Source organism: Thermoclostridium caenicola (assembly GCF_900142095.1).
GTDB lineage: Bacteria > Bacillota > Clostridia > DSM-8532 > DSM-8532 > Thermoclostridium_A > Thermoclostridium_A caenicola.
The window spans coordinates 1-57,671 of record NZ_FQZP01000009.1 but is presented as its reverse complement, the minus strand read 5'-3'; the positions used below and the strand labels follow the sequence as shown (position 1 = coordinate 57,671).

51 protein-coding genes, 1 tRNA gene and 2 riboswitches (1 of these 54 running past the window's edge) are annotated in these 57,671 nt (G+C 51.5%); of the genes, 26 read left to right on the top strand and 26 right to left on the bottom strand.

What is annotated here, in order from left to right:
- From F3H12_RS04450 to F3H12_RS04440, 3 genes are all read right to left on the bottom strand, one after another.
- On the bottom strand, positions 1-1,288 hold the 5' portion of the coding sequence (locus F3H12_RS04450; RefSeq protein WP_188118374.1) for a COG1361 S-layer family protein. It extends 1,166 nt beyond the left edge of the window; only the first 1,288 of its 2,454 coding nucleotides appear in the window; its start codon is at positions 1,286-1,288; its stop codon lies beyond the left edge, outside the window.
- Positions 1,269-1,985: an ABC transporter ATP-binding protein gene (locus tag F3H12_RS04445; RefSeq protein ID WP_149678157.1), complete on the bottom strand. Its 717-nt coding sequence runs from the start codon at positions 1,983-1,985 to the stop codon at positions 1,269-1,271. Before F3H12_RS04445 ends, F3H12_RS04450 begins: the two co-directional genes overlap by 20 nt.
- A 348-nt stretch (positions 1,986-2,333) precedes the next feature.
- Positions 2,334-3,578 carry a C40 family peptidase gene (locus tag F3H12_RS04440; RefSeq protein WP_149678156.1) on the bottom strand — a complete coding sequence of 415 codons (1,245 nt, stop codon included), beginning with the start codon at positions 3,576-3,578 and terminating at the stop codon, positions 2,334-2,336.
- Positions 3,579-3,581: 3 nt separating this feature from the next.
- Positions 3,582-3,711: riboswitch (cyclic di-AMP (ydaO/yuaA leader) on the bottom strand.
- Positions 3,712-4,276: 565 nt separating this feature from the next.
- Here F3H12_RS04440 and F3H12_RS04435 point away from each other — a divergent pair.
- The 3 genes from F3H12_RS04435 to F3H12_RS04425 all read left to right on the top strand — a co-directional run bounded on the left by F3H12_RS04435 (position 4,277) and on the right by F3H12_RS04425 (position 8,586).
- Positions 4,277-4,354 (top strand) — tRNA-Met (locus tag F3H12_RS04435).
- Between the two features lie 127 nt (positions 4,355-4,481).
- Positions 4,482-7,844, top strand: a complete 3,363-nt coding sequence (locus tag F3H12_RS04430) for a P-loop NTPase family protein (protein WP_149678155.1) — start codon at positions 4,482-4,484, stop codon at positions 7,842-7,844.
- Position 7,845: 1 nt separating this feature from the next.
- Positions 7,846-8,586 carry a hypothetical protein gene (locus tag F3H12_RS04425; RefSeq protein WP_149678154.1) on the top strand — a complete coding sequence of 247 codons (741 nt, stop codon included), beginning with the start codon at positions 7,846-7,848 and terminating at the stop codon, positions 8,584-8,586.
- Positions 8,587-8,715: 129 nt separating this feature from the next.
- Here F3H12_RS04425 and F3H12_RS04420 read toward each other — a convergent pair whose 3' ends face one another.
- Together F3H12_RS04420 and F3H12_RS04415 are read right to left on the bottom strand one after the other, a co-directional pair.
- A complete protein-coding gene (locus F3H12_RS04420) occupies positions 8,716-9,345 on the bottom strand; it encodes an FtsW/RodA/SpoVE family cell cycle protein (RefSeq protein WP_188118373.1) in 630 nt (209 codons plus the stop codon).
- Between the two features lie 197 nt (positions 9,346-9,542).
- Positions 9,543-9,878, bottom strand: a complete 336-nt coding sequence (locus F3H12_RS04415; protein ID WP_149678152.1) for a PadR family transcriptional regulator — start codon at positions 9,876-9,878, stop codon at positions 9,543-9,545.
- A gap of 215 nt (positions 9,879-10,093) precedes the next feature.
- Here F3H12_RS04415 and F3H12_RS04410 point away from each other — a divergent pair, with 215 nt between their 5' ends.
- Entirely contained in the window at positions 10,094-11,044 is a 951-nt protein-coding gene (locus F3H12_RS04410; RefSeq protein WP_149678151.1) for a BsuPI-related putative proteinase inhibitor, read from the top strand.
- A gap of 91 nt (positions 11,045-11,135) precedes the next feature.
- Here the strand turns inward: F3H12_RS04410 and F3H12_RS04405 are convergent, their stop codons facing one another.
- The 5 genes from F3H12_RS04405 to F3H12_RS13215 form a co-directional block, all read right to left on the bottom strand.
- On the bottom strand, positions 11,136-11,690 hold the full coding sequence (locus F3H12_RS04405) for a rubrerythrin family protein (protein ID WP_149678150.1): 555 nt from the start codon (positions 11,688-11,690) through the stop codon (positions 11,136-11,138).
- Between the two features lie 64 nt (positions 11,691-11,754).
- Positions 11,755-12,132, bottom strand: a complete 378-nt coding sequence (locus F3H12_RS04400; RefSeq protein WP_422822198.1) for a desulfoferrodoxin — start codon at positions 12,130-12,132, stop codon at positions 11,755-11,757.
- A gap of 62 nt (positions 12,133-12,194) precedes the next feature.
- Positions 12,195-13,010: a family 1 encapsulin nanocompartment shell protein gene (locus tag F3H12_RS04395; RefSeq protein WP_149678148.1), complete on the bottom strand. Its 816-nt coding sequence runs from the start codon at positions 13,008-13,010 to the stop codon at positions 12,195-12,197.
- A gap of 29 nt (positions 13,011-13,039) precedes the next feature.
- The gene (locus F3H12_RS04390; RefSeq protein ID WP_149678147.1) at positions 13,040-13,405 is read right to left on the bottom strand and encodes a demethoxyubiquinone hydroxylase family protein; all 366 of its coding nucleotides are present in this window, start codon (positions 13,403-13,405) and stop codon (positions 13,040-13,042) included.
- Between the two features lie 139 nt (positions 13,406-13,544).
- Complete coding sequence (locus F3H12_RS13215) at positions 13,545-13,697, bottom strand: hypothetical protein (protein ID WP_188118372.1); 153 nt, start codon at positions 13,695-13,697, stop codon at positions 13,545-13,547.
- Between the two features lie 293 nt (positions 13,698-13,990).
- Between F3H12_RS13215 and murI the strand changes: the two genes are divergently transcribed.
- Complete coding sequence (gene murI, locus F3H12_RS04385) at positions 13,991-14,761, top strand: glutamate racemase (RefSeq protein WP_149678146.1); 771 nt, start codon at positions 13,991-13,993, stop codon at positions 14,759-14,761.
- A gap of 560 nt (positions 14,762-15,321) precedes the next feature.
- Here murI and murD read toward each other — a convergent pair.
- The gene (gene murD, locus F3H12_RS04380; RefSeq protein WP_149678145.1) at positions 15,322-16,659 is read right to left on the bottom strand and encodes a UDP-N-acetylmuramoyl-L-alanine--D-glutamate ligase; all 1,338 of its coding nucleotides are present in this window, start codon (positions 16,657-16,659) and stop codon (positions 15,322-15,324) included.
- Between the two features lie 150 nt (positions 16,660-16,809).
- Positions 16,810-17,250 (bottom strand): YmaF family protein, encoded by a 441-nt coding sequence (locus F3H12_RS04375; protein ID WP_149678144.1) that lies wholly within the window; start codon positions 17,248-17,250, stop codon positions 16,810-16,812.
- A gap of 208 nt (positions 17,251-17,458) precedes the next feature.
- On the opposite strand from F3H12_RS04375, the gene F3H12_RS04370 reads away from it, so the two are divergent.
- Positions 17,459-18,259, top strand: a complete 801-nt coding sequence (locus F3H12_RS04370; protein WP_149678143.1) for an HD domain-containing protein — start codon at positions 17,459-17,461, stop codon at positions 18,257-18,259.
- Between the two features lie 119 nt (positions 18,260-18,378).
- On the opposite strand, the gene F3H12_RS04365 is transcribed toward F3H12_RS04370, so the two are convergent.
- The gene (locus F3H12_RS04365; protein WP_149678142.1) at positions 18,379-19,560 is read right to left on the bottom strand and encodes an iron-containing alcohol dehydrogenase; all 1,182 of its coding nucleotides are present in this window, start codon (positions 19,558-19,560) and stop codon (positions 18,379-18,381) included.
- A 501-nt stretch (positions 19,561-20,061) separates the two neighbouring features.
- On the opposite strand from F3H12_RS04365, the gene F3H12_RS04360 reads away from it, so the two are divergent.
- The 4 genes from F3H12_RS04360 to F3H12_RS04345 all read left to right on the top strand — a co-directional run bounded on the left by F3H12_RS04360 (position 20,062) and on the right by F3H12_RS04345 (position 24,954).
- Positions 20,062-20,418, top strand: a complete 357-nt coding sequence (locus tag F3H12_RS04360; RefSeq protein WP_149678141.1) for a hypothetical protein — start codon at positions 20,062-20,064, stop codon at positions 20,416-20,418.
- Positions 20,415-21,614, top strand: coding sequence for a cation:proton antiporter (locus F3H12_RS04355; RefSeq protein ID WP_149678140.1), 1,200 nt, complete (start codon positions 20,415-20,417; stop codon positions 21,612-21,614). Before F3H12_RS04360 ends, F3H12_RS04355 begins: the two co-directional genes overlap by 4 nt.
- 105 nt (positions 21,615-21,719) lie before the next feature.
- Positions 21,720-23,369: an MBL fold metallo-hydrolase RNA specificity domain-containing protein gene (locus tag F3H12_RS04350; protein WP_149678139.1), complete on the top strand. Its 1,650-nt coding sequence runs from the start codon at positions 21,720-21,722 to the stop codon at positions 23,367-23,369.
- Between the two features lie 172 nt (positions 23,370-23,541).
- Complete coding sequence (locus tag F3H12_RS04345; RefSeq protein ID WP_243133191.1) at positions 23,542-24,954, top strand: MATE family efflux transporter; 1,413 nt, start codon at positions 23,542-23,544, stop codon at positions 24,952-24,954.
- A 75-nt stretch (positions 24,955-25,029) separates the two neighbouring features.
- Here F3H12_RS04345 and F3H12_RS04340 read toward each other — a convergent pair whose 3' ends face one another.
- From F3H12_RS04340 to F3H12_RS04320, 5 genes are all read right to left on the bottom strand, one after another.
- Positions 25,030-26,349 (bottom strand): FAD-dependent oxidoreductase, encoded by a 1,320-nt coding sequence (locus F3H12_RS04340; RefSeq protein WP_149678138.1) that lies wholly within the window; start codon positions 26,347-26,349, stop codon positions 25,030-25,032.
- Between the two features lie 73 nt (positions 26,350-26,422).
- On the bottom strand, positions 26,423-27,199 hold the full coding sequence (locus tag F3H12_RS04335) for an SDR family oxidoreductase (protein WP_149678137.1): 777 nt from the start codon (positions 27,197-27,199) through the stop codon (positions 26,423-26,425).
- A 45-nt stretch (positions 27,200-27,244) separates the two neighbouring features.
- Entirely contained in the window at positions 27,245-28,552 is a 1,308-nt protein-coding gene (locus F3H12_RS04330) for an FAD-dependent oxidoreductase (RefSeq protein ID WP_149678136.1), read from the bottom strand.
- A gap of 355 nt (positions 28,553-28,907) precedes the next feature.
- Entirely contained in the window at positions 28,908-30,281 is a 1,374-nt protein-coding gene (locus tag F3H12_RS04325) for an FAD-dependent oxidoreductase (protein WP_149678135.1), read from the bottom strand.
- 141 nt (positions 30,282-30,422) lie between these two features.
- Positions 30,423-31,271: a type 2 periplasmic-binding domain-containing protein gene (locus tag F3H12_RS04320; RefSeq protein ID WP_243133190.1), complete on the bottom strand. Its 849-nt coding sequence runs from the start codon at positions 31,269-31,271 to the stop codon at positions 30,423-30,425.
- On the opposite strand from F3H12_RS04320, the gene F3H12_RS04315 reads away from it, so the two are divergent.
- The 4 genes from F3H12_RS04315 to F3H12_RS04300 all read left to right on the top strand — a co-directional run bounded on the left by F3H12_RS04315 (position 31,246) and on the right by F3H12_RS04300 (position 35,255).
- On the top strand, positions 31,246-31,842 hold the full coding sequence (locus F3H12_RS04315; RefSeq protein ID WP_243133189.1) for an FAD-dependent oxidoreductase: 597 nt from the start codon (positions 31,246-31,248) through the stop codon (positions 31,840-31,842). The genes F3H12_RS04320 and F3H12_RS04315 overlap by 26 nt on opposite strands.
- 159 nt (positions 31,843-32,001) lie before the next feature.
- The gene (locus tag F3H12_RS04310) at positions 32,002-33,024 is read left to right on the top strand and encodes a zinc-dependent alcohol dehydrogenase (protein WP_149678133.1); all 1,023 of its coding nucleotides are present in this window, start codon (positions 32,002-32,004) and stop codon (positions 33,022-33,024) included.
- Positions 33,025-33,038: 14 nt separating this feature from the next.
- Positions 33,039-33,908, top strand: coding sequence for a D-psicose 3-epimerase (locus tag F3H12_RS04305; RefSeq protein WP_149678132.1), 870 nt, complete (start codon positions 33,039-33,041; stop codon positions 33,906-33,908).
- Between the two features lie 153 nt (positions 33,909-34,061).
- Positions 34,062-35,255 (top strand): DUF819 family protein, encoded by a 1,194-nt coding sequence (locus F3H12_RS04300; protein ID WP_188118371.1) that lies wholly within the window; start codon positions 34,062-34,064, stop codon positions 35,253-35,255.
- Positions 35,256-35,334: 79 nt separating this feature from the next.
- Here F3H12_RS04300 and F3H12_RS04295 read toward each other — a convergent pair whose 3' ends face one another.
- Positions 35,335-37,389: an alpha-glucuronidase family glycosyl hydrolase gene (locus F3H12_RS04295; protein ID WP_149678130.1), complete on the bottom strand. Its 2,055-nt coding sequence runs from the start codon at positions 37,387-37,389 to the stop codon at positions 35,335-35,337.
- A gap of 342 nt (positions 37,390-37,731) precedes the next feature.
- Here F3H12_RS04295 and F3H12_RS04290 point away from each other — a divergent pair, with 342 nt between their 5' ends.
- From F3H12_RS04290 to F3H12_RS13450, 11 genes are all read left to right on the top strand, one after another.
- Positions 37,732-39,372, top strand: a complete 1,641-nt coding sequence (locus F3H12_RS04290; protein WP_149678129.1) for a 5'-nucleotidase C-terminal domain-containing protein — start codon at positions 37,732-37,734, stop codon at positions 39,370-39,372.
- Between the two features lie 74 nt (positions 39,373-39,446).
- Positions 39,447-39,552, top strand: a riboswitch (glycine riboswitch).
- Positions 39,553-39,793: 241 nt separating this feature from the next.
- Complete coding sequence (gene gcvT / locus F3H12_RS04285; RefSeq protein WP_149678128.1) at positions 39,794-40,888, top strand: glycine cleavage system aminomethyltransferase GcvT; 1,095 nt, start codon at positions 39,794-39,796, stop codon at positions 40,886-40,888.
- Between the two features lie 53 nt (positions 40,889-40,941).
- Entirely contained in the window at positions 40,942-41,325 is a 384-nt protein-coding gene (gcvH, locus tag F3H12_RS04280) for a glycine cleavage system protein GcvH (RefSeq protein WP_149678127.1), read from the top strand.
- A 2-nt stretch (positions 41,326-41,327) separates the two neighbouring features.
- On the top strand, positions 41,328-42,668 hold the full coding sequence (gcvPA, locus tag F3H12_RS04275; protein ID WP_149678126.1) for an aminomethyl-transferring glycine dehydrogenase subunit GcvPA: 1,341 nt from the start codon (positions 41,328-41,330) through the stop codon (positions 42,666-42,668).
- Entirely contained in the window at positions 42,668-44,131 is a 1,464-nt protein-coding gene (gcvPB, locus tag F3H12_RS04270; RefSeq protein WP_279231988.1) for an aminomethyl-transferring glycine dehydrogenase subunit GcvPB, read from the top strand. Before gcvPA ends, gcvPB begins: the two co-directional genes overlap by 1 nt.
- Positions 44,132-44,698: 567 nt before the next feature.
- Positions 44,699-45,616: an ABC transporter permease gene (locus tag F3H12_RS04265; RefSeq protein WP_149678124.1), complete on the top strand. Its 918-nt coding sequence runs from the start codon at positions 44,699-44,701 to the stop codon at positions 45,614-45,616.
- 22 nt (positions 45,617-45,638) lie between these two features.
- Positions 45,639-46,694 (top strand): ABC transporter permease, encoded by a 1,056-nt coding sequence (locus tag F3H12_RS04260; RefSeq protein ID WP_149678123.1) that lies wholly within the window; start codon positions 45,639-45,641, stop codon positions 46,692-46,694.
- Positions 46,695-46,703: 9 nt separating this feature from the next.
- Positions 46,704-47,705, top strand: a complete 1,002-nt coding sequence (locus F3H12_RS04255; RefSeq protein ID WP_149678122.1) for an ABC transporter ATP-binding protein — start codon at positions 46,704-46,706, stop codon at positions 47,703-47,705.
- On the top strand, positions 47,702-48,673 hold the full coding sequence (locus F3H12_RS04250; protein WP_149678121.1) for an ABC transporter ATP-binding protein: 972 nt from the start codon (positions 47,702-47,704) through the stop codon (positions 48,671-48,673). The genes F3H12_RS04255 and F3H12_RS04250 overlap by 4 nt, the downstream gene beginning before the upstream one ends.
- Before the next feature lie 119 nt (positions 48,674-48,792).
- Positions 48,793-50,043 (top strand): peptide ABC transporter substrate-binding protein, encoded by a 1,251-nt coding sequence (locus tag F3H12_RS04245; protein WP_243133188.1) that lies wholly within the window; start codon positions 48,793-48,795, stop codon positions 50,041-50,043.
- The gene (locus tag F3H12_RS13450) at positions 49,986-50,387 is read left to right on the top strand and encodes a periplasmic substrate-binding domain-containing protein (RefSeq protein WP_243133187.1); all 402 of its coding nucleotides are present in this window, start codon (positions 49,986-49,988) and stop codon (positions 50,385-50,387) included. The genes F3H12_RS04245 and F3H12_RS13450 overlap by 58 nt, the downstream gene beginning before the upstream one ends.
- Before the next feature lie 144 nt (positions 50,388-50,531).
- Here the strand turns inward: F3H12_RS13450 and F3H12_RS04240 are convergent, their stop codons facing one another.
- From F3H12_RS04240 to F3H12_RS04210, 7 genes are all read right to left on the bottom strand, one after another.
- Positions 50,532-50,996, bottom strand: a complete 465-nt coding sequence (locus F3H12_RS04240) for a hypothetical protein (protein ID WP_149678120.1) — start codon at positions 50,994-50,996, stop codon at positions 50,532-50,534.
- Positions 50,997-51,007: 11 nt separating this feature from the next.
- Complete coding sequence (locus tag F3H12_RS04235; protein WP_149678119.1) at positions 51,008-51,763, bottom strand: hypothetical protein; 756 nt, start codon at positions 51,761-51,763, stop codon at positions 51,008-51,010.
- A gap of 18 nt (positions 51,764-51,781) precedes the next feature.
- Positions 51,782-52,537: a hypothetical protein gene (locus tag F3H12_RS04230; protein WP_149678118.1), complete on the bottom strand. Its 756-nt coding sequence runs from the start codon at positions 52,535-52,537 to the stop codon at positions 51,782-51,784.
- Positions 52,538-53,030: 493 nt separating this feature from the next.
- A complete protein-coding gene (gene serS / locus F3H12_RS04225; protein ID WP_149678117.1) occupies positions 53,031-54,320 on the bottom strand; it encodes a serine--tRNA ligase in 1,290 nt (429 codons plus the stop codon).
- 34 nt (positions 54,321-54,354) lie between these two features.
- Positions 54,355-54,840 (bottom strand): DUF4446 family protein, encoded by a 486-nt coding sequence (locus F3H12_RS04220; protein ID WP_149678116.1) that lies wholly within the window; start codon positions 54,838-54,840, stop codon positions 54,355-54,357.
- A gap of 139 nt (positions 54,841-54,979) precedes the next feature.
- Positions 54,980-55,834, bottom strand: coding sequence for a ParB/RepB/Spo0J family partition protein (locus F3H12_RS04215; protein WP_149678115.1), 855 nt, complete (start codon positions 55,832-55,834; stop codon positions 54,980-54,982).
- A gap of 34 nt (positions 55,835-55,868) precedes the next feature.
- Positions 55,869-56,639, bottom strand: coding sequence for a ParA family protein (locus F3H12_RS04210; RefSeq protein WP_149678114.1), 771 nt, complete (start codon positions 56,637-56,639; stop codon positions 55,869-55,871).
- A gap of 419 nt (positions 56,640-57,058) precedes the next feature.
- Here F3H12_RS04210 and F3H12_RS04205 point away from each other — a divergent pair, with 419 nt between their 5' ends.
- Complete coding sequence (locus tag F3H12_RS04205) at positions 57,059-57,541, top strand: metal-dependent transcriptional regulator (protein ID WP_188118370.1); 483 nt, start codon at positions 57,059-57,061, stop codon at positions 57,539-57,541.
- Positions 57,542-57,671 lie beyond the last annotated feature (130 nt).

Here is a 57,671-nt window from a genome sequence, read left to right as displayed (position 1 = left end):
TGGTAACAGAAACATCAAAGATATCGGAAGGGGTCACAGTGCTCATGGAAGTCCCCACATTAAGGATCTCCAGGGCATTCACCGCATCCCCACTACCGGTTACAGGGATCCAGATCTCCTGTTCCTCGCTGACCTTTTCCCCGGATTCGGTGGTGTATTCCACCTTGAAAGACAAAGGATAGCTTGCGGTTTTCAGGCCCTTGGCCGCCAACAGGTTAAGGGTGAATTTCTGATTGCTTCCTCCGTTGATCCGATCAAAGGTGATGCGGCTTGAACCGGAGCTGAGCATAAAGGTGTCCTGGGACAGCCCTTTAACAGTTATTGTGATGTCCTTGGCGAAATAATTGCCTGAGTTCACCACATATACCGGTACGGAGAAGCTCTTGCCGGCCTCGGCGCTCACATTGTCAGCCGAGGAGGTGCGCACGATGAGCTTCGCATCCTGCTTGTTGTTTACAACATTGATGTAGACGATATGCTCGGTGGTGAAATCTTCACCCCAGGCATTGGTGAAGGTCAGCTTGAATTTGAAGGGATAATAGCCGGGTTTTACGAACTTGTCGGTGTTGACGGACAGTTTAATCACATCCACCGCCCTGGGCCTGATCTCCTTGATGGACGTGCCGTTCACCGTCACATGGATGAACGGGGATCCGGTCTCATACACGGGCGTGAAGGTGATGTTCCTGGCGGTGGCCGCGCCGCTGATGTTTTTGAGGGTGATGTTCAGCGCGGAGAACTGACCGGCTGTCACCGAGGCATTCTCAGCCACCGATGCCTGCAGAATGGGCGTATAGGGATCGGTCTCAAAGTTCTCGTCCTCTTTTACATCAATTCTGTATTCAACAGAGGTGTTTCCTATTTCTCCATTTTCAAACATGTAATTGATGGTTAACGAGAAAGTATTGTTGTACTTATTACCCACAAATTGCATGATGTGGTCACTGAGCACTGTTTTATGGCCGTCCGGCTCTATTCCAATTTCTCCAATAAAAACAGTATACGGATCACCATTTTCCTCTTTTACTGAGATGGCGGCTCCTTTGTTTAAAAAAATCGAAGTAATAGTTATTTTTTGATCATATTTATTAGTAACAGTTAACGTGAAATTAAAGTTTTCGCCAGGTGACAAGTAGTTATAATAGTCCGCTTCAAACTTAAAGTTGCTACGGTCATGCACCGTTGTCGCCATGGCCACATCGGCCGGCAGCAGCGAAAGCATGGCCGTCATCACAAAGATCAGTGCGAGTGTGAAGTGCAAGGTCCTCTTAAGCATTCTCCGTTTCATAACCATTATCCCTTCCATTCTCAATCTTTTCTATCTTGCCGTCACGCACCCTGACAATGCGTGTGCAGTAATCCGACAATTCCGGGTTGTGGGTAACCATCACCAGGGTCTGTTTCCTCTCGTAGGCCAGGGAGGTCATGAGCTGCATCATTTCATGGGTGGTTACCGTATCCAGGTTGCCCGTGGGCTCATCTGCGAAGACCACCTTGGGATTGTTCACAAAGGCCCGGGCGATGGAGACCCGCTGCTGCTGGCCGCCGCTCATCTCGGAAGGCTTGTGCTTCATCCGGTCCTTCAGGCCAACAGCCTCCAAAAGCTCCTTTGCCATTTTGATCCGCTTGGACCGTGGCACGCCGCAGAAGGTAAGGGGCAGGGCCACGTTTTCCAGCGCGGTGAGGGTGGGAATCAGGTAGTAGCTCTGGAAGATGAAGCCGATATGCTTCTGCCTGAACAGGGCCAGCTGGTTTTCGCTGAGCTTGTCGATACGCGTATTCCCGATGGTGATGGAACCCTTCGTCGGCCTGTCCAGTCCGGCCATTATGTGGAGCAGCGTCGATTTGCCCGAGCCGGAGGGCCCCTGCAAACAGCAGATCTCACCTTCCTCAATGGTCAGGCTGATACCATTGACGGCATAGATGCGTTCCTGGCCCATGCGAAAGATACGGTAAACATTATCCAGTGTAATGATTGCAGACATTTATGTATCTCCTTGGTATGGTTAGTTCTTTTATCATCCCGCGCTCATAATCGGGCTTCCGGTTTGTCCCAGTTAATTATATAACAAATCTTTGAAAATAACACAGGGCAGTCTCAGATTTTGCCAAATAATTGGATATAATTTTCCAGCTCTATATATATGACGTACGGTAATGAAAAAGGTTCGAAGATTTTAAAACTTTTTTAAACTTTTTTTGCACACGCTCGCCTGAAAAATGCGGGAAGGCACAATGCAGGCCGTTGATAATAAACGCTTGACAGCGGAATGGTATAAAAAAAGGACGATCTCTTGGGTCGATCATCCTTTTTTCATCGCTATATCCTTTTGTCAGTCGATAACCCGCCTGGCGCCGTAGTATGGGGCAGGGTATTCGGACAAGGATGCGATAACGACTTTACCCTTGGTCGTGGAGGCATGAATGAATTTTCCGTTGCCAATATATATTCCCACATGGCTCACATCCCAGTTGCCTCCGTCGGTATCAAAGAGCAGGATATCCGATGGCCTCAGGTTTTCCCTTGAAACCTTCTTGCCGAACCCGGCATAATCCGCCGAGCTTCTTGGAACTTTGATGCCGAAATGCGCATAAACATACTTGACAAAACCGGAACAGTCAAATCCCTTGGTGCTGTATCCGCCGTATACGTATTTCACACCCAGCAGGCTCTGGCTGTATTCCACAATCTGCTGTGCCAGCGGGGTTACTGCGCTCGAACCCGCTGTCGGGATGGATGAGGCTCTTTCCACTTCACTTTCGCTCTCCACCAGGTACTTCAGCAGCATGTAACCTGTTTTCCCGGATGGTGTCTGGATCCTGGCCCATTCGCCTTCGGTGGCGAAATAGCCTATCTTTGCGCCGCGGGAGAGCGTTTCAATCTTTTCATATTGGGTGCCCGGACCACTGCGCACGTTGAGCGTGTTCGCATTGATATACCAGTAGGCTACGGGCTTTTCAGGCTCTACCTCCGCTTCGCTGTTAACCAGATACCGTGCCACCGTATAACCGGTGAGGCCGGACTGGGTCCGGATTTTTGCCCATTCCCCCTCCATCCGTATCAGGCCTACCTTGTCCCCTCTCTTGAGGGTGGCCAGTTTGTCGTAGTCGGTACCCACACCGCTTCTGACATTGAGCTGGTTGGCGTTGACATACTTGTAGGCCGTGACCTGCTCCGTCGCTGCCATGGTTTTGCTGGCATCGCGGGAATCGCCTGCGATACCCCTGGCTACCGAAGCCGTCAGCATGGGTTCTTCGCCTGCATCGCTTTCTGCTGTGCTGGCTGCAAGCGTTTGATCAGGTTGTTCCGCGGATTGGGTGGAATAGAGGGCTATGATTTCCTGGGACTTGGCCTGGAATTCCAGTTCCCGGGTGATCGCTGAAAGGTTCTTATAAGGCAGGGAATAATCGAATGAGGTATTGGAAAGCGTTGCGTCAGAAGCTTGGTAGGATATATCGGTCATCGCTGCCGGGGTTGGATTCTTCAAACCGGCAAGGATAAATACGCTGATAGTCAGGGCAAAAAGAAAGCATATGGTCTCTAAGGTGTATTTATCGGATTTTTTGGATAAATGCATCGTTAGTCCTCCTATTTTAGGCTTCCGGAGTTAGCTGACGGGCTCGGGAAATAGGGAACCCTACCTTGAGGGATTAGCCCCAGAAAACTTGGTTCCTCCGTACTCTTTTCAAGAGATTCAGCCTGTTAATCATGCCCGCGTTGCGGGTATATATATTTCTTGCGGCACAACGCTTCTATTTATTGGTTATAATTATATCAATAACGCGTTTCATAAGCAATACAAGGTAACAATTACCAAGCCTGAGGGGTCTCGTGCAAGGGTTGCCTGCAGAGGAAAGTCTGAGCTGAAGCGAAGAAAGCCGTTTTTTGCCATGCGGCTTAGCCGGGGCCACTCAGCCCTTCCGGCCATTGCGGCTTTTCTTCTGCCGCAGATGAGCGATCTGAAGCGATACGCTTTCTGATTCCTGCCTGGATGCGATGAAGAAAACCTATTCCCGATCTTGCTGCATTACCAGTATATGCTCAGGGCGCGGTTTGTTTCCTTTCTATTTCCCGGGCTATTGCCATGCCGATTGCCGGGGAAAATTTGATTCTTCCCTTTCATCCCATGCGTTAAAAACTGTCGGATGCGTATATGAGCGCTTTCTGACAAACAGAGGGGTTTGCCAATTTCAGGTGATGAACTAAAAGGTCTTGAATTTGAAAATGGATCGTGCTATACTTTAATGCGTCGGTTGGGTACCGACAAGATAACGACGCGGAGTGGAGCAGTCTGGTAGCTCGTCGGGCTCATAACCCGAAGGTCGTGTGGTTCAAATCCCACCTCCGCAACCAGAAAAAAACCGCCTGTCAGAAATGACAGGCGGTTTTGCTGTTTCTACCACGAGGCATTTTTCCTTTTACACGCTCCACAACTGTGTTACAATGTTTTTATATTTCTTGTACTGCGACGGAGGACAACATGGATATCAAACAACTCCTGGAGCGCATCAACAACGAACCGTCCATTCTCTTTCTGGGACAAGCCTACCTGGGCATACAGGAAAAGAGCGATCTGTTCCTCCGGTATGTTAACGAGTTTGTTCTGGACAATGCCATCGAAGAAAATGCGCTGACCTACAACGCCTTACTGGACCACCTTGAACCTTCGCGAAAGAACCAGACCATCAAAAAACTCCTGGAAGTGTCGGAAGCCATTCCCGTTCCCGAATGGCTTCTTCATGTTTCCAAGCTCAGATGGAGTTCGGTGTTTACTTCGGCCATCGATTCGATCACCCAGAAGGCTTTTTTCTCCTACGGAAGGCAATATAAAAGCATTTTCAGCAAGAATGACAACCCCCGCAACTATATGAGCAAGTCCATTCTCCATGGGACCTATCTTTTCGGGAATGTTTGCGGCGAAGACAGGTACATGCCCCCGTTCTCCGAAGAAGACCTGGACGACAAGCTTGGGGATGCCTCCATCCTGTTCGGACGCATAGCGGAGCTGATCGGAAACTATGGGCTTTTGGTGATCGACGGCTATGATCCCGACAACGACTGGCTGGATCCGGTAACGCTGGCAAGCGTGCTGTCCCATTTCTCTCCCGGCAATGTCTTTGTGTTCAGCGCCAATGAAGCCTTTATGGCCAACCCGAGGCTGGCACGGTTTATCAAAAGCGGCCGAATCACCGCAGAAAACAGGAGCCTTTATGAATGCCTGCTGGAAGCAGGGGCCTTTGTCGACGACGAGGAACCTTTTGAACCCATTGAGGATGAGGACGTCCCCCTTACCGTCAACAGGGAACTGAAATATCTGCCTTTTGACATATACAATGATATATCCCAGAAGTACATCCTTCTGGATGACCGGGTCCTCAAAAAAGCGCCCGTCAACAATTTGGAGGAAGCTTTCCTCAAGTTTTTGAGGGAAGCTTCAGTACGCCCCATCTGGAGCGCCTTTCTCCAAGGGTTCTATTTCAGGCGGGTCTTTGATGATGCCCTGAAGCAAGCGGTGGAGACCGAGCTGGACAGCGAGGTACTTGACAGCCGGACCGTGATCCTCCGCGGACAGAACGGCACGGGAAAAACCGTATCCCTCTGTCATCTGGCCATGGAAATCAAGCGCGGCCTGAAATACCCGGTCATTTTCATTCCCCGGGAAACCACGCCGGATGCCGCAGTCCTGGATCGGTTCATCTCCTGGCTCGAAAACCGGCTTGGTGCTGAAAGAACCGTCATCATCTGGGATATGGGTGCCTACAGGAGCGAAATCTACGAAATGGTTACCCTCCAGAGGACACTGAACCACGGAGGCAGGAAGGTCCTTGTGGTGGGCAGCAGCTACGCCAATGGCGAGGAACCCAAGAACGCCGTATTTATCGACATTGCCCCGGAGATCGATCCGGAACGGGAGATACCCGCTCTCCGTGAAGTTCTGCAAAGGATTAACTCGGCCTATGTTCACCGGCTTGACAGCGCGCTTCCCCAAATCGGCGGGCACGGGAACCTGTTCCTTGCAGCCATGTATGAGCTGTTCCATGATCTGCACACCAACCTGGCCCAGGGTGTGGCCAAGGAGGTGGATAAGGCTGAAAAGGCGCTGAGCCGGCAGGTTAACAGGAAGCGCCGCGTGGTTAGCGACAGCCCCTTTGCCAAGCTGAGAACGGCCTTCGGCCTTGAGGAGATATGCTATTACACCGAGATGAGCTACGAAATCGAACGCGCCATACAGGAAGTGAGCGATCTGGTCTGCGTGGCCAGCCAGTACGGTGTGGATCTGACCCTGGATCTTCTGCTCAGGGTAACGGATATCAGCGACAAGTATGAATTTGTGAAAGACCTTTCCCAAAACAGCATGATCGCGGTCATCCAGGACGGTGATTACAATTACCTGGTCCGTTTCCGCAGCACCCTTGAGGCCCAGCTCTATATCAAGGACCGGTTTGCAGGCATTGAGCAGGAGATAGACTGTGTCAGGCGAATCATCGCCAACATCAAGACTTACTCAAACCTGAACGACAACGTGGAGCTGACACAGCTTCTGAATCTCCTGTTCAACTATGGTCCCAATGGTCCCCAGAAAAGCAAGTATAAATCCTACTATCTGACTCTTGCCAATGCGCTTAAGGACCTTAGGGAAAAACAGAACTTCTTCGTTCCGTCCCTCGTCCTCCAGGAGGCCAACTTCATCCGCGAAAGTTTTAAGGGCAGCGAGAACAGCGAAGAAAAGCGCAAGTACCTGGAAATGGCCCAGAACATCCTGCGGGAAGCTATAGACATGATGCGCCAGAACGGTGAAACGCGCCTCCAGTCCTATGCGTCCCTGCTGGTGGAACTTGCTTCCAACCTGTCGGAGTTCGTATTCGCCGACGGCCAGGATTACAGGAAAAGCCTTGAAACCTACCGGGAGATTAAAACCAACCTGGATAAGGCGCGCTCCATCAGTCCGCAAAACTACCACCCTGTGGACGTGTACCTCAAATCCTCCATGCAGGTATACGAAAACGCGGAGAATATTGATGAGAAAAACAACATTCTGACTGACATGCTCAAGACCATAGACGACGCAAGGCATGCCAACACGGAGTTTGAGGATCGGCCCGAGTTCCAGAGCCGTGTGTTCCGGATCAACCAATATCTCAAAAACACCGAGATTGCGGAAAGCTATTACCAGGAACTCCTGAAAAAGGGCTCGGCCACAGGCGTATACCTGCGGGCCAAGAAAATCCTGGGGGACTACGTGATCACCGCATCCCCCGACGCGCAACAGTATGAAAAGATCGAGCAAGCCCTCAATCTCCTCACCGAAAACCAGGCTGTGGTTTTCAGCGATGCGCGCAGCCTTCTTCTCCTGATCCAGCTTTACTGGATCAAATACACGGGAATTCCCATCTTCTCCGTGGAAAGGCTCTGCCCGGCACTGGGAAAGGCACAGTGGGACTATCTCGACAACCTCTGCACCCGATATCTCAGCATGGAAACGGCCGTACCCGTAGCCCTTCCCCTGTTCCTGAAAGCCGTCCGCCTGTTCATCAACGAGGATGACTACAAGTCCATGGAATACTTTGAGCAGGCCAAAAAGGCTCCCGGTCCGAGCCGTGTGCCCATTTATCTCATCCACTGCGACGAGATGGGCAAACCGAGAAAATACAAAGGAAAGCTCGACACCTTCAATAACGGAAAGGGTAAGATCAAGCTGCTGCACCGATCCATCAAGGCTCATTTCACCGCTCGCTCCTTTGATATCGCCACCATAGAAAAGGAACAGGAATTCAAAAATCTGGCAATAGGCTTTAACCTGATGGGGCCTGTGGCCTTACCTCTGGAAAGCTTCGGAGACTGAGATGCATAAACCCACCCTGTTGGACATCCGGGCGATCAGCGAGCTTAACGGTTTAATGAGCGACAGCGGCAGGCACTTCATTATTTTCTGGGAATATTACCCTTACCCTTTTACCGACACCACCTGGGGCACGGCCTTTCTCGAATGCGTCCTTGCCCTTTACCGGCTGTATGTGGATTGCGGCGCGGGACGACTGAAATACTGCTTCGACCAGCACAGGCACGGGCGCAGCGAATTGCTGGCGTTCATGCAGCGGCACTACAACAATGTGTGCAACCTGCGGACCTTCTTTGCCCACAATGTTTACCTTTCCAATGAGGTGAACCGGGCAACTTATGAAAAAGCGCCAAGATGGTTCCAATATGCGTGCGGTGAAGCCTTCCCCTCCACGGAGGCTTCCTGGAAAAGCTGCTATGATGCCCTTGTTTCGGAAGCAGACACCTTCCATCAAAGGCTGCTCATCAGGATAACCCAGATGACCACCGGCATCAACCGAAGGATCCTCCTTGAGGAAGCTTTCAGATGGTATGCGGGGAATTTACCGGAGAACCAGCTTTACACAGCGCTTCAGTACGCCGTCGGCAGCCATGGCCTGAGATGGTCTTCCGAACAGCTGAGGGAGTGCATCCGAAGAAATATGGAAAGCTGGAAATCCACCTACAGGGACGGGGTCCTTTACCGGGATGATCCCTACATATTCCTGCTTTCCATACTCTCGGACCATGTTTCCGGCGTCGCTTGAGGGAACACGGAAACGCTACAATTCCTTAAAAAAGAACCGGGCCAGGATGGTGATCCTGGCCCAAAGATTTTCCGGACATGTTTTGATCCGCACCTTCGGATTTAAAAAGCTTATTCAACCACCCGGCCTTCAACCGGTAACCCATGGCTTTACATGCCTCTTTGCGCGGGGAGGATCGCTGACAAAGCGTCCTGTCCTGAATGTGGAAAGCAACACGCCGATAAGGCATAGGTTGACCAGTATAAAACCGTTGCCCCGGGAGATCAACGGAAGCGGGAGGGGCGAAGCAATCGCCAGCCCCAGGTTAAACAGGATATACAGAATGGTCTGCATGGTAAAATTAAGAACCACCGACAATGAAACCAACTGGGCCAGGACGCTTTTCAACCTGAGGCATTTGGAAAAAGCGGCAGCAAGGAACGCAACCAGCAGGGATGCTGCAACCAGGAATATAATCCACCCGAACCGATGGATGGCGTAGGCAAGCAAAAAGTCGCTTTCTATTGCAGGGAGCATCATCCCAGCCGGATAGATATCATTAAAAGTGCCCTGTCCGATAAACCTGGCACCTGACAAAAGCTGTTTTATGATTCGCGCAAAATCATCCATAGGCGAATCAGCGGCAGCAATCTTCAGCCCGTCCCACACCCTAATCATGGCACCTGCCAGGCCCAAATGGAGCAGCACATAAATCAGCAACATGGAGAAAAGCCTGTTGGATCCGAACCAGTTCTTCCAGATGGCCACCGTCAGAAGCACAAGGCCTGTAACCCAAAGAATCAGAAAGCTTGCCTTGAATGGTAATAAGAACGTGACTGAATTCAAGGACATGATGAAGGCTATGGTAGAAGGTATGGCCAGACATACACCGCATAACAGGACCCCCCAATAGCCCTTTCCTCTCATACGGAAAACAACGCCTGCAAAAGCGGTGGGGAAAAGCATCAGGATATAGATCAGATGCTAACCCCCTTCAGCACCTTGTTGACCGCAGAGGAAAACAGCTGCCACTCCGCCTTTTTTTCGGCAAGAAGCCCTCTGCCCTTTTTGGTGAGGCTGTAATACTTCCGCATTTTGGCACCACCTGCCGAGTCATAATAGGAAGACACCATCCCCTGCTGTTCCAGGCCATGAAGGAGGGGGTAGAGGGTGCCGGCTTTCAGCGCAAAGGTGTTGTCAGAGCGCTTCGCCAGTTCCTCGATCATCTGGTAACCGTACATGTCCCCATCCTCAAGCAGCCTCAGGATCAGCATGGCCGTGCTGCCGCTCAAAAGGCTTTTGTCAATTCCCATAAGACCATCTCCAGCAATATATAGATCATCTATATAAATATATATCGAAGATCTATATATGTGTCAAGGCTGATGTTCCGCGCCCTCTATGCAGAACACCTGATACGATCATGAAAAACTGCGGCAGGTCAAATTTTCAGTTCATTACGCGAACCATAATTATCCTTACGCGTCTAATAGAGCAGAAGAGACAAAAACATCGGAGGTGCACAACCATGAAAAAAAGGTTTATTTCATTTACCATTGCATTTGTCCTGCTGATGTCCCTGCTGGCATTTCCGGCTTTTGCACAGAAGGATGCCAATCCTCTCATCTCGGCAAGCAATAGGCACTGGGCCCAGGATTACGTGGATGATTTGGCTTCCAGATCCAATATTGACGCAATCTTCAGGAATAAAAGCCTTAACGCCCCCATCACCGTGGAGGACTTCCAGAACCTTGTCCGGCTGGTGATTGACGAGACCTATGACGGCGCGCCGGATTCAACGCTCAGGGAGGCCATTGTATATGAATGCGCGCGGATCTGGGCTGAAAAGACAGGCAACAACCTGGACGAAATGGTCTTTATCCAGGTGGTCTTCTATTCGGACATGGACCAAGCAGATGCAAAGTACGTTCAGGGCATCTACGCCGCTTACACGCAGGAGATCGCCCGCGGCAGGGGCAACGACATCTTTGATCCCAAAGCCCAAACCACTTACGGCGAACTGGCCACTTTGATCAGCCGGACTGTGCAAGCCATTGAAAAGGCATCGGTCCAGGCTCCCCAGCCCATTGTGGCAGGGCGGTTTGAAACAAGGGCCACATACGCGGTCAAAGCGGATAAAGTGGTGTTTGATTTCGAATTGATGAGCCACTACACCGAGCCCAGGGATATCACCTTCTCATCGGGGCAGCAGTTTGAGCTCACCATCACCGACGAAAGCGGGAAGGAAGTTTACCGGTATTCGGACGGCAGATTCTTCACCATGGCCCTTATCCTCAAAACCATCAATCCCGGCGAGTCCCTGAAATGGCAGGACGAATGGGACATGACCGACAAGGATGGCAACAGGCTGACATCCGGAAATTACAAGGCCGTGATCACCATCCTGGCCTATCCGGATGAGGGCGGGGAAAAACTTGACGAAAGTCAGTTTACAGCCACCATTGACTTTTCCCTCTGAATTGTTGCTCATCATTTCCCTTGAGATGATTGGCAAAGCAAAACGCCCGGTTTTTTCAAGCCGGGCGTTCTGTTTGCCTTTCGGTTTTTCGTTAAAAGGCTTTGTAGGCATCCTTCTTGGCCCCGCAAACCGGGCATTTGTCCGGCGCCTCATTGAGGACGGTATGGCCGCAAACGGGGCAGATATATACCTTCTGGAACTCCATGTCCTTGCCGGCCTTGGCAGCATCCTGGGCCTGCTTGAAGAGTTCGGCATGGATTTTCTCAGCTTCCAGCGCAAAGTGGAAGGAACGTTTGGCCCCCTCTTCCTTCTGGAACTCGGCGGCATTCAGATAAACCGGATACATCTGGTTAACCTCATGAAGCTCGCCGTCGATGGCTCCCTGCAGGTTGTCAACGGTCTTGCCCACTCCGAATACGGCGCCGGCTACCACTGTCGCATCAGCGGTATCGCCGCCGATTTCCTTGAAGTGGTTGCTGGCATGAACCTGCTCGGCATAGGCAATCGCTTCAAAGAGCCTGCCTATGTTCGGGAACCCCTCTTTTTCCGCCATTTTGCCCCAAATGAGATAGCGCATGTGGGCCATGCTCTCCCCGCCATAGGCCGAATGAAGAAAATCATTGGTCATAGCATTTTTTACTGCCATATTTATCCCCTCCATCTTACACTAATTATTTCTTCAGTCTTTCAATCCACCCAATGGGCAGAGATCAGAAGTCCGCCTTCCACAGGCCATGGATATTGCAGTACTCATAAACCGTACCCGATTCAGCCCCCTCAAACTCGGCTATGGGTTCCTCGCCTGGTTTGAGGTACTTGAATTCCACCCTGTTGCCGGAAACAAGGGCAATCCATTCAATGTAGTGTTCCGGCACCATGGGATGCAGGGTTGAGCCGACCGCAACCTTGATCTTGCCATTCTCCCTGGTAATAGCAGGAACATGCTTTTCCTTGGAAGCGTCCGTCGTGTTGGCTTCAAGGCGGGTCATCTCCTGATCACAGCAGACCAGGGTTCCTCCTCCCTCTTTGAGCAGCGCAACAAAATTCCCGCACTTTTCGCAGCGATAAAATGTAACATCAGACATGATTTCCTCTCCTTTCCCCGTCTATTCCAGCCCGCAGGCTGTTAAGCGGTCAAACCGCTTCAGTTTTATTCAAACACAACAATAGCCTGGCTGCGTTTGATGCGCAGCAGCACGGTTTCCAGCACGCGCAGCCTGTGGTTGAGTTCGGTCTGTTCCAGATAGGCCGTGGCCATATCCTGCCCAACAACAAGATCCATATTTCTTTCGTCGGAAGCTACCAGAACAGCCTTGCCCTTTCCCAGGACCGGAGATTTGAAGACATGCCCGCCCACAAGCTTGCTCACCCTGTCAATCTCGAGAAGGCCGGTCCCAGGCTGGATCCGCTGCATCTGCATATACAGGTCAGGGCTTAAGGCAAGGGCGTATGGACCATAAATACCTTTTTCGGTGAGCAGTTCCAGTGCTGCGGCAATATCGGAGAACGCGTTTTCCCCGGTGCTCCAGTCCTTCCTTTCAATCTTGTTCGCGCCGGGAACTGTCAGCAAGCCGTCATATCCAACCCGGTTGTCCCCGAAAAAGATCAGCTTGTCTTCTTTCAGGGCGCAGGCTTCAGCCGCAGCGGCAGCTTTTGAGAGATCCACAGGGAAGCCCGACCTGTCCGCAGCTTCCAGATCTCTTGCATACAGGAGGAAATCGTCGTAGATCATGGGAATCTCCAGGACTTTTCTGCCGCGGGTTGTGATAAGCCCGTCCTGGGCCACCTGTTCCACATGATCCGCATCATCCACCGAAATATGCTGCACCCCGATGCCAAGGGGGCCAAAAAGCTTCAAAAACCTTCTGCCAATGAGAACCCTGGTTGCCGCTCCGACAACCGTGGAATCGATCTGTTTCCATAACGCTTCGGAAAGCGGAGATGCTTCTCTGGACAAGAAATCCATACGCGTACCCTCCTTCTTGGTATGATGACCTATTTCCCAATCAGGCTGCCGATGGTAGTACCTCCATTATTCTGTGTATTGAGCTGAGGTTCCTTGATTCCCAGTTCGGTAAGCATTTCGCGAACCTCTTCTTCGCCGGACAGGAACAGCTCTGCTTCCTTGGGATCCAGAAGCCTTAAGAGCGTCATCAGTTCGCCCACATGGGCCTTCTCCTCATCACGGATGTCCGCAATGATCTTTTTGGCCACTTCATCGTCGGTTGCCTGCACATGCGCATCATAGAGAAAGATGGCTTCCAGTTCGCCGGCAATATCCAGCCTGATAGCCTGGATGAGTTCTTCTTTGCTCAGCTTTCTTGGAATATTCCCTTGAAACGGATTCGGAAAAGCGGGCATGATTAAACACCTCCGAAGAATAATAAGAAAAGCTTGTCAACAACACGATTTCGCGCCGGATTGCAAAGTCCAGCGCGGAAAAGTCATTATCAGTTTTATTTTATCTTGGCAAAGAGCTGCGAAAAACCCGGATGGTTTATTACCTGCTGTCCGGCATTTCTTCCGGTCCGTTGCACTCCAGATCCTTGCAGCCCTCAGAAAACTCCGGCGAGCAGCAGGTCTGTTCGCATACAACCATATTGTCATGATTGTCCTTTTCGTCCACTCTATGTAATTTGTTTACTTCCGTCATAACCTATACCTCCCAAATCATGGTAATCCGTTGTGTATAGTATATATTATTTTTGTAATGATTTCAATACAATTTTCGCGTTAATTCCGCCATATTTTTTGATGTGGCGGGATTATTCCCGGTCTGTGTCGCCTGAGCCCTGTATGCTCGGCCGTTCGCTCCCGGACGGAGCTTTTTGGAGCCCGGGAAATAAATACCCATAGGGTGGTATGAGATGGCAACCTGATATGGTAAAATGATAGGGCTGGAATTCCGTAATCAGGCAATTACAGATGAAGAGGTGCACCAATGAAATGAATATCGGGTTCTTTGATTCGGGAATCGGCGGATTATCGGTCCTGCGCGAGGCACTGGCCCTCATGCCCAATGAGAACTATCTCTATTATGCGGATTCTGACAACACGCCCTATGGCACAAAAACCAGGGATGAAGTAAAAAAGCTTGCCTTCAGGGCGGTTGAATTCCTCATATCCAAGGGTATCAAGGCGCTCGTCATCGCATGCAACACAGCCACCAGCGCATCCGTTGAAGACTTGAGAAAAGCATACGATTTTCCAATCATCGGCATGGAACCGGCAGTGAAGCCGGCAGTTGCCAGGAGCCTGAACGGCGGCAAAAGGGTTCTGGTTCTGACCACGCCGCTGACTTTGCGGGAAGTCAAGTTCCGCGAACTGGTAACCCGGGTGGATCCGGAGCATATCGTGGATGGCATTCCCGCGCCGAAACTGGTGGAGCTGGCGGAACGATTCACCTTTGACGGACCTGAGGTGGAGGAATATTTCCGGGAGATCCTACCGTGGGACAAAATCAGCTGCTACGGCACCATCGTCCTGGGCTGCACCCACTTCCCGTTTTTCCGCGACACCCTAGCCCGGATCCTGCCCCAAAGCATCGACATCATTGACGGGAACCGCGGCACGGTCAATCATCTGTATGACGTTCTGAAGTCGAAAAACATGCTGAATCCATCCAACAAACCAGGCCGGGTGCTTTTCTTCCGGTCCGGCGTTCCGGTGGAAGATCCGCTCCTTCTGGAGAAATACAATCGGCTGCTCCGTTCCTGATGGGAACCATTTAGCGGCTTATCATTCAACCCCGTACGGGTATGCGGAGAAGGGAGATACTCTCCCTCTTTTTATCTGCTTGGTAGCATGTCAATAATGCGACGAAGCAATCTCACTCACTTGCGGTGTTGCTCTTAAGAAGCTGAAGATTGCCACGCTCCACTTACGCTGCGTCGCAGTGACAACCCGGGTATGGCTCCGCCGGGCTATGACCCTTGTGTCATTGCGAGGAGGCAACCGCCGACGAAGCAATCTCAGTTGCTTATACAGCCGCTGTCGGGTTCTCAGAGATTGCCACGCACCGCTTATGTGATACTCGCAATGACAGCTTTGCAAGCAGGGAGTCCGTAAAGGTAAAGGCCGCATTGCGATAAGGCGCCAAAACTTCCTGTGAGAGCGGGAACCGGGCGGCTGCTGTTTGAGCGCAGCGAGTTCAGCCGCCCCCCGCTCGAACAGCAGATGTTTTGCAGCCGTGCAGCACAGTGGCCGGGCTTTACGGGCTCCCGGCCCGAGAGATTGCCACGTATCGCTTATGCGGTACTCGCAATGACAGCGCGTGCTTATAGGGCATTCACACAATCCTTGAACCGGTTACCGCGGATTTCAAAATTCTCATACTGATCCCAGGACGCGCAGGCCGGGCTGAGCAGGACAACATCTCCGGGACTTGACGCGCTGTAGGCTGCGGCGACCGCATCATCCAGCACATCGACCACGGTGCAGGGTATGCCCAGATCAGAAGCAAAGCGGCTGATCCGTTCCTTGGTTTCACCAAAGGCCACGATTCGTTTCACCCATTTTAAGTATTCTTTCAGCCCGTCAAAGCTGTGCCCCCTGTCCAGACCGCCCAAAAGGAGAATGGTGGGCCTGTCAAAGGAAGAAAGGGCTATCTGGGTTGAGGTGACATTGGTGGACTTGGAATCGTTATAGAAATCCACCTGGTTGATGGTCCTGACGTATTCCAGGCGATGTGCCACACCGCCGAAGGTTTTCAGCACCTCCACAATGGGCTGGTTCTCCACACCCAGCTCCTTGACCGCCGCAATGGCAGCCATGGCGTTTTCGTAATTGTGCATTCCCTTGATCTTCACATCGCTTATGGAGATGATCCTTTCCCCGTTATAGCAGATCGCTCCGTCAAGCAGGCAGCATCCCGGCTGATCGGAAGGATGCGACGAGAAATACCGTTTGGTGGATCGGATGTCGCGGGCGAGCTCCAGCACTTCCCTGTTGTCCAGGTTGAGGATGGCAATGTCTTTTTCAGTATGGTAATTGAATATCCGTTTTTTCACTGCCTTATACGCCTCATAGGAACCGTGGAAATCAAGATGTGCCTCATACAGGTTGGTCATGACCGAGATATGGGTCTTGAACCTGTCCACATTACATAGCTGGTGATCCGACACCTCCATCACGGCAATATCGCCGGCCTTCAGCCGTGAAACAAAGGAGCACACCGGAAAGCCGATGTTTCCCATGAGCCAGGCCGGTTTGTCCGCCTTTTTCAGCATCTCATAGATGAGGGTGGTGGTAGTCGTCTTGCCGTTGGTACCGGTTACGCCGATAATGGTTACACCGCTCGGGAAGTAGCGAAAGGCCAGTTCCATCTCATTGATGACAGGCACCCCGAGCCTTAAGGCCTTCTCCACATAAGGATGGCTATTGGGAATGCCCGGGTTCTTGACCATGATATCCACGGAACCATCCAGCAGATGCTCGGGATGGCTCCCCAGAACCACTTCCACGCCCAGCGCCTCAAGCTCTTTCACCTGTTCCGGATTCTGGTCAGCCCTGGCATCATTGATCACAACGCCGTACCCCCTGCTGACCAGGAATTTGGCAGCTTCATAGCCGCTACGGGCCATTCCCAGTACGAAAGCCTTTCTTTTATCGCTCATATCCATGCACGCTCCTTCCCTGCTCCTGTATATTATACACCAGACGGCTTATCTGGTTACATGTCCCTGTGCCGGTTTGATGAAGAAATTGAAAGCAAGGGGAGAATAAAAGGGCCTCCTTCCATCAAGGAGACCTGAGCTTTGGAACCATCATTCCTGCATGTTCGGCGGGTTTGGAGCGGCCAGCGTGGCAAACCGTACGTCATGGTCATGGAGAACAATACCGTTGAGCGTGGTTTCTCCTTCCACAAAATGCACGTGTACCTGTTCTTCCGGGGGCGCGTCGGGATTGACCGTGATGCCCGGTCCGGTTCTCAGGATGACCTCATGGAAGTGTCCGATATCAAAGGTGGTGTTTACCCTTAATTTATGGATATGGTTCTGGCCCACAGGTATCGCCTCACCGGTTATACCGGCAAACCGGTGATTATGCCTCAAATCGCCCTTCAGTTCCAGTTCGGTTGAGGCGGTGAATTCATGGGTATGGGTCTGCGCCGGAGGATTGGGCTTGCATTTCTTGCAGGTAATCTCGGTCGGCCATACGCGATAGCTGTTTCTCTTGCAAAGTTCAAGCGCAGTATTGTAATCCATTGCATGACCTCCTTTCTTTGATCGGATACTACATGCTATTCTTGTCCCGGCAATATGGTTACGGAGGCCTATCATCAACCGGTTTGACAACTGAGGGACTTTGCAATATCCTTATCATGACAGGCCGGCAAATTGCCGCTTCTCACCGCAGGAAAGGCCGCGGAACCGAATGATTGCGGCAAATCACGACAAAGGCAGGTAAAATAGCATGAAGTCTCCTCTTGAACTTGGTCTGGAACGCGAGCTCTATTCCATGCTGGACGGAAAAGCGCTGGAGGTGGCACAACTTCTGGCGGAAGACGAAGAGATCAACGCCCTGCAGGAAGTCGCCAACACGGTTTCCATACGGCGTCTCGGCTTCAACGATCATGGGCCGGTGCACATGCGGAAAGTGGCCGTTAACGCCATGAAGATGTTCAACATCCTCACGGAGCAGGGCATTGTTCCGAACATCGTGAAGGAAGGTTCAGGAGCCGAGGAGGACAGCCGTATCGCGGTGCTTCTGGCATCCTGGCTCCATGACGTCGGCATGGCAATCGGCCGGCATGATCATGAAAAAAGTTCCGTCACCCTCGCGGCACCCATTATTGACCGCATCCTCCTGACGGCTTTCCCCAACGAGTTGATGCGTCGCACCGTTATAAAAGCCGTCACCCTTGAAGGCATTCTGGGACACATGACCCATCACCCCACTACGACGCTGGAAGCGGGCATCATCCTGATTGCCGACGGCTGCGATATGGAAAAGGGGCGCTCCCGCATTCCCCTCCTGGTCAGCCAGGGATCCCAGGTGGGAGATATCCACAAGTATTCCTCATCGGCCATTGAATCGGTTTCCATCGAAAAGGGATCGGAAAAGCCGCTGAAGATCACCGTGAGAATGACCGCATCGGTAGGCTTTTTCCAGGTTGAGGAGATCCTGATGGGAAAGATTTCAACAAGTCCCGTCAAACCCTATATCGAACTGTATGCCTATGTGGTGGGCCGGGACGTAAAACGTTACCTCTAGAACCGTATCCCATTTGCGGCTCAGGTTTTTGAAACCGGCATTCAGACAGGCTTGCATGCCTGGATTAAGCAGCATCCCCTGCCCGACAAGGCAGGGGATGATATTTTTGGAAGTCTGACTTACCTGTTGGCCATGGCATAGATCTGATAGACATCGTCGCGGCCAAGCACCCTGAAACTGCCTATGGTGCGCTGGCCAAAGTATACGCATCGGTCGGCCAGTTCCCGGACAACCTCATCAGGCTGGACCCCGATGCCCAACTCTGAAAAGCATGTGGGTGCTCCCACTGAAGCGAAAAAGGCTTCCGTTCTTTCTATGGCAGCCTTACCGATGGCCTCGGCACTTCCCTCGGAGATTCCCCATACCTTCCGTCCAAACTGGGCAAACCGCTCCGGATTGACATTGAAGCAGTAGCGAGCCCAGGAGTCCCAGACAGCCGACAGGCTAGCTCCGTGGGCCACATCAAACATGGCGCTGAGTTCATGGCCCAGCTGATGCGTGGCAAAGTCTCCCTTGCCGCCAAGACCGGTAAGCCCGTTATGGGAAAGGCTTCCGCACCACATAATTTCGCTCATGGCGTGATAATCTGTGGGATTTTCCAGGGCTATCGGTCCGTTTTTGATCATCACCCGCAGGAGGGATTCGGCTATCTCGTCCGTGAGATCGTTGCCCAATTCCGGGGAGAAATAGCGTTCCATGGTATGCATCATGATATCCACAATGCCGCACATGATTTGGTACCTGGGAAGCGTATAGGTCAGTTCCGGGTTCATGAGGGCAAAGCGCGGACGGTTGAACTCGGTGCTCAGCCCGCGCTTTGAGCGAATCTCGTCATTGGTAATCACAGCAGAATCGCTGGTCTCGCTGCCTGCCGCCGACAGGGTCAGGACAACGCCCACCGGAAGGCTTTTCTCCACCACGGCCTCCCTGCTCCAGAACTTCCATATATCGATGTCCGGGTTGGCAACACCATGGGCTATAGCCTTTGCCGTATCGATAACGCTGCCGCCGCCTACGGCCAATATGAAATCGACTTCGAATTCAAGGGCCTGTCTGATACCTTCCCTGGCAAGGGACAGCAGGGGATTGGGCTTGACACCCCCCAGAGTGGTATATGGGATCTGATTATCCTCAAGCTGCTTGGTGATTTTCTGCAGCAAACCGCTCTTCACAACACTGCCCCCGCCGTATACAACCATAACCCGGGTTCCGCCGAAGGCTTTTATCTCCCTGGCTGCATGCATCTCGGCGTCCTTACCGAAGATCACTTTGGTCGGTGAATAAAAAGTAAAGGAATTCATCTGCACCATCCTTTCTCTTGCGTCTTTACCTTTATCATAACATTATCAATCCGGGTTTTACAGGATATAACCTGCTAATTTCCCTTGCGTCGGACCTTGAACGGAAGGCTTCCGGATGTGCCTCCCCTTAGAATGCATACCAGGATGCCCCTGTATCGCTGCCCCTGGGCCGGGCTGCTGCCAGCAACTCAGCGCTTTTTGACGTTTTACCTGTGAAAACCGTGCCTGAACAGCCGTAAAAGCACGGCAGAGGGTTCCCTGCCATTCGTTTTTTTCCCATAAATATGTTATGCTTATGCATTAGTGGATCAAAGGACATCGTCTTCGGACATACAGGTTCCTGGCCTTAACCCTCCCATGTCAGGACGAAGTGGGCCTTGTTGTCACCGGACTTTCGCAACCGAACCCTGATGAATCCCGGGTATGAAACAGCAAGGCGGGGTGCCTGAAAAGCGAAGACAGACCAACGATAGCCATTACGGCGGATAAGGGGAGATCGAAATGAAGCTGTTTGTCCTGATACTCAACCGCACCGAAAAGCTGGACGAACTCATGTTAACCTACGCCAGGGAAAAGATCTGCGGTGCGACAATCATCGACAGCACGGGCATGGCCCGTGAGCTTGCCAGTGCCGAACACCATGAAGAAGAGATTTCCTTCCTGGGATCGATCCGCAAGTATCTGAACGGAAGCCTGGATAAAAGAAGCAAGACCATCCTGGTTGTCATCCGCGATGACCAGCAGGAGAAGATCATTCGCCTCACCGAAGAAGTGGTGGGGGATTTCTCCAGACCGGATACGGGAATCATGTTCACCCTGCCCCTGGATTTTGTCCAAGGAAAGGGGTTGGACAAATGAGCCCTCTTTTTTATGCCGGATTGATGCTGTTTTGCGGTCTGCTGATGGGAAGACTTGCAAAGCTTGTCGGACTGCCGAATGTCACCGGTTATATTGTAGGCGGCTTGATCATTGGGCCCTATGTCCTCGGAATCGTATCATCCGGGATGGCGGAGGGGCTCAATATTATTTCGGAGATGGCCCTCGGTTTTATTGCCTTGTCCATCGGCGCCGAGTTTGAACTGTCCTATTTCAGAGAGGTGGGGAAAGCCCCTGTCATCATCGCCGTTCTCGAAGGATTATTTGCAATAGCCTTTGTAACAGCAGGACTGCTCATTATGGGCTTTGAGCTTCCCCTCACTGTCATTCTCGGCGCTATTGCATCGGCCACGGCGCCTGCGGCCACCATCATGGTGATTCGCCAATACCAGGCGAATGGTCCTGTCACCAAGACCCTGCTCAGCGTGGTGGCGCTGGACGATGCCGTGGCGCTGATCGCGTTCGGTTTCGCGGTTGCCATCACCAAATCCCTGACCAATGCCGACGGGGATCTGTTAATGGGCATACTCGATCCTTTCATCACCCTCTTGTTGTCCATTGTAATCGGCGTGGTATCAGCATTAATCCTGCTCATACCCATGCGCTTTTTCAAAAAGACATCCAACCGGACATGCGCGGTGGTGGGTATTGTCTTCCTCACCCTGACGCTGGCCGATTATTTCGGCGCATCGTCACTTCTGGCATGCATGGTTTTGGGCGCGGTCTTTACAAACATATCGCAGGATGCCGCGTCCGTTTTCCGGATCGCGGACAATCTGACGCCTCCCATCTTCATGCTGTTTTTTGTGCTTTCAGGCGCACGGCTTGATGTTACGCTCATTCCTGCCATAGGTGTCATCGGGGTGGGCTATATCCTCCTGCGCGTCCTCGGTAAGCTGAGCGGAGCCTGGCTGGGAGCTGTTATTTCAAAGGCGCCAAAAACCGTCAGAAAATATCTGGGGTGGGCACTGGTTCCCCAGGCCGGTGTAGCCATCGGTCTGACCCTCGTGGCCGATCAGGTTGTGCCGGAATACGCGCCCCGGATCCGTACGGTTATCCTTTGTGCCACGCTGATTTATGAACTGATCGGTCCGGTCATATCCAAGATGGCGCTGAAAAAAGCGGGAGAGATTCAGGAATCGACAACCGCGCCGGCCTCTGACGCACATGCCCGATAAGAAGGCATTTTAAAATGGTATATATTATAGTGACGGAAAAACCTGTCGGAACACGAAAATATCCGGCGACGGCCGGATCAGACCCGCACGGGAGGATTTTGAAAGATGCAAATCAAGTTTTTGGGGGCGACCACATCGGTAACAGGCTCCTGCCACCTGATAACGACAGAGAACCATAAACTTCTGCTGGACTGCGGCTTGTTCCAGGGAAGCAACGAACTGGAGCAACTTAACTGGGAACCCTTTGATTTTAATCCTGAAGAGATTGAATGCGTATTATTAAGCCATGCCCATATCGACCACTGCGGCAGGATTCCCCTCCTGGTCAAGCGCGGCTTCAGGGGAAGAATCTATTGCACCGACGCAACGGCCGATCTTTTGACCATCATGCTGAGGGACTGCGCGTCCATCATGGAAAAGGAAGCCGAATGGACCAACCGGAAGAACATGCGCGCCGGTGGACCCCTGGTGGAGCCCCTTTACACCATGGCAGACGTGGAGGCGGCCTTAAGCCTTGTAACGCCCGTGCTTTACAACCAGCTGATCGCGCTCAACGGCTCTTTAAAAGCCGTGTTCAATGATGCAGGCCATATCCTGGGATCTGCCATCATCGAACTGTTCATCCAGGAAGGCGATGATGTGACCAAGCTGGTATATTCCGGGGACCTGGGCATGAAAGGCCGCCCCATCCTGAGGGATCCCACCTTTATCAAAAAAGCGGACTTTGTCATCATGGAGGCGACGTACGGCAGCCGGGTCCATGAAAGCAATTCGGACAGCATTGATAAGCTCATCGAGATCATTCTCAAAACCGTGCGCAGAGGAGGCAATGTGATCATCCCATCCTTCGCCGTCGGAAGGACCCAGGAGCTGATCTACCAGCTTAACCGGTTTTATGAGGGGCATTCAGAGTATCAGAAAGAGCTGAGCAGCATCATGGTTTACGTGGACAGCCCCATGGCCACCTCGGCCACCGAGATATTTCGAAGAAACGCCCAGGTCTTTGACGAGGAAACCAGGGAATACATCCTGCGGGGAGACCATCCGTTGGACTTTAAAAACCTTAAGTTCACCCGGTCGGTTGAGGAATCGGTGGCGCTGAACCATGATCAGAATCCCAAGATCATCATCTCGTCCAGCGGGATGTGTGAGGCGGGGCGGATCAAGCACCACCTCAAGCACAACCTGTGGAATCCCAAATCCAGCATCGTCTTTGTCGGCTACCAGGCCGAGGGTACGCTTGGCCGTTCCATAGTCAAAGGCGATAAGCGGGTAACCATCTTCGGCGAGAAGATACAGGTGGAGGCCGAAATCTACAACCTGGAAGGCTTTTCAGGCCATGCCGACAGGGATGGGTTACTGGAATGGGTGTCCGGGTTCCAGAAAAAACCGGGGCGCATTTTCCTGGTCCATGGCGAGGAGGAAGCCAAGAAGGCTTTTGCAAAAACCGTTAAGGACGCTTTGGACATTGATTGTACAGTCGTCAGGGGGAATACGGAATATACCCTTTCAAAGGATAAGGTGATCTCCGCCGAGGAAGCTTTGGATGAAAGAATCTCACCCGAAGCCTTAAGGCAGATTAAAAGCAGGATTTCCTCCATACACGATGACCTGGAAAGGATACTTTATCATACCCATCTTGCCATGGGAAGCGATTTGTCTCCCCAGCAGATCATCGAGATTGGGAATATCGTGATGGAGCTGGAGAAGCATACCCTGAACCTGGGTTCGGTAGTCGCCAGAAAAACCGGCTAACCGACGGGAAGATGTACTTAAAAAGCCACGGACCCGAAAGCGCAGCGGAACGGTCATCGTTCCGCTTGCATGCTCATAGCGGAAGCTTTTTCAGACCTCAAAAACACTGAAACTTTCTGGACAGAACATTATAATAATATTTATTGCTTTTAAAGAGAGGAGTCATCCCGATTTGCTTCGTCTGATCAGCAGCCTGAGCCATTCTGTTACACGTTTTTTCGGCCAGGGATTGCGGAGGGAAGTCATTTCCATCACCTGGCCTGCTTTTATAGAGCTTGTCATGTCAACCTTTTTTGGCATGGTGGACATGATCATGGTCGGCCGGCTGAGCTCGGCCGCCATAGCGGCGGTAGGGCTCACCAACCAGCCCTTTATGCTGCTTCTGGCCATCTTTGCAGCCGTCAACGTGGGCACAACTACCCTGGTGGCCTGGAATATCGGGGCGGGAAAGCCGAACAAAGCCTCCGAGGTAACACGTCAGATCATTGTACTGAACATAATCCTGGGCATCCTCGTAAGCATCATCGGTATCGTCCTTGCACGGTGGATCGTCCTGTTCATGGGAGCCAGGGAGGATACCCTGCAGGATGCCACCGTATATTTCCAAATCGTTTCAGCCGGGCTCATGTTCCAGGCCCTGACCATGGGAATTACCGCGGCGCTCAGGGGTGCGGGCCAGACCAAGCTTCCCATGTACTACAACCTCGGCAGCAATCTTCTGAACGTTTTCGGCAACTATGTGCTGATATACGGAAAACTAGGCTTTCCCCGGCTGGGCGTTTCGGGAGCGGCCATATCCACTACCCTTTCCAGGGTTGTGGCCTGCATCGTCGGCCTTTATATTGTCTATTCGGGAAAAGCCATCATCCACATCGGCAGAGCCACCCGATTCCGGTTTGATTTCGGAATTATCAAAAAGGTCATGTCCATTGGCATCCCTTCCGCACTGGAGCAGTTCGTCATACAGAGCGGACTCATGATGTTTGCACGGACGGTTTCCGGTCTTGGGACCATACACTTTGCGGCTCACCAGATTGGCCTCAACATATCCGGATTATCCTTCTCCTCCAGCATGGCCTTCGGCGTGGCGTCCACCACCCTGGTGGGGCAGAGCCTGGGTGCCAATGACAAGGAAAAGGCCAGGCGGTGTGCCGATGTGGTCCATCATATGGCCCTGGTGGTGGCTATCTTTGTGGGGATCCTGTTTTTCCTGTTATCCCACCCCCTGGCAAGGCTGTATAACAAGGAAGCAGAAGTGGTGGTCCTTGCCGGCATGGTTCTCAAAATACTGGCATTGATCCAGCCGGGCCAATCCACACAGCTTTCCATTGCGGGCGCTCTGCGCGGCGCAGGGGATACCATGTACCCCCTTTATGCCTCCATTTTCGGCATATGGATCTTCCGGGTGTTCGTCGCCTATGTGTTTGTGAATGTCTTCAACTGGGGGCTTGTGGGTGCCTGGGTGGCTTTTGTGCTTGACCAGACCACAAGGGCACTGATCGTTTATTTCCGGTTCCGGTCGGGAAAATGGCTGGATGCCAAAGGAAAGCATTTAAAAGAAAGCCTCAAAAAAGAAGAAGTGTAGCATAAAACCGGCGAAAGGAAGAAAAACGGGCGGGACTCACGTTCCCGCCCTTCGTTTGATTTATGGATGAGCCTTTCATCTGCAGTTGTCAAAATCTATCACTGCGCCCTGTTCCCTGAGGGTCTTAACCAGTAAAGGAATGTCCATTTTGCTCATGGCCAGGCCCTTCTGGGCAGCGATGGCTGCAGCGGTTCCCGCAGCCTGTCCCATGGCCATGCAGACCGCCATGACCCGGACAGTTCCGAAGGCCGCCCTGTCGGCGCATACGCTGCGGCCGGCCACGATGATATTCCTGCTGTCGTAGGGCACCATGATGCGGTAAGGGATATTGTATTCCTGCTCCAGTACCACCAGTTCCTGATCGATATTGTCCGGCCTGTGGATATCAATGACATGGGCACCTTTGGCAACGGTATCCGGGAAGGGTTTGGGATGAATCACATCGTCGGTCGTGAGCTGGTACATCCCCACGATATGGTAGGTTTCCCGGACGCCGGTCTGCGTACCCGATTTCAAAATCCGGCAATTCCTGAATTCCGGGAAGTTCTCCCGCAGGATGGTTACAACCTTGAACAGGCTTTCGCGCAAGCTGCATTCGGTTTTTGTGAACTGCTCGGGGTTACTGGCATCCGTGGCTTCCCGCAGAAGATTGATGCTCACCGAGCCTTCATTGAACCCTCTGCTGATCCATGGTCCGCCAAACAGCGGCATTTCACCCTTTTTATGCAGCTCGCCCAGGCGGTTCCGGATAACATCGCTAATGGGTAGCTGATCGTTCACCGCATCCCCGAACAGGCCTTGTTCTTCGAGGGATTTGGTATCCACACCGCTGAGCTGGAACCACAGGGTTGCCGGCTGCAGGGTATTTTCCTTAACGGTCTTGTAGCCTGCGGCCCGCACCACATCCGCATCTCCCGTACAGTCCACGATCACCTTGCCCTCATAGGCGACGCGTCCGATCTTGTTCTGGACGATGACATGACTGACATGCCCGTCCGTTGTGATGCAATCCGAAAACCAGGAATGGTAAAGCAGTGTGACGCCGCTTTCAAGAAGCATCTGCTGGGCTGCCAGCTTGAAAACCTCATCATCGATGGGATAATTGCCGCTCTCGAAGGCAATGTTTGCCCCTCCCAGCCGGTTTGCGCGAACCATCAGTTCATAGGGCATTCCGCCGATGATTTGCTTCCCGTTCTTCCTGAATTCGCTGATGGGCGTAACCAGCGCATTGGTCGCCATGCCGCCCACAAATCCGTACCGTTCTATCAACAGGGTTTTTGCACCGTTTCTTGCCGCCGCCACAGCAGCGATGATGCCGGACGGCCCCCCGCCGCATACGATGACATCGTAGCTTCCGGCAACCGGGATTCTTCTTTCAGGTTCGAAAATATGCATAAGGTTCCTCTCCTTAAAATCTTATCCTGTTTCTGCCTCAAGGACCGCACCTGAAACCGGAAGTTTTTATGGCTCAGACGCAGGTAAAGGCGCCGTCTATGACAAAATCAGATCCTGTGGTAAACTTGCTGGCATCACCGGCAAGGTATACGGCGATCGCCTGGAGCTCGTCGGGCCTTCCCAGGCGGCGAACGGGGGTCATCTCTTCCCATTGCTTGATCAGGGGTACAAGGAAGGGAGAGTTTGAGATCAGCTCAGTACCGATATAACCCGGACTGATGGAGTTGACCCGCACCCCTTTCAGCGCCCATTCCACCGCAAGGGACTTGGTCAGCAGGATCACGCCTGCCTTTGAAGCATTGTATGCACACTGGGGCTGCGGATAATTGACAATATGGCCCGACATGGAGGCCGTCGTGATGATGGAGCCTCCTCCTTGCCGGATCATCACCTTTCCGGCAGCCTGGGCTGTCAGGAAAACGCCGGTCAGGTTGATATCGATAACCTTCTTCCACTGCTCAAAGGTCATTTCCTCAGCGGGCGCGTTGATGCAAATGCCCGCGTTGCAGAAGGCCGCATCTATCCTGTCAAACTGCTCCAGGATGGTGGCTATCATCTGTTCCACCTGATCCGGCTGGGTGACATCCGCCTGAACTGCGATGAATTTGCGCCCGGTCTCGGCAGCAAGCTGCTGAGCCGTTTTCTTCGCCTCTTCTATGTCCAGATCAACAATGGCCACATCGGCTCCGGCTTCCGCCACGCCGAGTGCAATGCTCTTCCCTATGCCTCTTGCGCCGCCGGTGACAAAAATCTTCTTGCCGTCGAGGCGCATCTTTTCCATGATTCCCATGCGATTCCCTCCTTTTTCTTTCTCAGTATGCCCGATACGCATAGTTTAGCTGAACAGATCCACGCCCCGCTCCAGCAGGACCTTCTGTACTTCCCTGTAATCCACTTCGCGGGGATTAATCCCCTTTTTCGCTGCAAGGGCCGCCGTCACGCCCGAGGCTTCGCCGATGGCCATGCAGATGGACATGACCCGGTAGGAGGCATGGGCCCTGTGGGTGCCTGAAATACATCTTCCGGAAAGAACCAGACCATCGGTCTTCTTTGGGATGAGGCACCGAAGCGGAATGTCGTAGGGCGTTACTTCCTCGGGAACGCCTTCTGCCTGGGCGCTGCCCGTTGGGTTATGGATATCGACAATAAAGCTGGCCTTATGGACCACTACATCCTCAAACCGGCGTCCTGTGCGCAAATCGTTATCCTCCAGGATGTATTCTCCGATGAAGCGGCGTGTTTCCCTGACACCAAGGGTTTCGGCCGTGCTCTTCACATAACAGTTCTGGTAGCCGTCCACGAACTTGCGCAGGAACTCGGTCACTTTATCAATCTGCGCGCGCAGATCCACCTCGGCCTTTTCCAAATCGTCGCTGTTGACGGCGAAGATACCGTTGGCCTGGGTGGTGTTGATAAGGCGTTCGCCCGGCACCAGGGTACGGAAAGAGCGGACAGATGCCGAATGGGGCGGCAGGTGCCCTTCCTTGCAGAGCCTGGTGGTATAGTCGAGGAATCTTTCACCCTTGTACTGGACATAGTCCACTTCACCGATGCAGGTAAGGGCGTCCTCTTCCACGCCATTGAGGGTGAACATCAGCGTTACCGGCTGTACCAGGGAATCGCTGTCACGGCCCATCTGATACTCGGCACCGGCATGGTAGGCCACATCCCCGTCGCCCGTGGCATCCACGAAAACTTTCGCCCTGAGCACCTTCAGGCCGGTTTTTTCCGATATGACAACGCCGTCCACCCGGCTGCCGTCCATGATCACGTCAACCACCGGTGTCTGGAGAAAAATCTTGACACCCGCCTCATGGGCAAATTCCACCAGCACGCGCTTGGCCTTTTCAAAATCGTGGCACTGCTGGGTGGCTCCGATCTCATCGCAGTCCGGAACGCCCAGCCGCTCCACCAGTTCATCCCTCAATGTTCCCCTGGAAACGCTGCCAAGGATGGGAGCAACGGCGCCGACGGTCAGGTTGCCTCCCAGCACGCCATAGCGCTCAACCAGGGCGGTCCTGACACCCATGCGGGCTGCCGAAACAGCCGCGCATATGCCGGAAGGACCCGAGCCCACGACCACCACATCGAATTCGTCCCTAACGGGTAGTGTTTTTTGGTAGGAAATCATCTCTGCACTCATATTGATTGTCTCCTTCAAATAGCTTCCCGGACTTTTCCGCGCTTTCAGCCAGCCACCGGCACGGCACGGAAAATTACGGGATTGAAGCATATTCTTGCTCCTCCATTGACAAAAAGGGGGGAGAAACCTTCCGCAACGACAAAGGATGATCTGCAACCATAACAGGCTTCCCCCCGACCACAAAAAGATGGGCTGTCATTGCTGTGAGCATGTCCCTGCGGGCGAAGCGGGGATAATGCGCTGTTATCAGCCAGTCACTTCACCGCTCCGCCCCCCGCAGCGACATGCATATGGTTGATATATGGGCATGGAATCAGGGTTTCAATGCAAGGGAACAGAAGCCGTCCCACGGCATCTATTCTCCTAGGTAAGCTCCCTGCTCCTTAAGCTTTTCACGCAACATGGTCACATCAACCTCTGCAGGGGTTTTGTCATCCCTGACCGCAAGGGCTGCTGCTGTTCCTGCCGCCTGTCCGAAGACCAGGCAGCAGGGAATCATGCGGATGGCGGAACCTGCCATGGCGTCAGCCGAAATGGCCCGTCCGGCCACCAGCAGATTGCTTATGCCTTTGGGCACAAGGCAGGGATAGGGCACGCCAAAATAGGGGCCTTTTTCAAGGGTGTAATAGGTGCCCCCCGGGTCGCTCTTGTTATGGGTATCCATATTGGTAGCCATCACGGCGATGGTATTCTCGGGAACGCGGCAATTGATCACATCGTCCGCGGTCAGCCTGTACAGGCCCTCAATATGCCGGGTCTCGCGGATGCCTATGGTGGCTGCCGTTCCCATGAACTTGGCGTTTTCGAATCCTACGGCATATTTTTTAAGGAAGCTGAAGACCTTGTGGACCTGTCTTAAGCCTTCCAGCTCAGCCCGCGTCAAGTCCTCGGCCCTGGTCCCGTCCACATCCAGAATACGGGTCACGTTCAGGCGGTACTCGCCGGGCTCCGGGCTTTCAAACAGGCAGACCTCGGCACGGGGCACATCCCCCCATTCGGCCTGCTTCTCCCTGATAAGCCAGCTGAAGGGACCATAGAAAGGCCGGATCTCATGCTCATGCTCCTTGATGTGGGCTGCAAGCCTTTCCGTGTCCACGTTGCACACCCGGAAGAACAGGGTGGCCGGCTGCATGTTGCCGTCCTCCACGCGTCCGAGTTCAAAATTGACGCCGGCCCGGGCTGCAACATCCGCATCCCCTGTGCAGTCGATGATGATCTTCGCCCGGATGACCGACATGCCATCCTTGTTGGCAATGATGACACCGGTTATTCTGTCGTCTTCCCTGAGCACATCCACAAACTGGGTGTGCAGCAGAAGCTCCGCTCCCGCCTCCTGGATCATTTCGGTCGCCACGAGCTTAAAAGCCTCATGGTCAAAGGGACCTACGTGATCGTGGCCGATGAGATAGAATCCGGCCCGGGATGTTTTCGACCTGACTTCATCGGGATGAATGGCCCCGCCGATCCGGATCATCCGCTGGACCATCTCTTCGAATATGCCTTTGATGATCTGCTTCTCACTTTTTGCGTCATACACGGTCATAAAGGGGCCTACCAGGCCATTGGTGGCCATGCCGCCCACGCAGCCCATACTGTCGAACACAAAGGTTCTGGCCCCGTTCCGCGCCGCGCAGACCGCCGCGCCGATACCTGCTGGCCCGGCGCCCACCACCAGGACATCCACATCACGGTATGCGGGAAGTTCTTTTGAAAATTGTACTGTACTCATCTTGATTCTCCTGCCTTCTTATAACCTCGCCGCAACAGAAATCATAGATTTCGAACGGCCCGAGAGCATTGATACTGCGTATGAACAATCGCAGCAGTCCCTTTTGGGGACTGCCGCAATCTGTTATCCCTGGTCTATGGCTTATTTGCCGTAGAACTCGTCATACCATGCCTGCATTTCGGCTCTGACCTTGTCGCCGCCGTTGTTCTGCCAATCCTTCATGAAGGTGGGCATGTCGCTCAGCTTCTTGGTTCCGGCCATCAGCTGGAGGACGAAGTCGCTGGTGCTCTTGAACAGGGACTGGTTGTACTTGGCGTAGTTCTCCAGCGAAGGCATGAACGCAAAGGTGTTGGGTACGAAGATTTCGGGAGTATGCTTGTTGGCATAGTTGGTTACCGCATCGAAAGGCTCCCACATGGCCTGGCTCTTGCGGACGCGTGCAGGCCACTGCTTAGCGAAGGCTTCCTCGTCGGTGCTGTTCAGGTACCAGAAGGAGTTGCCGCGCTCTTCGCTAAAGATGGGGTTAATCGGGTTGATTTCACCATTTTCATCATAGGTGAAGTGCACGCCTTCCACACCGATATTGAGGTAGAGCTGGTTCTGCTGCTTGATGTTGATCCAGTTGATGACATGCTCAGGATGCTTTGCGTTCTTAAGGATGCAGGTTACCTGGTTGATGGCCTCTGTCCTCATGTATGTGCAGGTACCGTCGTTGCCATACAGCGCGCCGATGTAAGCCAGATCGTCCCAGTCAAGTCCAAGGCTTTCCATCATAACCGGAGTAGTCACAAGGGTACCGGTACGGTTGGAGCAGGCGATGATGGCTTTGCCGGAAGAAAGCTTCTCGTTCACGGTTGTGGTGTTGTTAACTGCCCAGTCACGGTCCAGCAGGCCTTCATTCATGAGCTTCTGCATGAACTCGATCATCTTCGGGAAGTTCTCATGCTCGGTCATGTAGATGACCTTGCCGTTCTCGTCCACCATCCACATGAACTGTACCAGGCACCTGGGAGTAGACGGCAGCAATGTGCTGGATCTGACCCGTGCTGAAATCGAAGGACATCTCCAGATCCCCAGGCTGGTGGAGGCCCTGAAGAAGCATGTGCCCGGCTTTGAGAACTGCTATATCACCAATATCTATTCCAACATCGGCGTCCGTGAAACCCGGCGTTTTGTCGGCATGAAGGAACTGACCGAGCACGAGATCATGGACGGACAGGTTCCTGAGGATACGGTCGCATTAGGCGCCTACATCATCGATATCCACGACGGCCAGGGCGGGGGCACCGTGGTCAAGCATATCAAGCCCTATGGCATCCCCTATGGCTGCCTGGTCAGCAGGGATATCGACAACCTCATGTTCAGCGGCAGATGCATCTCGGTAGACGCCGTCGTCATGAGCTCCATGCGCATCATGCCCACCTGTATGGCCATCGGCGATGCAGCCGGTGTGGGCGCTGCATGCGCCGTGAAGCACGGGATTCTGCCCGGAGAAGTGGATGTCAGCGAGGTCAGGGCAATCCTCCGCAAGGCCAATGCCATCCTTGAACCTGCAAAATAGCATTCAGGCCAGGTCCGCCGGATGCTCCTGTGCGGAGGCATACCCATTACGGCCCGCCTTTGATATACGGGGCGCGCCTTCTATGGCGTACCCCGGCTGTGATCATTTCCAAGGGTTCATGTGCCATAGATAACCGGATGAAAGAAAGGAATGATGTCCATGAAACAAGCAATCATGTTGGAACCCGGGCGCATTGAATACAGGGATGTGCCCGTACCAGAGGTCGGACCCGGCCAGATAGAAGTAAAAATCAGGAAGATCGGCGTATGCGGATCGGATATCCATGTATGGCATGGCAAGCACCCCTACACCTCCTATCCCGTTGTACAGGGCCATGAGGTTTCCGCGGTGGTCACAAAGCTTGGAGAAGGCGTTACGGAATTCAAGGTCGGCGACCTGGTCACCATTCAGCCCCAGGTGGTCTGCGGCAAGTGCTATCCCTGCACCCACGGCCTTTACAATGACTGTGAGGAGCTCAAGGTCATGGGATTCCAGACCACGGGCATGGCCAGCGAATACTTCGTGGTGGACGCGGTAAAGGCCATAAAACTACCCGATGGAATGAGCGATGAGCATGGTGCCATGATCGAGCCCCTGGCAGTGGCATGCCACGCCGTCAGGCGCTTTGGCGATATTGCCGGCAAGAACGTGGTGGTCATCGGCGGCGGTCCCATCGGCAACCTGGTGGCCCAAACCGCCAAAGCCAAGGGGGCAGCCAAGGTCATCATTACCGAGATCAGCGACTACCGCCTGAAAGTGGCTGAAAAATGCGGCCTGATTACCGTCAACCCCACCCAGACAACGCTCCGGGACGCTATCAGAAGCGCCTTTGGAAGCGACGGCGCCGATGTCATCTTCGAATGTATCGGAAGCCCAAAAACCCTTGAGGAAGCCGTGGAGGTCGCCCGGAAGGGCAGCGACATCATTGTGGTGGGCGTTGTGCCGGATCTGTGCCCCATCAACATGGGATTTGTGCAGGACCATGAACTGCGCCTGATCGGCAGCGCCATGTACCGAGTGGAAGACTACCGGGAGGCCATCGAGCTGGTAGGTAAAGGTCTCATCGAGTTTGACGCATTGATCACCCACAGGGTACCCTTCTCTGATTATGCCGGTGCTTACAGGCTGATTGAGGAGCAAAAAGACAAGGCCATGAAGGTAATGATCGATATGGAGAAATAGGAGGGCATCCCGTTATGAAATACGGCATCTTTTACGCCTATTGGGAAAAAGAATGGAAGGGCGATTTCATCACCTATATCGAGAAGGTCAAAAAACTGGGCTTTGACATCCTGGAGGTGGGCTGCGGCGATTTTCACAAACAGCCCGACTCCTATTTCCATACCCTCCGGGATGCGGCCAGGGAATACGATATTATCCTGACGGGTGGTTATGGCCCCCGGGCTGAGCACAACCTCTGCTCTCCGGATACCGCCGTTGTGGAAAACGCACTGGCTTTCTACAGCGATATCTTCAGAAAAATGGAGATTGCAGGCATACGTTCCATCGGCGGTGGGCTTTATGCCTACTGGCCTGTAGATTACAGCAGGGAGCCGGACAAGGCAGGCGACCTGGAGCGAAGCATTAAGAACATGCGCAGGCTGGCGGACATCGCCGAAAGGCATGGCATCACCCTGAACATGGAGGTGCTTAACCGCTTTGAGGGCTATCTGATCAACGATACCAACGAAGGCCTTGCCTATATCCGCGCCGTGGACAAGCCAAATGTCAAGCTGATGCTGGATACCTTCCACATGAACATCGAAGAGGATTCGTTCACCGAGCCCATCCTCCAGGCCGGGAAATACCTGGGCCATGTCCACGTGGGCGAGCCCAACAGGAAGCCGCCCCGCGAGGGCAGAATTCCCTGGGGGGAGATCGGAAAGGCCCTGCGCCAGATAGGCTATGATGGCCCGGTGGTCATGGAGCCCTTTGTGACCATGGGCGGCCAGGTGGGAAAAGATATCTGCGTCTGGCGCGACTTGTCCCAGGGAGCTACGGAAGAGGATCTGGACAGGGACGCTGAAAAATCCCTGGCGTTCCTCAAAGGCATGTTTGAAGCATGAGCAGCAGGCATTCATGATATACGTTTCAAGTGTATCCTCCTTATAAATATGATTAGTCCCGGGATCCCTTCAGGATCCCGGTTTTTTTATTCCTGTCATTTCCGGATCCGTTGTGATAGAATGAGTAGAAAAAAAGAAAAAGAAGGCTGCAACATGAATCTTTCAACTATTGTGATGTTCCTGATCATTCTCTTTCTGCCGCGGCTGATCATGCTTTTGGTGAGCAGGTCGTCTTTCCTGGCTACCCTCGGCCCGGTTTTTCTCTGCTACCTGTTTGGCTTGTTGCTGAGCTTTCCCTTGAAGGCCCTGGGCGCAGATATCGTCCTGGCTTCAGATTTTTCGTCGGTCCTGGTTTGCACCGCCATGCCGCTGATCCTGTTCTCTGCCGATATCCCAGCCCTGAAAAAGCTAGCCCGTCCCATGGCCGCATCCTTTGCAATGAACACCGTATCGGTCATCCTCATCGCCACTGCGGCCTTCTTCATTTTCAGGCAGTCCGTTCCTGATGCCGCCCATATCAGCGCTATGCTGACAGGCACCTACACCGGTGGTACGCCCAACATGATCGCCATAGGTCACGGGTTGGGTTCCGGAAACGACCGCATACTCCTCCTCCAGGCTTCAGATATGATTGGAGGAGGCATTTACTTTTTTCTGCTGATCTCCGTCATGCCGCGCCTGATGAGGCATGTCCTGCCCGAATATACGCCTGTCGGTAATACCTTCAGCCAGGAAGACACCCATCGGTACATAGAAGCTTTCAGCGGAAGGAAGCAAAGCGTCAAACCCTTCAGGATGTTCCTGAACCGCTGCGGATTTGTGCTGCTCTCGTTGGTCTGTGTGGCCATTGCCATGGGCATCTGTCTTTTGCTGCCCTCAGGCTATGGCAATACCGGTCTGGCCAAGCTGGGCGAATATACGGCCTTCATCATGCTGATCGTAACCACCCTGGGTATCGCCCTGTCCTTTGTGAAGAAGGTCCGCACCGCGCCGGGTTCCTACAGCTCAGGCCAGTACTTCATCCTGATGTTTTCGGTGGTCATGGGCCTGTGCTTTGATCTTTCCGCCGTTACCGGCGGGCTTCTCTTGTTGGGCATGCTGCTGTTCATCCAGTTTGTGACAGTGATTTTACATATCATCATGGCCCGGATCGCCGGGATCGACTACCATACCATGATGATCACATCCACGGCAGGGGTTTTCGGACCCGCCTTCATCATGCCCGTCGCCAGGGCCCTGCGCAACGATGAGATCGTCCTTCCCGGAATCCTGTGCGGCATCCTGGGTTACGCCATCGGCAATTATCTGGGTATCGGCCTGGGAAAACTATTGCTTCTGTTCCCATAAAACGCATGGAAAAAGCCCTGCGCCGCGGATCTTTACCCGTAAGGCAGGGCTATTTTATATCAAAAGCACAGACAGGGTATCAGTAGATGGTTCTTCCCTTTTCATCCGGTATGCCGCTCTTTCGGTAGAAGTAGCTGTTGACCACATCCCGCCATTCCCTGGCATCCTTCAGTTGGATGTCCAGCCTTTCCAGGACGGATTCAAACCTTTCCCTGTCGATCTTTCCTTCCAGGCTGAGCCATTTTTCGCGGAACTGCTCAACCTCCTCCACGCCCTCAAAATGGGTATCGTAAATGTGCTGGATCAGGGTTTTTCCAGATTTGAGGCGGTGTCTGTATGCCACCCGGTGGAAGAACAACAGCAGCTCCTCGGGGCATTTATCCATATCCTCATACATGTCCGCGTTGGGTTTGTGGTACCTTCCCGCAAAGCCCGTGCCACGGGCAACGGTTCGATCCACGCCGATGGCACGCCAATCGGCACGGTGGTAGGTTCCCCACGGGGAGTATTCATACCCGTCCACATTGGGGCCATAATGATGGTTCGGATTGATCATCCACCCGATGCCCAGCGGACTTGTGTATTTTTCGTAGGTCAGCCAGGACTTCAGCAGGATATCGCTGATGGTGCCGATAATTTCCGGGTCGTTGGAGAAGGTCAGCCGAATCCATTCTTCAGCTATGGCTTCGCTGGACAAGTCGGGATTCCATGTCAGGCGTCCGTAGCCGTAGAGATTTGCCTGTGCCAGCACATGCCCGGTCCAGTTGGCGTTGTCGCCAATATTGGAAACGGCGGCAAAACCGCAATGTTTTTGCGGATAAACCTTCCCACAAACCAACTTTTTCACCGTGGATCCAGGGCCATTGGACCAGGTTTCGAAGTCCAGGACTTCCTTCCACTGGGGGATCAAAAAGCAGACATGTTTCTGCTGTCCGGTGTATTCCTGGGTAATCTGCAGTTCCAGGATCTGGTTGGTTTTTGTCAGACCGCCGAAAAGCGGAGAGACGGGCTCCCGGACCTGGAAGTCCATGGGGCCGTTCTTGATCTGAAGCACCACATTGTCCATGAACTTCCCGTCCAGAGGCATGAAATGGTCATAGGCCGCGTTGGCGCGATCGGTCTTCGTATCCCGCCAATCCTGCCTGCAATTGTAGACAAAGCAGCGCCAGATCACGATCCCGCCGAAGGGCTCAAGTGCTTTTGCCAGCATGTTGGCGCCCTGGTCATGGGTTCTGCCGTAGGTAAAGGGTCCCGGCCTGAACTCGGAGTCGGCCTTGACGAGGAAACCGCCCAGATCAGGTATGTATTCATAGATTTCAGCCGCCTTTTTGCACCACCAGTCCTGAACGGCTTTATCCAGCGGATCGGCAGTTGAAAGGCCGCCCAGCTCAATGGGGCTGGAATAGTTGACGGAAAGATAGACCGATATGCCGTAATTGCGGAAGATCCCTGCAAGCTCGGCCACCTCCGGCAGAAGCTCCCTGGTGATCAACCGTGTTTCCCGGGCATGGACGTTCACGTTGTTGATGGATATGCCGTTGATGCCTACCGAGGACAGGAGCCTTGCGTAGTCCCGAACCCTGCTTTTGTCGGCGATGAATTGATTGTCCCTGAAAAAGATGGAGTTACCCGCATAGCCTCGCTCTATGCTTCCGTCCAGATTGTCCCAATGGTTGATCATGCGGATCCCGGCCGCGGGATTTTCCATGCGGCTGAGGTCCTCCGGTTTTATCCCCACCTGCAGACAACGCAGAAAGGCGAAAGTGCCGTAGAGAACGCCCCTGTCCGTCTTACCTGCTATCAGAATGGCATCTTTACAGGTTTTCAGGATGAATCCTTCATCACCCAGCGCATGCATGTCATCAGCCGTAAGCTCCACACCGCTTTCCGATCCGATAAACAGCGCCCGGGTATCGGATTTTGCATAAAGGACCTCCGGTTCAACGCCCAGAATGCCTTTCAGGCCCCTTTTCAGCTCATCAACAGCCGATTCCATGATGGCCGATTGACCCGCAACGGCAACCTTTTTGCATATCGTTCGGTATTGGTCCGCGACGGCGTTCTCCAGCGGCCGGTAGGCCAGCCAGCAATCATATGCCCTGCCCTGCTTTTGGGCATCTCCAGGCTTTATCATAGCTATCTCTCCTTCATATCTCCCCAGGAATCTTCCCCATCATTTCTTGCTTTATTTTAAAATATATTAATATACTACTATATCAATTATAATAGGATGCCTGTTTTGAGGCAACCCTGCAGGCAGTAAGAATCTGTGTTTTGCCAATAAGGCAGGCATCAGATTCTCCCCATCCACTTTAAATGGCTTGTGGCGACAAATCCTCATATTCTTCAGGCTCTACGAAATTTTAACACAGGAAGAGCTTTTTCTGCATGGCTGGATTCCTTTGGTAGACGCTTGCCACATTCAGGATGTATAATGAAGGCAGGTCCTACAAAAATAAAGAAGGAGGAAAACCCCATGAAGAAGCTGAGAACCCTGTCTTTCATCCTTGTATTTGCTCTGTTGTTCTCCTTTGCAGCCTTTGCTGACAATGGCACTTCTTCTGCGACCGGTTCCAAATCCATTGTCATCATCCACACCAATGACGTCCATTCCAGGGTTGATGAGAACCCGGGTCTCGGTTATGCAAAACTGGCTGCCCTGGCTTCAAAACTGGCATCTGAAACGGGCGTTGACCCCATTCTTGTTGATGCGGGCGACGCTTTTCATGGCCAGACCATCGCTACCCTTGCCAGGGGCGAGAGCATCGTGAAGATCATGAACGCCGTAGGCTATGATGTGATGGTGCCCGGAAACCATGATTTCAACTATGGCTACGAAAGGCTTCTTGAGCTGGCTTCCATGGCAGAATTCGGTGTGATTTCCGCCAATGTGAAGAAAAGCGATGGCTCCAGGCTTTTTGAACCCTACACCATCATAGAACGGGACGGCGTTAAAATAGCCTTCTTCGGGCTTTGTACTCCTGAAACCGCTTACAAGACCAACCCCAAGAACGTAATCGGCCTGACCTTTGCCGATCCGGTGGCCGAGGCTAAAGCCATGGTGGAACAGCTGGACGACATGGCCGACGTGATCGTTTGCGTATCCCATCTCGGGCTTGACGAATCCAGCATTGAGACCAGCAAACTGGTGGCTGAGAAGGTCAGCGGCATTGATCTGATCATCGACGGTCACAGCCATTCGGAACTGAAGGAACCCCTGAAGATTGGCAACACCCTGATTGTGCAGACAGGGGATTACATCCAGAATGCAGGCGTGGTCAGGATAAGCCTTGATCAGAACAACAAGATTCATAGCGTTTCCGGCTCCCTCTATCCTGTGGAGCAGGCTGCCGAGTTGACACCCGACGAGGGTATCCTGTCGGTCATCGACGCCTTCAAGGCCGCCCAGCAGCCCATCCTTGCCGAAGTCATCGCCACCAGCGAGATCGACCTTGATGGCGAAAGGGAACATGTCCGCACCAGTCCTACCAATCTGGCCGATCTCATCACTGCATCCATGCTGGCCGAAACAGGAGCCGATGCGGCCATCACCAACGGCGGCGGCATCCGGGCCAGCATTAAGGCAGGAAAGATCACCCGCGGCGATATCATTACGGTTCTGCCCTTCGGCAACTACATCGTTACCAAGAAGATGAAGGGCTCCGATATTGTGGCCGCCCTTGAGCACGGGCTTTCAGCTTATCCGGCACAAAACGGGGGATTCCCTCAGGTAGGCAATATTGAATACCTCTTTGACCCTTCAAAGCCTGCCGGTCAGCGGGTAACCTATGTATGGGTCAAGGGTGAAAAACTCGATCCGAACAGGGAATACATTGTGGCCACCAACGACTTCATGGCTGCCGGCGGAGATGGATACCCGTTTGCCGATCTTCCGCTGGCCAATGAATTCGGAAGCCTTGACGAAGCGTTGATCGCCTTTATCCAGAAGAATCCTGGGGTCCTGAAGTATGACAAATACGTCATCCAGCCAGGGGACGCCATCTGGAAGATAGCCCGGAAGACCGGCACCAACTGGGAGGTCCTGGTCAGGATCAACAATCTGGAAAACCCGGATCTGATCTATGCGGGCGACACCCTGCTGGTACCTGCATGGTAACCAACTGAAAAAGGGGTGGTACACAAACCCCTCAGGATGTTATATAATAGTGATGAAACTGAATACCGGTTTGGATGAAGGATGCGGAAGAGCTCTGCCCCAGGGCAGACACCGAAGGAGAAAACGGCAAATTGTCGGGTTTGTCGTGAAGCTTTCAGGTTAAAGGACCGTATCCGGACAAAACTCTGGAAAGCCGCAGGTTATCCTGGGCACCGAAGGAGCAATGCCCGACCGTCGTGAAGTCTTGTGCATGGCTGCGCGAAGGGTCGCGGTAAGAAACTCTCAGGTCATAAAAACAGAGGAAGACGACAGACTATGTTTTGTTGTCTTCCTTTTTATTTACCCCGGCATGCTCAGGGCATCATGCCATTATCCCGGCAATCGGAAAAATGGCCGCATAAACGGTCAGGGAGGCATATGGATGAAGAAAACACCGCTGTATGATAACCATCTGGCCTTAAACGGCAAAATGATTGAATTTGGAGGCTGGCTGCTTCCGGTGGAATACACCGGGATCCTGGAGGAGCACAGGCAGGTGCGCGAGGCTGCCGGTCTTTTCGATGTGTCCCACATGGGAGAGATCCTGGTCAGGGGAAGAGACGCCGGAGCTTTTCTCCAGGAGCTTCTCACCAATGATCTTTCAAAGGCGCCGGACAGCAAGGTCATTTATTCGCCCATGTGTTACGAGAACGGAGGCGTGGTGGATGATTTGCTGGTTTATAAATACGCAGACGACCATTATCTCCTGGTTGTCAACGCAGCCAACACCGACAAGGATTTTGCCTGGATAAAAGACCATCTTTCAGGCCATGTGGAAGCCGTCAATGTTTCGGATGCCTGGGCGCAGCTGGCCATCCAGGGTCCGAATGCCGAGAAGATTCTTCAGGAGGTCACGGATTTTCCGCTGAGTGGTATCCGATTCTACTCTTTTATCCCGGATGTGATGGTTTGCGGCGTTCAGGCCATGGTATCCCGAACGGGATACACGGGGGAAGACGGCTTTGAGCTTTATATACCGGCAGATAAGGCGCCGAAGGTATGGGAATCCCTCCTTGAGCTGGGCCGCGCCTTGGGACTGGTGCCGGTTGGGCTTGGCGCAAGGGATACGCTGCGTTTTGAAGCCGCCCTGCCCCTTTATGGTCATGAACTGTCGGCCGAAATCACCCCGCTGGAAGCCGGCCTGGGCGCATTTGTCAAGCTGGACAAAGACAGTTTCATCGGAAAGGATGCCCTGCTGAACCAGCACAACCAGGGTCTGAAGAGAAGGCTGGCAGGATTCGAGATGGTGGGAAGGGGCATCCCCAGAAGCGGTTATGACATCGCGGACAATGGCAGCAGGATTGGTTTTGTCACCTCGGGCAGCTATTCCCCGAGCCTTGGCAAAAACCTGGGCCTGGCCATGATGGACAGCCGCTACTGCCAGCCGGGAACCGAGTTTGACGTGATCATCAGGAACAAGGCTGTCCGGGCAAAGGTTATTGAAATACCCTTCTACCGTAAAAAATACCGGAAATAAATACCTATACAAAGAACGTATAATTATAAACCTGTCTTGCGGAGGTTGGAATCATGAAAGTATTGGATGGACTGAAGTATTCCAGGGAGCATGAATGGATCAGGGTTGAAGGCAATAAGGCCTATGTGGGCATCACCGATTATGCCCAGCATTCCCTGGGGGAGATCGTCTTTGTGGAACTGCCCGAAATGGATGCCTGCCTGGAGGCAGGGGACGTCCTGGGTGTTGTGGAATCGGTCAAGGCGGCTTCTGACGTATATGCCCCTGTGGCGGGAAGGGTAGTTGAGGTCAACGAGTCCCTTGTGGACGATCCGGCCGGCCTGAACCGGGACCCTTACGAGAACTGGATAGCCGTCCTGGAAATCACCGATGATACCTCGCTGGATGAGCTCATGGACGCTTCCGAATATGAAGCCTATTGCGCCGGGGAGGAATGATTATGAAACCCTACATCCCCAACACGGAGGAACAGCGGCAGGAGATGCTTCAGGTAATAGGGGTTTCCGATATGGATGCGCTCTTTGCGGACATTCCTGAGCGCATCAGGCTCCGTCGTGATCTGGATCTTCCGGAAGCCCTCTCCGAGATGGAGTTGGTCAGGCATCTTCGGGACCTGGCATCCAGAAATGTGACCACGGAGACTCATACCTGTTTCCTGGGCGCCGGCGCCTACGATCATTATATCCCCAGCGTGATCCGGCACCTGACAAAGCGGCAGGAGTTTTATACCGCCTATACGCCGTACCAGCCCGAAATCAGCCAGGGAACCCTCCAGGCCATTTTTGAATACCAGACCATGATATGCCGCTTGACCGGGATGGACGTGTCCAACGCCTCCCTCTATGACGGCGCCACCGCTGTGGCAGAAGCCGCCACCATGGCTGTAAGAGCGACGGGACGGACCGGGATCATTGTGTCGAAAACCGTACATCCCCAGAGCCGGGAGGTTCTGAAGACCTATTCCCGCTTTACCGGCCGGCCGATTGCCGAATGGGATCACAGGGACGGAAGGCTGGATGTTGATGCGCTTGAAAAGCTGCTGTCGCAGGATACGGCCGCCGTCATCGTGCAGAACCCCAATTTCTTCGGCCTGATAGAGGACCTGGGCGATCTGGCGGACAGGGTCCATCAGAAGGGAGCCCTGCTCATCGTCAGCTGCAATCCTGTTTCCCTGGCCCTGCTGAAACCGCCGGGCGACATGGGAGCCGATATCGTGGTGGGCGAAGGCCAGCCCCTGGGCAATCCCCTCAACTTTGGCGGACCTTACCTGGGATTCATGGCTGCAAGAGAAAAGTTTATGCGGAAAATGCCCGGCAGAATTGTGGGCGAAACCAGGGATCGCCAGGGCAGAAGAGGCTATGTGCTGACCATCCAGACCCGGGAACAGCACATCCGACGCGAGAAAGCTACCTCCAACATCTGCAGCAACCAGGCCCTGAACGCCCTGACGGCTGCCATCTACCTTTCCGCGCTGGGAAAGACGGGCCTGTCAAAAGTAGCTGCCCTCTGCTGCCAGAAATCCCGCTATGCCTGTCAGCAACTTTTGAAAACGGGAGCCTTCTCCCCGGTATTCGACGGTCCCTTCTTCAACGAGTTTGCCGTAAAATACCGCGGAGATGTGGAAAAGTTGAATCAAAAACTCCTGGAACACGGCATAATCGGCGGCTATCCTCTGGAGAGGGATTATCCCGAACTGAAAGGGGCATGGCTCGTTGCAGTCACCGAAAAGCGTACGAAGGCTGAGATAGATCATTTTGTGGAAAGGGCGGGAAGCATATGATGCATAAGGACAAGGCCCTGATATTTGAATTGAGCCGGCCGGGAAGAACCGCCTGTTCCCTGCCGGAGTGCGATGTTCCGGAGGCAGAGCTGTCCGACCTCATACCTGAAGAGCTTCTGCGCGCATGTCCGCCGGACCTGCCGGAAGTCAGCGAGGTGGATCTGGTGCGCCATTATACCCAGCTCTCCCAGAGAAACTACGGGGTGGATGCGGGATTCTATCCTTTGGGGTCCTGTACCATGAAATACAATCCCAAGGTCAATGAAGATATGGCGGATTTGTGCGGCTTTGTCAACGTTCATCCCTACCAGGACGAAAGAACCGTGCAGGGCTGTCTCGAACTGATCTGGAAAACCGATCGCCTGCTTTCCGAAATAACGGGCATGTCCCGGTTTACTTTCCAGCCGGCGGCAGGCGCCCATGGCGAGATGACCGGTCTCATGATCATGAAGGCATGGCATGAGAGCCGCGGCGATCACGCCAGAACCAAGATCATCATTCCCGATTCGGCCCATGGCACCAATCCGGCATCTGCAGCCATTGCGGGCTTTGACGTCATCGAGATCAAATCCGATGAAAACGGCCTGGTCAGCCCGGAAGAGCTCAAAAAAGTGGTCAATCATGAGATGGCCGGTCTCATGCTGACCAATCCCAATACCCTTGGGCTGTTTGAAAGGCACATTCTCGAAATCGCTGATATCGTCCACGATGCGGGCGGCCTTCTGTACTACGACGGCGCCAACATGAACGCCATCATGGGCATTGCAAGGCCCGGCGACATGGGTTTTGACGTGGTCCACCTGAACCTGCACAAAACCTTCAGCACGCCCCATGGCGGAGGCGGTCCGGGAGCCGGCCCGGTAGGCGTGGCGGAAAAACTGGTGCCCTTTTTGCCCGTACCCGTCGTGGAATATACGGCCGGCTCCTATCATGCCGATTACAACAGGCCTCTTTCCATCGGAAGGGTCAAGTCCTTCTACGGCAATTTCACAGTCGCCGTAAAGGCCTATGCCTACATTCTTTCCATGGGGGCCAAAGGTTTAAGACTGGCATCAGAGACGGCCGTGCTCAACGCCAATTACATCCTGGCAAAACTGCGTGATGTTTATCATTTGCCATACAACAGACCCTGCATGCATGAGGTGGTCTTCTCCGGGGAGAAGCAGAAAAAGCGGGGGGTATCCACCCTGGACATTGCCAAGCGGCTTCTTGATTATGGGTTCCATCCGCCCACCATTTATTTCCCACTCATCGTAAAGGAAGCGCTGATGATCGAACCCACGGAAACCGAGAGCAAGGAGACCCTTGACGCGTTCATCCAGGCCATGCTGGATATAGCCAGGGAAGCGGAAACCGATCCGGATCTGGTAAAGGGCGCGCCCTATGCCACCGTGGTCTCCCGGCTGGATGAGGCCATGGCGGCAAGACAGCCAGTCATAAAATATCAGCCCCTTTGTGAGTAAAACGTCCAAAAAGGTTTCTCGTAACCTGCCTTATGAAGGAAGTGCAAGATTTTTTTGCATTTCCTTCATTTTTTTGTGTGGCCATAATGACATTTTTCAACTAGCAATACCATAATTAACTATACCAATTAGTATTTTACATTACCGGGACCTGGATGCCTATGCATAAACCCTGAGATGCGTAAAAACAAGCATTTGAGCAGGTTCCAGGCAAAACTCCTGCATAAATATTCAACTTGAATGTGTATGGAAAACAACATATAATAAACGAGACAAGGTTTTCAACTTGTTTTTGCGGCAGTCCCCTTTTTGGTGAAATGAAAGTTTGGCTCTGCTAACTGTCATTTTTATTTTGTCGGGCGGTGAAACGTTTACAAAAATGAACTATTGCGAGCTGTTTTCATGCCTGGCTTCTTTGGGGGCAACAGCCGTTTTTGACATAAGTAAAAACCGAACCTGCATTTCGGAGATCTGAGATACGCACGGCAGCATGGCAATGCAGAGACAATATATACACCAATGCAGATGACTGCATAAAACAGACAGAAAAGTATTAGGAGTGATATTGTGGGGAGATACATTGTTAAGAGGGTTTTTCTCGCGGTTGTTACCATTTGGCTTGTTGCAACCATAACCTTCTTCCTCATGTTTATGATTCCCGGCGGTCCATTCCTGGCGGAAAAATCGCCCTCACCCGCCACGCTGGAAGCGCTGAACAGAAAATACGGGCTGGATCAGCCAGTTATCGTACAATACAAAAACTATATGCTCAATCTCCTGAAGGGTGAACTGGGTGAATCCATCAAGCAGCGCGGAAGAACAGTCGGGGATATTATTTCCCGTGGATTCAAGGTCTCTGCACGTGTCGGAGGTATTTCCATCCTGGTGTCCGTTCTGATCGGTGTGCCCCTCGGGTGTGTGGCCGCCCTGAACCGGGGCAAGTGGCTGGATAATCTCATCATGGTAGTCGCAACCTTTGGTATTGCGGTACCCAGTTTTGTCATATCCACAGTTCTCATGCTGATCTTCAGTATCAAACTGGATCTGTTGCCCACTTACGGACTGACTTCCTGGCAGCATTACATCATGCCTGTTATCGCGCTTTCCTTCTATCCGACGGCCTATATTTCACGGCTTATGCGCACCAGCATGCTGGACGTGCTGGGTCAGGACTATATGCGGACAGCCAAGGCAAAAGGCCTTTCCCAGTTTAAAATGCTGTTCAAGCATGCCCTGCGCAATGCGATCCTCCCGGTGGTCACCTATCTCGGTCCCCTGATCGCCTATACGCTTACGGGCAGCTTTGTGGTAGAAAAAATCTTCACCATCCCCGGTCTCGGAAACGAATTCATATCCTCCATTACCGGACGCGATTACACCATGATTATGGGTACCACCATATTCCTGGCCTCACTGGTTATCATCATGAACCTTGTGGTTGATATCGCCTATAAGATCATTGACCCCAGGATCAAGCTCAAATAGAAAGGAAGGAATGAAATTAGACATGAGTCATGAACATGAGAAGAAACCTTTCAGTCTGCATCTGGATGTGTCCGATTTCCTTCCTGCCGATAAGGAAGAGAAGCAAAGCCTTGTTGTCATGCGCGAAAGCGTAAGCTTTTGGCGTGATGGGGTGCGCCGTTTCAGGAAAAACAAGATAGCCATGGCAAGTTTGATTGTCATTATCCTGATATTTATCTTTTCGTTTATCCTGCCGTCCTTTTACCCCTATGGCTATGAACAGCAGATCAGGGGCAGCGAGAATCTCCGCCCCATGCAATATTCTGAAGCCGAGTTGGCACGCATTGAAGCAGGAGAAAAAGTCTTTCCTCACATCCTGGGAACCGATAACCTCGGTCGTGACATGACTGCCAGGTTGATGATGGGCAGCCGCATCTCCCTGCTGGTTGGCCTTGTGGCGAGCGTACTGGTTCTTATCATAGGTTCCATATATGGTGCCATTGCCGGTTATTTCGGCGGCAAGGTGGACCTGATCATGATGCGGATTGTGGACATCATTTATACGGTACCGGACATCCTCATCATCATCCTTCTTATGGTAACCCTGAAGTATCCGCTGCAGGATTTGGCATCGAATGTACCCGGGTTTGGATGGATCAGCGACATCGGCATTGGACTGATATCGATATTTATCGTGTTTTCACTCCTTTACTGGGTAGGAATGGCCCGAATTGTGAGAGGCCAGATCCTGGCTCTCAAGGAGCAGGAATACGTTACAGCGGCAAGAGCGCTGGGGGCAAGCCATCGCAGGATCATTGGCAAGCACCTGCTGACCAACTGCATGGGACCCCTGATTGTTACCACCACACTGCAGATTCCGTCCGCCATCTTCACCGAAAGCTTTCTGAGCTTTATCGGTATTGGCGTTCAGGCTCCCATGCCCAGCCTGGGCTCCATGGCTTCCAATGCCATCGGCGGCATAAGCACCTATCCTTACAGGCTTTTTGAGCCTGCCATTATGATAAGCCTTATCATCCTCTCGTTTAACCTGCTGGGCGACGGGTTGAGGGATGCGTTTGATCCCAAGCTGAAGAATTGAGGTGATAAAATGAGTGAACCGCTTTTGAATATACAGCATGAGCGCTTGTCGTTCTTTACCCCGGCAGGTGAAGTGAAGGCGCTGAACGATGTAACCATACAGATGTATCAGGGCGATGTGCTTGGCATCGTCGGAGAGAGCGGCAGCGGCAAGAGCGTCACCGCATACTCCATTATGGGTCTCATTGCCCATAACGGGAAGATTATTGGCGGAACCATCGATTTCAACGGACACCGCATCAATGAACTGACTGAAAAGGAAATGCAGAAAATCCGCGGCAATGAAGTGAGCATCATTTTCCAGGACCCCATGACCAGCCTGAATCCGGTCTTTACCATTGGTAACCAGATCACGGAAGTCATCAGGCTCCATACCAACAAGAGCAAGAAGGAAGCCCTGGAGCGTGCCGAAGAGCTTTTAAACCTTGTGGGGATCAATGAACCCAAGAAGAGGCTTAAGCAGTATCCCCACGAGTTGTCGGGCGGTATGCGGCAGAGGGTGATGATCGCCATGGCCCTGGCCTGCGAACCCAAACTGCTTATCGCCGATGAGCCGACTACAGCTCTCGATGTGACCATCCAGGCTCAGATCCTGGAGCTGATGATGGAACTTCGTCAGAAGATCGATATGTCCATCATCATGATCACGCATGATCTGGGCATTGTGGCCAGCATGTGCGACAAGATCGCCGTCATGTATGCCGGAAAAATTGTCGAGTATGGAAAAACCGAAGATATCTTCTACAATCCCAAGCATGAGTATACCAGGGGACTTTTGCGCAGCATCCCGGTTCTCACCGAAAAGGAGCACCGGAAGCTTGTCCCCATTGAAGGTACGCCCGTTGATTTGCTCAACCCGCCTAAAGGCTGTCCTTTTGCACCGCGCTGCAACAGCTGCATGAAGATTTGCCTGAGGGAGATGCCTGAATACACCTACATCACAGAGGATCATTACAGTGCATGCTGGTTGTTGCAAAAGGAAGCCTATATGAAAGGTGGTGAGAACTCATGAGCCACAAGCTGGTTGAAGTAAAAAATCTGAAGCAGTATTTCCATGCAGGCGGATCGTTTCTGAAGCCAAAATATATCAAGGCTGTAGACGATGTGAGCCTGTATATCAATAAAGGTGAAACTCTGGGGCTTGTGGGTGAAAGCGGATGCGGAAAAACCACCCTGGGAAGAACCATCCTCAGGCTGTATGAGCCCACGGCCGGAAAGATTTTCTTTGACGGCCAGGACATAACCCATGTGAACATGCTCCCGTACCGCAGGAAGATGCAGATCGTCTTCCAGGATCCTTACGCAAGCCTGGATCCGCGTATGACCGTGGGTGACATTGTTGGCGAGGCCATCGATATCCATAAGCTGGCTCCAAACAAAAAGACACGCCGGGACATGATCATACAGCTTTTGGAGAAGGTCGGCCTCAACAGCGAGCATGCCAACAGATACCCTCACGAGTTCTCCGGCGGCCAGCGCCAGCGCATAGGTATTGCACGGGCCTTGGCTGTAAATCCTGAGTTCATCGTCTGTGACGAGCCTATTTCGGCCCTCGACGTATCCATTCAGGCCCAGGTCGTGAACATGTTTGAGGAACTGCAGGAGGAGATGGGCCTGACCTATCTGTTCATTGCCCATGACCTCAGCGTCGTCAGACATATCAGCCATCGCATAGGGGTCATGTACCTGGGTAAACTGGTGGAACTGGCCGACGACTATGAGTTGGTCTTCCACTGTGTTCACCCTTATACCAAATCCCTTATTTCGGCCATCCCAATCCCTGATCCGGTTCAAAGTCGTTCGAAGAAGCGCATCATCCTGGAAGGGGATGTTCCGAGCCCGTTGAATCCGCCAAGCGGATGCCGGTTCAGAACCCGGTGCAGGTATGCAACCAAACTCTGTGAAGAAGTGGAACCCGAGTTCAGGGAAGTCTCACCCGGGCACTTCGCAGCCTGCCACCACCTGGACAAGATCAACTGAATTTTTTGTTCAGAAAATAACATCTCCAGTGTCGGGGGTAACCTTGCATTGGAGAGTTATATAAACACATAAAATAAATTATCGTACATCAGTACGGAATTAAATGGAGGGAGAAAAAGATGAGAAAGAGAATTGCACTTTTGGTCGCAATTGTCATGGTATTCTCGCTGGTTCTGTCCGCATGCGGCGGCAATGCCGGCGGAACCAAGGGCGGCACGCTTGCTGTCAACGTTGGTTCGGATCCGGATACCATCGACCCGGCACTCAACTCTGCTGTTGACGGTGCCACACTGATTATCCATGTTTTCGAAGGGCTCTACACGCTGGATAAGAACGGCGTGCCCGTACCCGGACAGGCCAAGGATGTGCAGATTTCCGACGACGGTACGGTGTATACCTTCACCCTTCGCGACGGCCTGAAGTGGAGCGATGGAAAGCCCGTAACAGCCAGTGACTTCGTGTATGCATGGAATCGCGCCATCGATCCCGAAACAGCCGCAGACTATGCCTACATGTTTGAGGTCATTGAAGGTTACGAAGAAGGGAAGCTGAACGTGACCGCGCCCGATGACAAGACCGTCGTGGTCAAGCTGAAGAACAGGGTTCCCTACTTCCTTGAACTGACCGCGTTCCCGGCTTTCTCACCTGTTCGCAAGGACATCATTGAGCAGCACGGCGACGCATGGGCAACCAAGCCTGAGACCTACATCGGCAATGGTCCCTACAAGGTAACCGAATGGGTTCCCGGTTCCCACATCACCATGACCAAGAACGAAAATTACTGGAACTACAAGAATCTTGGCATGCAGAACATCAAGTTCGTGCTGATGGATGATCCCGGTGCTCAGCTCAACGCTTTCATCAAGGGTGAGATCCTGTTTACGGATGATATCCCCAATGATGAAATCGATACCTGGAAAGATAAGCCTGAGTTCCATCTGGAAGGCCAGCTGGGTACCTATTATGTATCCTTCAATACCCAGAGGGAATACCTGAACAATCCCAAGGTACGCCAGGCTCTGATTCTCGCCGTCGACCGTGAATTCATCGTACGTGAGATAGGTAAGGCCGGACAGGTTCCTGCAGGCGCTTTCGTACCGATTGGACTTTCCGATGCTGATCCGAGCAAGGAATTCCGCGATGTTGGCGGCAATTACTACGATCCTTCCGATTATGAAGGCAACCTGGAAAAGGCCAAGCAGATCCTTGCTGAAGCCGGATATCCCAACGGTCAAGGCCTGCCTGCCTTCGAATACCTCTACAACTCTGAAAGCGAAGGCCACAGGCTTATCGGTGAAGCCCTCCAGGATATGTGGGGCAAGCTTGGCGTCAAGATCAACCTGGTGTTCAGGAATGGGCTACATTCCTGAACACCAGGAAGAACGGAGACTATGACATCGCCAGAAACGGATGGCTGGGTGACTACAACGATCCGATTTCCTTCCTGGATATGTGGATTACCAACAGCGGCAACAACGATGCCCAGTGGTCCAATCCTGAGTATGACAAGCTGATCTCCCAGATCAAGACCGAGACCGACACCGCAAAGCGCTTCGAGCTCATGCATAAGGCTGAGGACATGATCTTCGACGATTGGATGCTCTGCCCCATCTACTACTATGTGGATATCTTCGTGCTCAACACGAAGGTTGAGAACTTCTGGTCCTCACCGCTGGGCTTTAAGTACTTCATGTACGCAACAGTCAAAGAATAATAATATGCTGAGTTTAAAAAAGAGGTAACTTCATGTTACCTCTTTTTTATTTAATCCTTCTCTTTATGTGACATTTGTTCTTCAAGGCTTTACATCCACCATGGTATAACCCTGTAGGGGCCTCCATTACGGAAACCGCGGCAATTAGATAAGTTCAATACCTGCATCACGGATGATTTTATTCATTATCCTGCGGTTCTCCTCATATTGCAGATCCTTCATTTTTCGGCTCAATTCTTTAAGGTACTGGTATTTGTAGCTTTTGTAATATAGCAGATCAATATCATCTTTTTCGCATTTGTTCACAATATCGCTCCAGAACATATATTTTTTATACGCTTGATATACGTACGCCATTTCGGTATAAATCAGGCATTCCTCCGAGTAACGGTGTTCATAATCGGGAAGCCACCTGAGCAGTTCATCATATTCCCCGCTATAATAACAATGCTCCAATGAAGCGGGATAAAGCCCGTCATACCATTCGTCATCCATATACTCCTTAATTGTCATGGCCGCAATAGAGATGATTGCTAGAATCAATAAAACAAGAATAATTAATCGAATGATTACACCAGGAAGAATTTTTCGCATAATGGATTTGTGCATTTTATAACCCCCTATTGCGATGAATACTGGTCATACAGTTTACGGCAGTAATCGGTAAACTCATCGGAATAGGCATATTTATATTCACAAAGTTTCTTTATTTCTTCATCATTTAATCCTAAAATGTATTTCAGGCAGGCCATAACTTCCATAGAACATTCCTGATAATATTCCCTGTTCTCAGAAAGAATCCCTTCATCGGCATAATGAAATATCTCATAGGCCTTTGTCATCATATCAACATATTTCTTTCTGGCATCTTCTTCAGTATAGGGGTGTGGGTTTGCTCCGTTTCCAATTTCTTTACGGATATTCTCATATGAATCTTTATATGACCAAAACGTATCAATGGTGTTATGGATTTTTATCGACTGTAAGTAAACAGCATATTGATCACTGTAAAGATCGTATCGGTATACATAGTCTTCTATCTCGTCATATCTTTTCTCATTGCGCATTTTTTCAAGGACCATCAAATGCTCTTTTTCATTTCCAACAGGTATCCGACTGCTTAAACAAAAAACTGCAAAGCTTATGGACAGGACGACAAGCAACATCATTGCGGCAATGAAGATGAATCTATTAAGCACCCTGATCACAACATTCGGCACGGTTTCTATGATCGCTCTGCGCCTTGCCTTATTGAAAATATTCTTTAATAACTCCAATTCTTGTTTTCGTCTTATGTATACCTCGTTTGCCGTACCGCAGTATTCACATGCCGGCAATCTTGAAGGAACTGATGCGCCACAGTTCTTACATTTCATTTTATCTTTCCCTTCAAATCAATATCTTTTTTCCTCTGTGATGCCAAGGCGATTGCATATTTCATCGGCTATCTTCCGAAGAGATGAATTGTTATCACGATCTACATCCAATTGCGCATCCTTCACCGTTTCTATCTGGATTTCGGTCATACCTAAAGTTTCTCTGAGAAAAGATTCTGCTTCCGATATGAAATCCAAGAGAATCTGTTCGTTTCCATAAACGGTATTATCATTTGTTTTTTCTTCGGTCCAAATGTAAATTTTGTTGTAATATTCGAGGACATAATATATGTCTATTGGGAAAATGCGTTCTGCATCCATCATTCTTCTGATAGAAGACATATAATCCCATGCATAAATCACTTCCCTATACTTTTGATCCTTTTGGGTAAAAACATCCTTGTTGTCATAATAGCAAGCATGAAGTCCGGCATAATCTCCTTTTTGATAATAGGTTTCCAGTCTCGCCAGATAAGCTTCTTCTTTTTCCTTTTCCCTGCCGGACTTTATGACGGCATAAACATCAGAAATAACGTAATACAGAACAGTGGCGATTAACAAGACCCCAACGAAAACAAGAAAACCCTCTGCCGCTTTTTTTGTAAAGATTCTTTCCTTATGTTTTACTTCCTCTTTAACGTTTTTAATTTTTGAAATGGCGGCTCCAACCCGGTTATGATATATTTTATCTGTAAGCTCGGTATTTTCGCTTTTGCAGAAAGGACATTCCGAAGCATCATTCTTAAATTTTGCGCCACAATATTTACAAATCATATTTGATCCCTCAAAACATAATGAGACACTCTTTATATATAATAACATAAAATTGTGAAATATACAAAAAATTAAAATATATTATCATATCATCAAACTGCATTCGTTACCAAAATCGTCGTGTTACCTGCTACTCCATGTCATTCCTTTGGATACAATTTTCCCGATTAAAGCCTTTACATAATGGTAGAAAGAATTTCTGAACGCTTCCGATGCTCCATATACCAGTTGTTAACGAAAGGAGTCGGCAACAGGAATAAAAGCAATCCAACGGTATCCATATGGGATAAGAAATATCGTGAAGCACAGAAAAAGGATACTGCAAGATGTAGCTTGATTTTGCCATAAAAATGGCAGATGACCACACGAGATCATCTGCCACAGAAGTACTTCATTTTACTGGCTTCACCCCAGTAATTGACGCAGAACCTTGATTATTTGTGACAATCTTATTACTGCAGCTTATTTAAAGGAAGTAAATATCAAAAAGCAATTATTTCTTTACAGGCACCAGGACTTCTTTGCCAACCCATTGCCTGAGAACCTCCGGTACAATCACGCTTCCGTCTTCCTGCTGGAACTGCTCGACAATAGCGGGCAGTAGCCGGCTTGTGGCAAGGCCGGATGCATTGAGGGTATGGACAAATTCGGTTTTCTTGCTGTCCTTCCTCTTGAACCGGATGTTTCCCCTGCGAGCCTGGTAATCATAGGCATTTGAACAGGAGCTGACCTCTTTATAGTCGTTCATGCTGGGAATCCAGACTTCAATATCATAGGTTTTGCCCATGGACGCGCTGCAATCCTGTGCGGCCAGTTTTGAAACGCGATAATGGAGCCCAAGACCGGCTACCAGGCGTTCTGCCTTTTCAACAAGCTCTTCCAGCGCTTTTTCCGATTCCTCGGGAAGGGTGTACTGGAACATTTCCACCTTGTTGAACTGATGTCCCCTGATCATGCCTCTTTCCTCTGCCCTGTAGCTTCCGGCTTCCTTCCTGTAACAGGGTGTGTAAGCAAAATACTTCTTCGGAAGGTCCTCGGCCTTTAGGATCTCATCCCGGTGCAGGTTGACCAGCGCCGTTTCAGCCGTAGGCAGGATAAACTGCATTCTTTCGTTGACCTCACTGGTTTCCAGCCTGAATACATCCTCGGCAAACTTCGGGAATTGCCCTGCCGTAAAGCCACACTGGTAGTTCAGGATGTGGGGAGGCAGGATGAACTGGTAGCCGTCCTTCACATGTTCCTGGATGAAATAATTAAGAAGGGCCCATTCAAGCAGTGCGCCGTCTCCTGTGTAAAGCCAGAAGCCGTTTCCTCCCAGCTTCACACCTCTTTCATAATCGATAAGTCCGAGGGAAGTGACCAGATCCACATGGTTTTTCGGAGTGAACGAAAACTGGGGTTTTTCGCCATAAACTTTAACCACCTGGTTATTTTCCTTGCCTCCCGCAACCACATCATCGGCGGGAAGATTGGGCAGACCGGCTACGAAACGGAAAATCTCATCTTCTACCGCTTTCAGTTCATCTTCAAGGTTCTTTACCTTTTCGGAGATCTCCTTCATTTCACTCAATAAGGCTGTAACGTCCTTGCCTTCTTTTTTGAGGAAAGGTATTTCAGATGAAACCTTGTTCTTTCTGGCCTTCAGAGCTTCCGATTCGGCTATAAGGGTTCTTCTCTTCTGATCCCATTCCAGGAATTCTGTAAAATCAACTTCGACCAATCTTTTAGCCAGGGCTTTTTTTATCCTTTCGGGATTATTGCGTATTTCATTGATATCAATCATATGAGTATCTCCTTTCCGGGTTTCAAGTTATGTTTTATGCTTTGTTAAGAGCCTTGTTCAAAGCTTCTTTTTCCTCCCTCGACAACTCCTTATCCACGGGTTGACCGTTTTTAATTTGCTTTGCATATACATAGGAATTCTCTCTGGAATAGATGCCCGTCATGACAAGACCATCGTGATTGTCGTCCAATGCCGCTATTGAAAAGCTCATATTGTTCCCCACATTTTCGAACGCATTGTAGGTAACCATACCAACTTTTCTGACGCAGGAAGGCATTTTCTGCTCCAATATCGCCAACCGCCTGTCGATATTATCTGATATTCTCCGGTTAATATGCTCCAACTCCCGCGTATAGGACAACATCAGGTCCTCGACATTCTTATCGCTCAGGCCGTTCATGAATTGCCTGTATTTTTTTATAGTAGCATTGAGCCTGAAATGATTAATTAACACCAGAATGAAGCTCAGGGCACCCAATCCGGCCCCGATATATAGGCATATCAATACTTTAAATTCCATATTCTCCTCCGTTCCCATCCAATTTTTGTCTCTCCTCTACAATGGCCTTATTTTCTATTTAAAGCCATTATATCAAACTATAATGATAACACATTACCATGCCTTAAAAAATCCATACTGAGGGAAAATAGAAGGATGGTCATTTGCCAATATTTAACAGTAAATCAATGATCCTGTCAAATTCTTCTTTAGAATAATATTCTATAACAATTTTACCCCTATCCTTCCCGTGGTGGAGATCAATCTTGGTGCCAAACAGAGTACGCAGATCCTCTACAAGCTGAGTCATTTCCAAATCTTCCTTCCTGGTTCGGACTTTTTTTACCGATGACCGCTTGGACTCCTGGGCAGCCAGCCTTTCGGCCTCCCTGACATTCAATCCCTTTTTCGCAATTATCTCAGCCAGTTCCTTCTGCTTAATTGGATCTTCTATGGTCACCAGCGTACGGGCATGTCCGCTTGTCAATCTGCCATCCACCAGCATCTCCTGGATTTCTTTGGCCAATGAAAGCAAACGGACAGAATTTGCAATGGCGGCCCGGCTTTTACCTACAAGTTTTGCGACCTCTTCCTGCGTCATGCTGTATTCGTCCATGAGCTTCTGGTAAGCCTCGGCTTCTTCAATGGGATTCAGATCTTCCCGCTGGAGATTTTCTATCAGGGCAATTTCCATGACCTGCCTGGATGACAGCTCTTTTACCACCACAGGTATGGTTTTCAGACCGGCCAGTTTTGCCGCACGCCACCTTCTTTCCCCGGCGACGATAACATACCGGCTGCCATCCTGCCTGACAATGATGGGTTGCACCACGCCATGCTCCTTGATGGATTCTGCCAGCGCCTGGAGCCTTTCCTGATCGAACACCTTTCGGGGTTGATCGGCATTGGGCTCGACGTCGTTGATCTTGACCTCCAGAACACTGTCCCGGGCATTCTCCAAAGCATTGGCGGAACTGATGAGCGCATCCAGACCTCTGCCTAAACCCTTTCTCATGTCTCAACCTGTCCTTTCATGTGGAATATATGGCCTAGTACTGTTCCGAGCTTTCAATAACTTCCTCGGCAAGTTCCATGTAACATTCTGCACCCCTGGACTTTTCATCATACAGGATGATGGGAAGACCATAGCTGGGCGCTTCGCTGAGTCGGACATTTCTGGGAATGATGGTCCGATAGACCTTATTCCCAAAATACTTCTTGACTTCATCCACAACCTGAATGGAAAGATTGGTTCTGGCATCGAACATGGTCAAAACCACACCTTCCACCCTCAGGTTCCTGTTCAGGTGTTTTTGCACGATCTTGACGGTATTCATCAGCTGGCTCAACCCTTCAAGGGCATAGTACTCACACTGTATCGGAACCAGGATGGTATTGGCAGCGGTAAGGGAGTTCACCGTAAGAAGGCCTAATGACGGTGGGCAGTCGATCAGAATAAAATCAAACTTATCCTCGATATTTTCCAGGGCCATTTTCAGACGCATCTCCCTGGAAATAACGGATACCAGCTCAACTTCCGCACCGGCCAGGTTGATGTTCGACGGGGATACCATCAGGTTCTTTATCTTTGTTGGAAGCAGCGTATCCTCAATATCGATCTCATTGATAATCACATCATAAATAGATGATTTCACCGTGTTCTTGTCTATTCCAAGACCACTGGTAGCATTCCCCTGGGGATCGATGTCGATCAGCAGCACCTTCCTGTTCTTGACGGCAAGACAGGCACTGAGATTGACAGCTGTCGTGGTTTTACCCACTCCCCCTTTTTGGTTAGCAACCGCGATTATCTTAGCCATACCACACCTCATCAAGCCTTTATGGAACATTTCCTATTATAGCACATAATGATTGAACTGTGGCTGAAATGTTTCACGTGAAACAATGATTCTTGACTTTATTTATTGCATGCCATTTCCTGTTATAGCTCTCAGGGGCATAATGTCAGATTGATATCAAGGGCACTCTTTATTTTGGTATCCTGTCCGAACTTTCTGATAACTCCTCACTTAAATCTATGTATGGTTTTCATGCTGCATAATCATATCTTTTTCCTTACTGATAGTTGAATACAATACCAGCAATAATCTTTCTTCATTATCTCTTCTTTTTCTTTCTTATTTATGCAGCCTGGTGCATCTCATTGTTTCACGTGAAACATAATATTTTCTCTTCCTTGGAATAGTTATTATAGGTAGGATTTGTCCGGGTGTGTTGCATGATTTCAGATAATAAATTCCATACCGTGCGCGGCTATCAGCTTCTTGAACAGAACAAAAAGATCCTCACATCTGCCATGGAGGATTACCTTGAGATGATTTACCGACTCAGCCTGAAAGAGGGATATGTTCGTATTAACACGATCTCAGAACTGCTTAATGTTCAGGCATCGTCGGCCACCAAAATGGTCCAGAAGCTTAGCGAGCTGGGCATGGTCGATTATAAAAAATACGGTATCATCTCTCTTACAGAAACCGGTAGTGAAATAGGCCGTTTTCTCCTGCAAAGGCATCAGATCGTGGAATCCTTTCTGAAGCTCCTTGGGGTGTCCCACAGCCTGCTCATAGAGACGGAACTTATGGAGCATACCCTTTCCATAGATACGCTGAATCGACTGCACGCCCTTACAAAACTGTTTGAAAAACATCCTGATCTTTTGGCCAAATATGAGCATATCCTTCTGCAACAACAAATAAGCTGACAGGAATACTTCCTGCCAGCTCTTCGCTTTTTTCTGGTTCTATAATAAATGTTGGGGTGCCGAAGGGAAATAACTTCGGTGCTCCAACATTTTTTGCAAAAAAGAGAGCATGGAGTTGAAATCTCAAGTA

What these genes read in the sequence shown, in the direction of transcription:
- F3H12_RS04260 (WP_149678123.1), top strand. Translation starts at nt 45,639, where the DNA reads ATGAGTCATGAACATGAGAAGAAACCTTTCAGTCTGCATCTGGATGTG.
- F3H12_RS04255 (WP_149678122.1), top strand. Translation starts at nt 46,704, where the DNA reads ATGAGTGAACCGCTTTTGAATATACAGCATGAGCGCTTGTCGTTCTTT.
- murD (WP_149678145.1), bottom strand. Translation starts at nt 16,659, where the DNA reads ATGAGCGATAAAAGAAAGGCTTTCGTACTGGGAATGGCCCGTAGCGGC.
- F3H12_RS04230 (WP_149678118.1), bottom strand. Translation starts at nt 52,537, where the DNA reads ATGATTTGTAAATATTGTGGCGCAAAATTTAAGAATGATGCTTCGGAA.
- F3H12_RS04240 (WP_149678120.1), bottom strand. Translation starts at nt 50,996, where the DNA reads ATGCACAAATCCATTATGCGAAAAATTCTTCCTGGTGTAATCATTCGA.
- F3H12_RS04310 (WP_149678133.1), top strand. Translation starts at nt 32,002, where the DNA reads ATGAAACAAGCAATCATGTTGGAACCCGGGCGCATTGAATACAGGGAT.
- murI (WP_149678146.1), top strand. Translation starts at nt 13,991, where the DNA reads ATGAATATCGGGTTCTTTGATTCGGGAATCGGCGGATTATCGGTCCTG.
- F3H12_RS04375 (WP_149678144.1), bottom strand. Translation starts at nt 17,250, where the DNA reads ATGGATTACAATACTGCGCTTGAACTTTGCAAGAGAAACAGCTATCGC.
- serS (WP_149678117.1), bottom strand. Translation starts at nt 54,320, where the DNA reads ATGATTGATATCAATGAAATACGCAATAATCCCGAAAGGATAAAAAAA.
- F3H12_RS04410 (WP_149678151.1), top strand. Translation starts at nt 10,094, where the DNA reads ATGAAAAAAAGGTTTATTTCATTTACCATTGCATTTGTCCTGCTGATG.
- F3H12_RS04365 (WP_149678142.1), bottom strand. Translation starts at nt 19,560, where the DNA reads ATGAATTCCTTTACTTTTTATTCACCGACCAAAGTGATCTTCGGTAAG.
- F3H12_RS04350 (WP_149678139.1), top strand. Translation starts at nt 21,720, where the DNA reads ATGCAAATCAAGTTTTTGGGGGCGACCACATCGGTAACAGGCTCCTGC.
- F3H12_RS13215 (WP_188118372.1), bottom strand. Translation starts at nt 13,697, where the DNA reads ATGACGGAAGTAAACAAATTACATAGAGTGGACGAAAAGGACAATCAT.
- gcvPB (WP_279231988.1), top strand. Translation starts at nt 42,668, where the DNA reads ATGCATAAGGACAAGGCCCTGATATTTGAATTGAGCCGGCCGGGAAGA.
- F3H12_RS04305 (WP_149678132.1), top strand. Translation starts at nt 33,039, where the DNA reads ATGAAATACGGCATCTTTTACGCCTATTGGGAAAAAGAATGGAAGGGC.
- gcvPA (WP_149678126.1), top strand. Translation starts at nt 41,328, where the DNA reads ATGAAACCCTACATCCCCAACACGGAGGAACAGCGGCAGGAGATGCTT.
- F3H12_RS04425 (WP_149678154.1), top strand. Translation starts at nt 7,846, where the DNA reads ATGCATAAACCCACCCTGTTGGACATCCGGGCGATCAGCGAGCTTAAC.
- F3H12_RS04330 (WP_149678136.1), bottom strand. Translation starts at nt 28,552, where the DNA reads ATGAGTGCAGAGATGATTTCCTACCAAAAAACACTACCCGTTAGGGAC.
- F3H12_RS04245 (WP_243133188.1), top strand. Translation starts at nt 48,793, where the DNA reads ATGAGAAAGAGAATTGCACTTTTGGTCGCAATTGTCATGGTATTCTCG.
- gcvH (WP_149678127.1), top strand. Translation starts at nt 40,942, where the DNA reads ATGAAAGTATTGGATGGACTGAAGTATTCCAGGGAGCATGAATGGATC.
- F3H12_RS04325 (WP_149678135.1), bottom strand. Translation starts at nt 30,281, where the DNA reads ATGAGTACAGTACAATTTTCAAAAGAACTTCCCGCATACCGTGATGTG.
- F3H12_RS04295 (WP_149678130.1), bottom strand. Translation starts at nt 37,389, where the DNA reads ATGATAAAGCCTGGAGATGCCCAAAAGCAGGGCAGGGCATATGATTGC.
- F3H12_RS04360 (WP_149678141.1), top strand. Translation starts at nt 20,062, where the DNA reads ATGAAGCTGTTTGTCCTGATACTCAACCGCACCGAAAAGCTGGACGAA.
- F3H12_RS04215 (WP_149678115.1), bottom strand. Translation starts at nt 55,834, where the DNA reads ATGAGAAAGGGTTTAGGCAGAGGTCTGGATGCGCTCATCAGTTCCGCC.
- gcvT (WP_149678128.1), top strand. Translation starts at nt 39,794, where the DNA reads ATGAAGAAAACACCGCTGTATGATAACCATCTGGCCTTAAACGGCAAA.
- F3H12_RS04370 (WP_149678143.1), top strand. Translation starts at nt 17,459, where the DNA reads ATGAAGTCTCCTCTTGAACTTGGTCTGGAACGCGAGCTCTATTCCATG.
- F3H12_RS04405 (WP_149678150.1), bottom strand. Translation starts at nt 11,690, where the DNA reads ATGGCAGTAAAAAATGCTATGACCAATGATTTTCTTCATTCGGCCTAT.
- F3H12_RS04445 (WP_149678157.1), bottom strand. Translation starts at nt 1,985, where the DNA reads ATGTCTGCAATCATTACACTGGATAATGTTTACCGTATCTTTCGCATG.
- F3H12_RS04235 (WP_149678119.1), bottom strand. Translation starts at nt 51,763, where the DNA reads ATGAAATGTAAGAACTGTGGCGCATCAGTTCCTTCAAGATTGCCGGCA.
- F3H12_RS04355 (WP_149678140.1), top strand. Translation starts at nt 20,415, where the DNA reads ATGAGCCCTCTTTTTTATGCCGGATTGATGCTGTTTTGCGGTCTGCTG.
- F3H12_RS04340 (WP_149678138.1), bottom strand. Translation starts at nt 26,349, where the DNA reads ATGCATATTTTCGAACCTGAAAGAAGAATCCCGGTTGCCGGAAGCTAC.
- F3H12_RS04390 (WP_149678147.1), bottom strand. Translation starts at nt 13,405, where the DNA reads ATGCCCGCTTTTCCGAATCCGTTTCAAGGGAATATTCCAAGAAAGCTG.
- F3H12_RS04300 (WP_188118371.1), top strand. Translation starts at nt 34,062, where the DNA reads ATGAATCTTTCAACTATTGTGATGTTCCTGATCATTCTCTTTCTGCCG.
- F3H12_RS04205 (WP_188118370.1), top strand. Translation starts at nt 57,059, where the DNA reads ATGATTTCAGATAATAAATTCCATACCGTGCGCGGCTATCAGCTTCTT.
- F3H12_RS04220 (WP_149678116.1), bottom strand. Translation starts at nt 54,840, where the DNA reads ATGGAATTTAAAGTATTGATATGCCTATATATCGGGGCCGGATTGGGT.
- F3H12_RS04335 (WP_149678137.1), bottom strand. Translation starts at nt 27,199, where the DNA reads ATGGGAATCATGGAAAAGATGCGCCTCGACGGCAAGAAGATTTTTGTC.
- F3H12_RS04430 (WP_149678155.1), top strand. Translation starts at nt 4,482, where the DNA reads ATGGATATCAAACAACTCCTGGAGCGCATCAACAACGAACCGTCCATT.
- F3H12_RS04440 (WP_149678156.1), bottom strand. Translation starts at nt 3,578, where the DNA reads ATGCATTTATCCAAAAAATCCGATAAATACACCTTAGAGACCATATGC.
- F3H12_RS04210 (WP_149678114.1), bottom strand. Translation starts at nt 56,639, where the DNA reads ATGGCTAAGATAATCGCGGTTGCTAACCAAAAAGGGGGAGTGGGTAAA.
- F3H12_RS04415 (WP_149678152.1), bottom strand. Translation starts at nt 9,878, where the DNA reads ATGGGAATTGACAAAAGCCTTTTGAGCGGCAGCACGGCCATGCTGATC.
- F3H12_RS04320 (WP_243133190.1), bottom strand. Translation starts at nt 31,271, where the DNA reads ATGTGGATGGTGGACGAGAACGGCAAGGTCATCTACATGACCGAGCAT.
- F3H12_RS04250 (WP_149678121.1), top strand. Translation starts at nt 47,702, where the DNA reads ATGAGCCACAAGCTGGTTGAAGTAAAAAATCTGAAGCAGTATTTCCAT.
- F3H12_RS04290 (WP_149678129.1), top strand. Translation starts at nt 37,732, where the DNA reads ATGAAGAAGCTGAGAACCCTGTCTTTCATCCTTGTATTTGCTCTGTTG.
- F3H12_RS04395 (WP_149678148.1), bottom strand. Translation starts at nt 13,010, where the DNA reads ATGGATTTCTTGTCCAGAGAAGCATCTCCGCTTTCCGAAGCGTTATGG.